General features: G+C 67.2%; 50 protein-coding genes, 2 tRNA genes and 1 rRNA gene (2 of these 53 only partly in view). 37 read left to right on the top strand and 16 right to left on the bottom strand.

Annotated elements, in window-relative coordinates:
• On the top strand, positions 1–501 hold the 3' portion of the coding sequence (gene plcR / locus OHZ10_RS32935) for a phospholipase C accessory protein PlcR (RefSeq protein WP_342705415.1). 96 nt of this gene lie to the left of the window's left edge; 501 of the gene's 597 nt are visible here — the last part of the coding sequence; its start codon lies beyond the left edge, outside the window; its stop codon occupies positions 499–501.
• An 82-nt stretch (positions 502–583) separates the two neighbouring features.
• Here the strand turns inward: plcR and OHZ10_RS32930 are convergent, their stop codons facing one another.
• The 5 genes from OHZ10_RS32930 to OHZ10_RS32910 form a co-directional block, all read right to left on the bottom strand.
• Positions 584–1,435, bottom strand: a complete 852-nt coding sequence (locus OHZ10_RS32930) for an alpha/beta fold hydrolase (protein ID WP_174993722.1) — start codon at positions 1,433–1,435, stop codon at positions 584–586.
• Positions 1,436–1,674: 239 nt separating this feature from the next.
• Entirely contained in the window at positions 1,675–2,004 is a 330-nt protein-coding gene (locus tag OHZ10_RS32925; RefSeq protein WP_059238805.1) for a DUF3579 domain-containing protein, read from the bottom strand.
• A 25-nt stretch (positions 2,005–2,029) separates the two neighbouring features.
• Complete coding sequence (locus tag OHZ10_RS32920; protein WP_059238807.1) at positions 2,030–3,391, bottom strand: sigma-54-dependent transcriptional regulator; 1,362 nt, start codon at positions 3,389–3,391, stop codon at positions 2,030–2,032.
• Positions 3,381–5,267 carry a sensor histidine kinase gene (locus tag OHZ10_RS32915; protein WP_059238809.1) on the bottom strand — a complete coding sequence of 629 codons (1,887 nt, stop codon included), beginning with the start codon at positions 5,265–5,267 and terminating at the stop codon, positions 3,381–3,383. The genes OHZ10_RS32920 and OHZ10_RS32915 overlap by 11 nt, the downstream gene beginning before the upstream one ends.
• Before the next feature lie 159 nt (positions 5,268–5,426).
• Positions 5,427–6,791, bottom strand: a complete 1,365-nt coding sequence (locus tag OHZ10_RS32910) for a 2-hydroxycarboxylate transporter family protein (RefSeq protein ID WP_059238811.1) — start codon at positions 6,789–6,791, stop codon at positions 5,427–5,429.
• A 444-nt stretch (positions 6,792–7,235) separates the two neighbouring features.
• Between OHZ10_RS32910 and OHZ10_RS32905 the strand changes: the two genes are divergently transcribed.
• Genes OHZ10_RS32905 through OHZ10_RS32880 form a run of 6 tightly spaced genes read left to right on the top strand, consistent with a single transcriptional unit; the run spans position 7,236 to position 13,441 of the window.
• The gene (locus tag OHZ10_RS32905) at positions 7,236–8,066 is read left to right on the top strand and encodes a MetQ/NlpA family ABC transporter substrate-binding protein (RefSeq protein ID WP_059238813.1); all 831 of its coding nucleotides are present in this window, start codon (positions 7,236–7,238) and stop codon (positions 8,064–8,066) included.
• 11 nt (positions 8,067–8,077) lie between these two features.
• Entirely contained in the window at positions 8,078–9,490 is a 1,413-nt protein-coding gene (locus tag OHZ10_RS32900) for an LLM class flavin-dependent oxidoreductase (protein WP_342705414.1), read from the top strand.
• Between the two features lie 18 nt (positions 9,491–9,508).
• Positions 9,509–10,687 (top strand): methionine ABC transporter ATP-binding protein, encoded by a 1,179-nt coding sequence (locus OHZ10_RS32895; protein WP_174993714.1) that lies wholly within the window; start codon positions 9,509–9,511, stop codon positions 10,685–10,687.
• Entirely contained in the window at positions 10,680–11,336 is a 657-nt protein-coding gene (locus OHZ10_RS32890; protein WP_152849614.1) for a methionine ABC transporter permease, read from the top strand. The genes OHZ10_RS32895 and OHZ10_RS32890 overlap by 8 nt, the downstream gene beginning before the upstream one ends.
• Before the next feature lie 54 nt (positions 11,337–11,390).
• Complete coding sequence (locus tag OHZ10_RS32885; protein ID WP_342705412.1) at positions 11,391–12,233, top strand: hypothetical protein; 843 nt, start codon at positions 11,391–11,393, stop codon at positions 12,231–12,233.
• Positions 12,230–13,441, top strand: coding sequence for an acyl-CoA dehydrogenase family protein (locus OHZ10_RS32880; RefSeq protein WP_342705411.1), 1,212 nt, complete (start codon positions 12,230–12,232; stop codon positions 13,439–13,441). Before OHZ10_RS32885 ends, OHZ10_RS32880 begins: the two co-directional genes overlap by 4 nt.
• A gap of 16 nt (positions 13,442–13,457) precedes the next feature.
• On the opposite strand, the gene OHZ10_RS32875 is transcribed toward OHZ10_RS32880, so the two are convergent.
• On the bottom strand, positions 13,458–14,273 hold the full coding sequence (locus tag OHZ10_RS32875) for a hypothetical protein (RefSeq protein ID WP_342705410.1): 816 nt from the start codon (positions 14,271–14,273) through the stop codon (positions 13,458–13,460).
• A 231-nt stretch (positions 14,274–14,504) separates the two neighbouring features.
• Here OHZ10_RS32875 and zigA point away from each other — a divergent pair, with 231 nt between their 5' ends.
• From zigA to OHZ10_RS32850, 5 genes are read left to right on the top strand one after another with little or no spacing between them, the layout of a single operon-like run.
• Entirely contained in the window at positions 14,505–15,713 is a 1,209-nt protein-coding gene (gene zigA, locus OHZ10_RS32870) for a zinc metallochaperone GTPase ZigA (RefSeq protein ID WP_174993710.1), read from the top strand.
• A 60-nt stretch (positions 15,714–15,773) separates the two neighbouring features.
• A complete protein-coding gene (gene folE2, locus OHZ10_RS32865; RefSeq protein WP_342705409.1) occupies positions 15,774–16,694 on the top strand; it encodes a GTP cyclohydrolase FolE2 in 921 nt (306 codons plus the stop codon).
• Positions 16,688–17,269, top strand: coding sequence for a 6-pyruvoyl trahydropterin synthase family protein (locus OHZ10_RS32860; RefSeq protein WP_174993708.1), 582 nt, complete (start codon positions 16,688–16,690; stop codon positions 17,267–17,269). Before folE2 ends, OHZ10_RS32860 begins: the two co-directional genes overlap by 7 nt.
• Positions 17,266–17,826 (top strand): carbonate dehydratase, encoded by a 561-nt coding sequence (locus OHZ10_RS32855; protein ID WP_059238830.1) that lies wholly within the window; start codon positions 17,266–17,268, stop codon positions 17,824–17,826. The genes OHZ10_RS32860 and OHZ10_RS32855 overlap by 4 nt, the downstream gene beginning before the upstream one ends.
• A 3-nt stretch (positions 17,827–17,829) precedes the next feature.
• Positions 17,830–19,200, top strand: a complete 1,371-nt coding sequence (locus OHZ10_RS32850; RefSeq protein WP_174993707.1) for a dihydroorotase — start codon at positions 17,830–17,832, stop codon at positions 19,198–19,200.
• Here OHZ10_RS32850 and OHZ10_RS32845 read toward each other — a convergent pair.
• Positions 19,197–19,661 (bottom strand): Lrp/AsnC family transcriptional regulator, encoded by a 465-nt coding sequence (locus OHZ10_RS32845; protein ID WP_059238833.1) that lies wholly within the window; start codon positions 19,659–19,661, stop codon positions 19,197–19,199. The two genes, OHZ10_RS32850 and OHZ10_RS32845, sit on opposite strands and share 4 nt — an antisense overlap.
• Before the next feature lie 155 nt (positions 19,662–19,816).
• On the opposite strand from OHZ10_RS32845, the gene OHZ10_RS32840 reads away from it, so the two are divergent.
• Positions 19,817–20,449: a LysE family translocator gene (locus OHZ10_RS32840; RefSeq protein WP_256087135.1), complete on the top strand. Its 633-nt coding sequence runs from the start codon at positions 19,817–19,819 to the stop codon at positions 20,447–20,449.
• Between the two features lie 51 nt (positions 20,450–20,500).
• On the opposite strand, the gene OHZ10_RS32835 is transcribed toward OHZ10_RS32840, so the two are convergent.
• Positions 20,501–21,349 (bottom strand): helix-turn-helix domain-containing protein, encoded by an 849-nt coding sequence (locus tag OHZ10_RS32835; protein ID WP_059238837.1) that lies wholly within the window; start codon positions 21,347–21,349, stop codon positions 20,501–20,503.
• 201 nt (positions 21,350–21,550) lie between these two features.
• On the opposite strand from OHZ10_RS32835, the gene OHZ10_RS32830 reads away from it, so the two are divergent.
• Together OHZ10_RS32830 and OHZ10_RS32825 are read left to right on the top strand one after the other, a co-directional pair.
• Positions 21,551–22,504 carry a DUF2167 domain-containing protein gene (locus OHZ10_RS32830; RefSeq protein WP_059238839.1) on the top strand — a complete coding sequence of 318 codons (954 nt, stop codon included), beginning with the start codon at positions 21,551–21,553 and terminating at the stop codon, positions 22,502–22,504.
• Positions 22,501–23,226 carry a site-2 protease family protein gene (locus OHZ10_RS32825; RefSeq protein WP_174993704.1) on the top strand — a complete coding sequence of 242 codons (726 nt, stop codon included), beginning with the start codon at positions 22,501–22,503 and terminating at the stop codon, positions 23,224–23,226. Before OHZ10_RS32830 ends, OHZ10_RS32825 begins: the two co-directional genes overlap by 4 nt.
• A 53-nt stretch (positions 23,227–23,279) precedes the next feature.
• Here OHZ10_RS32825 and OHZ10_RS32820 read toward each other — a convergent pair whose 3' ends face one another.
• Positions 23,280–24,659 (bottom strand): MFS transporter, encoded by a 1,380-nt coding sequence (locus OHZ10_RS32820; RefSeq protein ID WP_342705408.1) that lies wholly within the window; start codon positions 24,657–24,659, stop codon positions 23,280–23,282.
• Positions 24,660–24,907: 248 nt separating this feature from the next.
• Between OHZ10_RS32820 and OHZ10_RS32815 the strand changes: the two genes are divergently transcribed.
• Together OHZ10_RS32815 and OHZ10_RS32810 are read left to right on the top strand one after the other, a co-directional pair.
• Positions 24,908–26,485 (top strand): aldehyde dehydrogenase (NADP(+)), encoded by a 1,578-nt coding sequence (locus tag OHZ10_RS32815; protein WP_174993702.1) that lies wholly within the window; start codon positions 24,908–24,910, stop codon positions 26,483–26,485.
• 194 nt (positions 26,486–26,679) lie between these two features.
• Entirely contained in the window at positions 26,680–27,231 is a 552-nt protein-coding gene (locus tag OHZ10_RS32810) for a hypothetical protein (RefSeq protein WP_256087137.1), read from the top strand.
• Positions 27,232–27,379: 148 nt separating this feature from the next.
• On the opposite strand, the gene kdgD is transcribed toward OHZ10_RS32810, so the two are convergent.
• Complete coding sequence (gene kdgD, locus OHZ10_RS32805; RefSeq protein WP_174993700.1) at positions 27,380–28,294, bottom strand: 5-dehydro-4-deoxyglucarate dehydratase; 915 nt, start codon at positions 28,292–28,294, stop codon at positions 27,380–27,382.
• Positions 28,295–28,524: 230 nt separating this feature from the next.
• Between kdgD and garD the strand changes: the two genes are divergently transcribed.
• Entirely contained in the window at positions 28,525–30,078 is a 1,554-nt protein-coding gene (gene garD / locus OHZ10_RS32800; protein ID WP_342705407.1) for a galactarate dehydratase, read from the top strand.
• An 83-nt stretch (positions 30,079–30,161) separates the two neighbouring features.
• Here garD and OHZ10_RS32795 read toward each other — a convergent pair whose 3' ends face one another.
• Entirely contained in the window at positions 30,162–30,644 is a 483-nt protein-coding gene (locus tag OHZ10_RS32795) for an Lrp/AsnC family transcriptional regulator (protein WP_342705406.1), read from the bottom strand.
• A gap of 126 nt (positions 30,645–30,770) precedes the next feature.
• Here OHZ10_RS32795 and OHZ10_RS32790 point away from each other — a divergent pair, with 126 nt between their 5' ends.
• The 5 genes from OHZ10_RS32790 (at position 30,771) to OHZ10_RS32770 (ending at position 35,090) form a co-directional block, all read left to right on the top strand.
• Entirely contained in the window at positions 30,771–31,901 is a 1,131-nt protein-coding gene (locus tag OHZ10_RS32790; RefSeq protein ID WP_342705405.1) for a branched-chain amino acid ABC transporter substrate-binding protein, read from the top strand.
• Positions 31,898–33,388 carry an aminotransferase class IV gene (locus OHZ10_RS32785; RefSeq protein WP_081051984.1) on the top strand — a complete coding sequence of 497 codons (1,491 nt, stop codon included), beginning with the start codon at positions 31,898–31,900 and terminating at the stop codon, positions 33,386–33,388. The genes OHZ10_RS32790 and OHZ10_RS32785 overlap by 4 nt, the downstream gene beginning before the upstream one ends.
• Before the next feature lie 131 nt (positions 33,389–33,519).
• A complete protein-coding gene (locus OHZ10_RS32780; protein ID WP_059238858.1) occupies positions 33,520–33,912 on the top strand; it encodes a nuclear transport factor 2 family protein in 393 nt (130 codons plus the stop codon).
• Positions 33,913–33,991: 79 nt separating this feature from the next.
• A complete protein-coding gene (locus OHZ10_RS32775; RefSeq protein ID WP_021159305.1) occupies positions 33,992–34,447 on the top strand; it encodes an RbsD/FucU family protein in 456 nt (151 codons plus the stop codon).
• 205 nt (positions 34,448–34,652) lie between these two features.
• Positions 34,653–35,090, top strand: a complete 438-nt coding sequence (locus tag OHZ10_RS32770; protein WP_059238860.1) for a DoxX family protein — start codon at positions 34,653–34,655, stop codon at positions 35,088–35,090.
• A gap of 107 nt (positions 35,091–35,197) precedes the next feature.
• On the opposite strand, the gene OHZ10_RS32765 is transcribed toward OHZ10_RS32770, so the two are convergent.
• The gene (locus OHZ10_RS32765) at positions 35,198–36,508 is read right to left on the bottom strand and encodes an MFS transporter (RefSeq protein ID WP_059238862.1); all 1,311 of its coding nucleotides are present in this window, start codon (positions 36,506–36,508) and stop codon (positions 35,198–35,200) included.
• Positions 36,509–36,831: 323 nt separating this feature from the next.
• Positions 36,832–37,968: a branched-chain amino acid ABC transporter substrate-binding protein gene (locus tag OHZ10_RS32760; protein ID WP_059240898.1), complete on the bottom strand. Its 1,137-nt coding sequence runs from the start codon at positions 37,966–37,968 to the stop codon at positions 36,832–36,834.
• A 627-nt stretch (positions 37,969–38,595) separates the two neighbouring features.
• On the opposite strand from OHZ10_RS32760, the gene OHZ10_RS32755 reads away from it, so the two are divergent.
• Positions 38,596–39,390 carry an AraC family transcriptional regulator gene (locus tag OHZ10_RS32755; RefSeq protein WP_059238864.1) on the top strand — a complete coding sequence of 265 codons (795 nt, stop codon included), beginning with the start codon at positions 38,596–38,598 and terminating at the stop codon, positions 39,388–39,390.
• A gap of 87 nt (positions 39,391–39,477) precedes the next feature.
• On the opposite strand, the gene OHZ10_RS32750 is transcribed toward OHZ10_RS32755, so the two are convergent.
• Entirely contained in the window at positions 39,478–39,741 is a 264-nt protein-coding gene (locus OHZ10_RS32750; RefSeq protein WP_006489463.1) for a hypothetical protein, read from the bottom strand.
• A gap of 289 nt (positions 39,742–40,030) precedes the next feature.
• Positions 40,031–41,923, bottom strand: coding sequence for a bifunctional sugar phosphate isomerase/epimerase/4-hydroxyphenylpyruvate dioxygenase family protein (locus tag OHZ10_RS32745; protein WP_340625665.1), 1,893 nt, complete (start codon positions 41,921–41,923; stop codon positions 40,031–40,033).
• A gap of 255 nt (positions 41,924–42,178) precedes the next feature.
• On the opposite strand from OHZ10_RS32745, the gene aroQ reads away from it, so the two are divergent.
• The 3 genes from aroQ to OHZ10_RS32730 are packed head-to-tail and all read left to right on the top strand — an operon-like array spanning position 42,179 to position 44,870.
• A complete protein-coding gene (gene aroQ / locus OHZ10_RS32740) occupies positions 42,179–42,634 on the top strand; it encodes a type II 3-dehydroquinate dehydratase (RefSeq protein WP_175845995.1) in 456 nt (151 codons plus the stop codon).
• Complete coding sequence (locus OHZ10_RS32735) at positions 42,631–43,485, top strand: shikimate dehydrogenase (protein WP_059238869.1); 855 nt, start codon at positions 42,631–42,633, stop codon at positions 43,483–43,485. Before aroQ ends, OHZ10_RS32735 begins: the two co-directional genes overlap by 4 nt.
• A gap of 32 nt (positions 43,486–43,517) precedes the next feature.
• Positions 43,518–44,870: an MFS transporter gene (locus tag OHZ10_RS32730; protein ID WP_059238871.1), complete on the top strand. Its 1,353-nt coding sequence runs from the start codon at positions 43,518–43,520 to the stop codon at positions 44,868–44,870.
• Positions 44,871–44,972: 102 nt separating this feature from the next.
• Here OHZ10_RS32730 and OHZ10_RS32725 read toward each other — a convergent pair whose 3' ends face one another.
• Positions 44,973–46,082 carry a 2-aminoethylphosphonate--pyruvate transaminase gene (locus OHZ10_RS32725; RefSeq protein ID WP_342705398.1) on the bottom strand — a complete coding sequence of 370 codons (1,110 nt, stop codon included), beginning with the start codon at positions 46,080–46,082 and terminating at the stop codon, positions 44,973–44,975.
• Positions 46,083–46,339: 257 nt separating this feature from the next.
• Here OHZ10_RS32725 and phnS point away from each other — a divergent pair, with 257 nt between their 5' ends.
• The 10 genes from phnS to OHZ10_RS32675 all read left to right on the top strand — a co-directional run.
• Positions 46,340–47,431: a 2-aminoethylphosphonate ABC transporter substrate-binding protein gene (gene phnS / locus OHZ10_RS32720; protein WP_059238875.1), complete on the top strand. Its 1,092-nt coding sequence runs from the start codon at positions 46,340–46,342 to the stop codon at positions 47,429–47,431.
• A gap of 34 nt (positions 47,432–47,465) precedes the next feature.
• Positions 47,466–48,569, top strand: a complete 1,104-nt coding sequence (gene phnT / locus OHZ10_RS32715) for a 2-aminoethylphosphonate ABC transport system ATP-binding subunit PhnT (protein WP_059238877.1) — start codon at positions 47,466–47,468, stop codon at positions 48,567–48,569.
• Positions 48,547–49,467, top strand: a complete 921-nt coding sequence (gene phnU, locus OHZ10_RS32710; RefSeq protein WP_059238879.1) for a 2-aminoethylphosphonate ABC transporter permease subunit — start codon at positions 48,547–48,549, stop codon at positions 49,465–49,467. The genes phnT and phnU overlap by 23 nt, the downstream gene beginning before the upstream one ends.
• Complete coding sequence (phnV, locus tag OHZ10_RS32705; protein WP_174993691.1) at positions 49,457–50,317, top strand: 2-aminoethylphosphonate ABC transport system, membrane component PhnV; 861 nt, start codon at positions 49,457–49,459, stop codon at positions 50,315–50,317. The genes phnU and phnV overlap by 11 nt, the downstream gene beginning before the upstream one ends.
• Entirely contained in the window at positions 50,314–51,621 is a 1,308-nt protein-coding gene (gene phnA / locus OHZ10_RS32700) for a phosphonoacetate hydrolase (RefSeq protein ID WP_174993690.1), read from the top strand. The genes phnV and phnA overlap by 4 nt, the downstream gene beginning before the upstream one ends.
• Positions 51,618–53,072: a phosphonoacetaldehyde dehydrogenase gene (phnY, locus tag OHZ10_RS32695; RefSeq protein ID WP_342705397.1), complete on the top strand. Its 1,455-nt coding sequence runs from the start codon at positions 51,618–51,620 to the stop codon at positions 53,070–53,072. The genes phnA and phnY overlap by 4 nt, the downstream gene beginning before the upstream one ends.
• Positions 53,073–53,076: 4 nt before the next feature.
• Positions 53,077–53,628 carry a phosphonate degradation HD-domain oxygenase gene (locus OHZ10_RS32690; RefSeq protein WP_059238889.1) on the top strand — a complete coding sequence of 184 codons (552 nt, stop codon included), beginning with the start codon at positions 53,077–53,079 and terminating at the stop codon, positions 53,626–53,628.
• Positions 53,629–54,135: 507 nt separating this feature from the next.
• Positions 54,136–55,668: ribosomal RNA gene (locus OHZ10_RS32685) — 16S ribosomal RNA — on the top strand.
• A 64-nt stretch (positions 55,669–55,732) separates the two neighbouring features.
• A tRNA-Ile gene (locus OHZ10_RS32680) sits at positions 55,733–55,809 on the top strand.
• A gap of 41 nt (positions 55,810–55,850) precedes the next feature.
• Positions 55,851–55,899, top strand: a tRNA-Ala gene (locus tag OHZ10_RS32675); it runs 27 nt beyond the window's last position.

The raw sequence follows: 55,899 nt of genomic DNA, 5'->3' as shown, positions 1-55,899 counted from the left end.
CCGCTCGCTTCTTCCACCGTTGTCAGCCAGGAATCCGCCATGACGAATCAAGCGGCCGCGTCGCCGGTCAATTTTCGCGCGCAGCTCGACAGCTATGCGCACGAACGCGATGCGCTGAATGCGGCCGACCGCCAGGTGCGCGCGCGTTCGTTGCTCGCGCAACTGCGTGCGGATGCCGATGCGGGCAAGCTCGATCCGCGCGAGGCGTCGGGCCTGGCGGACCTGCTGTTGCAGGATGCGGAACCGGACGCCGCCGCACGCCAGGCTGCAAGCGATGCGTTGCGCGAGCACCTGCGCGATCTTGCGATGGGCGAGCGGCCGGCTTCGCCCGCACGCGAGCGACAGGATGCCGACTATGTCGCGCAGAGCCGCAAGATCATCGACGAGGTGGTGCGTACGGTGCCGGACCGCGAGCAGCAGCGCGTGGCGCTCGAGACGCGGCTGGCGGAATTGCGCAGGCAGATCTACGGGACGGACGCGCCGGTGACACACGGCGGTTGACGAGACGCGATGCGGAGCGGAGCGTATCCGCATCGTCGTTGAACAGCGAGGCGATCGGGCGGCGCGGAAGCCGCCCGGACACTTACGCGGCGATGAACGCGTGCACGTAGCGATTGAACACGGCGGGGCTTGCAGCGTTCATCCCGTGCGACGCGCCGGCGACGGTTTGCCGTTGCGCGTTGCCGATCCACTGCGACAGCGTATCGACGTTGTGGCGGAACATCTTCGGGCTGCGCTGGCCGTCGATCAGCAGCGTGCGGCATGCGATATCGCCGGCCGTGTGCTGCGAATACGCGGGCAGCGGGTCGCGCAGCTGCTTCGGCAGCGTGCTCGCGTTGTCGATCGCCATCGTACGGAAGCGCGACGTGCTTTTCTTCCATGCGCCCGGCAGGCTCACGGAATCGACGAACATTTCGAGGCCGGATTCGACGTCGCCTTGCCCGATCAGGTTCACGGCCTTCGTGCGCAGCGCGAGCGCGGCGGCCGGCAGCGCGGCTTCGCGCACGCCCGGCTGTTGCAGCGGGCCGCCCGGATCGGCGAGCGTCAGCGTATCGACGAGGTGCGGATGCCGGCGTGCGACGTTGAACGCGACGCTGCCGCCACGCGAATGGCCGACCAGATGCACGGGGCCGAGATCGAGTGCGTCGATGAATTCGGCGAGCTCGTCGACGTGGTTCTGCCAGCTGAATTCGTCCTGGATACCTGCTTCGACGGCCGGCCAGTAGTGGCTGAGGCTCGGCGCGATGCAGCGGTAGTGGGCCGACAGCGCGGCGAGTTGCGGATCCCAGTAGCGGTAGTCGCACAGCGAGCCGTGCACGAACACCATCGGCGCACCGCTGCCCCGCTCGACATACGGCAGGCTGATGCCTGACGAAAGCGTCGCAAATTGCAGGTCGGGGTTCGCGAGCACGGACGGCTCGATTCGCATGTTCATGGCTGAAAGACTCAAAGGTGCGTCAACACGACGCAACTATGCATCACGGCGACCTGCAAGGAAAACGCATAATTTTCATCGTGACGATCAATTTTATTGATGGCTGTGACGGAAACGCTTGTCGCAGCGTGGTCATGCGCCGAAGCCTTCAATCATCTGACGATTTGTTTCGCCGGTGAAAGGGCGTGCAGCGGCCTGCGCGCACGCGCCTTCGCAGCGAACAAGGGGAAGACCGCATTTCAGCGCACCGTCAACGCGGGCGTGGTCTGAAGCTCGACGGGAAGGTCGTTGTCGGCGGCGAACTGCATCGCGAAGTCGAATGCGTCGGCGCACACGCCGCGCAATTCGTCCGACACGAACAGGCATTTGACGTTGCCGTCGACGACGGGCATCGCGAGCCGCGACAGCGCGCACGGATAGCCGGGCCGCCGTTCGCCGACGAACAGCGTGATGACGCCCGCGAGGCGCTCGGGCCAGTCGCTCGGGCGGAAGGTTTTCTGCGCGCGCGTAACGCCGCGGATCAGGTGGCCCGTGATGCGGCCGTGTTCGGTGACTTCGATGCGATCCATGCTTTTGTGCGTATCCTCGTTCGCGTCATTCGCCGCCGTCGGCCGCTGTGTCGCCGCGCGCGGGAATCCGCAGGTTGCGCAGCTTGTGATAGAGCGTTTTCTTCGGCATCCCGAGCGCGACGCTTGCGTCCGCAACGTTGCCGTTGTGACGCTGCAGCATGTCCTCGATCAGCATCCGTTCGAAATACGCGAGCTGTTCCGCGAGCGTGTCGCCGACGGCCGGTGCATCGCCGGACGACAGCAGGCTGTCGCCGGTCAGCCCGAGCACGAAGCGGTCGGCCACGTTCTGCAGTTCGCGCACGTTGCCGGGCCATGCATGCGTCATCAGTTCGGATACCTGCGCAGCCGTGACGACTGGCGCCGGCTGTCCGAAGCGCCGCGCGGCCGCGAGCACGAAGTGCTCGAACAGCAGCGGCACGTCCTCGCGCCGCTCGCGCAGCGGCGGCAGTTCGATCTGCGCGACGTTGAGGCGATACAAGAGGTCCGCGCGAAAGCGTCCGTCGGCCGCGAGTTCGGCGAGATCGGCCTTCGAGGCAGCCACCACGCGGCAGTCGACCGGAATCAGTTCGTTCGCACCCAGCCGCTCGACCACGCGCTCCTGCAGCACGCGCAGCATCTTGATCTGCAGCGAAACCGGCATCGTCTCGATTTCGTCGAGGAACAGCGTGCCGCCATCCGCCCATTCGACCTTGCCGATGCGCTTCTTGATCGCGCCGGTGAACGCGCCGGCTTCATGGCCGAACAGTTCGCTCTCGAAGACCTGCTCGGGCAGGCCGCCGCAGTTCAGCGCGACGAAATGCGCGTCGCGCCGGCCGCCGAAGTCGTGCAGGCTGCGTGCGATCAGCTCCTTGCCGGTGCCGGTTTCGCCGGTGATCAGCACCGACACCGACGTGTCGGCGAGGCGCAGGATCCGCTTGCGCACGTCGGCCATCGCGGGCGACTTGCCGAGCACGTACGCCTCGATGCCCTGCCAGTTGTTCAGCGCCGCGCGCAGCCCCTGCACCTCGAGCGTCAGGCGGCGCTTCTCGACCGCGCGCGCGACGCGGCCGGCGATCACGTCCGACGAAAACGGCTTCTCGATGAAGTCGTACGCGCCGACCTGCATTGCGCCGACGGCCGTCGAGATGTCCGCGTGGCCGCTGATCAGCACGACCGGGATCTGCGCATCGAGGGCCATCACGCGGTCGAGCAACTGCAGCCCGTCGATGCCCGGCATCCGCACGTCCGACACGATCACCACCGGCGCGCCGGGCGCGACGTGCGTGAGCGCGTCGGCAGCGGACGCGAAGGCGTCGACCGGGAACCCGGCGAGCGCGACGGCCTGCTCGACGCCGATCCGGACGTTTTCATCGTCCTCGACGACCAGCACGCGAATCTCATCTTCCATGCTCTATCCTTTGTTGCGGCGTCGCCGCCGCGAATTCGATACTGAACTGCGCGCCGCCTTCGTCGCGGTTCGTCGCGGCGATCTTCGCGCCGAACGCCTCGACGATGCGCGACGTGATCGCGAGGCCGAGCCCGAGACCCTGGCCGCGCGGCTTGGTCGTGACGAATGGCTCGAACAGGTGCGGCAGCACGTCGGGCGCGATGCCGGCGCCGCTGTCGGCCACCGTGAAGCGCACGCGGCCGGCGTCGTCCGGCCCGCTGGCCGCGATGACGATGCGGCGCACCGGCGCGTCGTGCACCGCGTCGAGCGCATTGCCGAGCAGGTTCACGATCACCTGCTGCAACTGGCTCGATTCGGCCGAGACGGTCGTGCCGGGCGCGATGTTCACGTCGAGCCGCACGCTTTCGTCGCGGATCCGCGCGTCGTAGATCAATCGCGCATGCGCGACGGCCTCGTTCAGCGACACCGCGACGCGCTCGACATCGGGCTTGCGCGCGAAGGTCTTCAGCTCGCCGGTGAGCACGGCCATGCTGTCGACCAGCTTGCCGATCCGCTCGAGATTCGCGAGCGCCGGCGCCGGCTGCCCGCGCTCGAAGAACGTGCGCGCGTTGTCGCATAGCGTGCGGATCGCGACGAGCGGCTGGTTCAGCTCGTGCGTGAGGCCGGCGGCCATCTGCCCGAGCACCGCGAGCTTGCCCGCGTGCACGACTTCCTGTTGCGATGCGCGCAGCCGCTGTTCGGTGCGTTCGCGCTCGACGATCTCGCGCTGCATCCGCTCGTTCGCGGCCGTCAGCGCGGCCGTGCGCTGCTCGACGGTCAGTTCGAGCCGGTCGTTCGCGCGGCGCAGCGCGTCCTGCGCATTCAGCCGCGCGACGATCGCCCGACGGCGCTGGATCGCGTAACCGGCCAGCAGCGCGGCGATCAGGAACGCGCCGGTGACGAACACGAACGCCGTCTGCTGCTGGCGCCGCGCGCCCGCGATGTCGAGCAGCACCATCAGCGAATCGCCGGCCTGCGGTGCGGGGCGCGACATCACGAGATAGCGCGTGGCGCGGCCGGCGTGGCGCAGATCGGGGAAGGTGCCGAACCACGCGGCCGAGCTGCGGTCGCCGATGCGGCGATACGGCAGCGCGTCGACGGTGCGGCCCGCGTATTGGCGCGACGCCTGGATGTCGCGCTGCTGCTGCGCGGTGATCGGGCGCAGCGCGGTGAATTTCCATGCGGGCTCGGTCGAGATCACGACCACGCCGTTGCTGTCGACGACCATTGCGGCGACGCCCGGCGCGCGCCACGCCGATTCGAGCGGATCGACGCTGATCTTCACGGCGGCCACGCCGATCGGCACGCCGTCGTCGCGCACGGCACTCGCGAAGTAGACGCCCGGCACGCCGGTGTTGGTGCCGATCCCGAAGAAGCGGCCGCTGCCGCGCGCGAGCGCGTCCTTGAAGTACGGCCGGTACGACACGTTGGTGCCGACGAAGCTGATCGTCTCGTTCCAGTTGCTGGCGGCGATCACCTCGCCTTGCAGGTCGATCACGTCGACCGCGCCGCTGCCCGCGTCGCGGTTCACGGCTTCGAGGTAGGTGTTCACCGAGTGCACGTGTGCGGGCGCATCGTGCGGCGCGGCCTTCAGCATCGCGCGCACGCCGTCCTGGCGCGCGACGAGGCCGGGCAGGATCTCGAAGCGGCCGAGCTCGCTCTTGAGGCTCGACGCATACAGGTCGAGCCGGTGCGCGCCGGTTTCCTCGAGCGCGTCGATCGCGCGTTCCCACGCGAAATCGACGGCCGCACCGGCCACGCCGACATACAGCACAGCGGCCGATGCCCAGCCCCACCACGGGATTCCCTTGAAGCCTTTTTGCACGTTCGCCCTCATCGAAGCCCGCTGCCGCCTGTCCGCTACCGGCCGTCCGCTACCGGCCCTCCGCAACTGCTCGCCGTAACGATGCGTGCCGTAACGACGCGCGCCGCGCGCCGGCAAGGCCGGCGGCGGCGCGTGCGAAGCAGCCTGCGCGACGGTGCGCGCGGCCGCGCATTATCCGAAGTGCGCGACCAGGATCAGCGTCACCGTGACGACGATTGCGCCGCCGATCCGCGTGGCGATCTGCGCGAACGGCATCAGCTGCATCCGGTTCGCGGCGGTCAGGATCGCGACGTCGCCGGTGCCGCCTTGCCCGCTGTGGCAGGCGTTCACGATTGCGGTGTCGATAGGGTACATCTTCAGCAGGCGGCCGACCACGAAACCGGTGCCCATCAGCGTCGCGACGGTCGACACGATCGTGACCACGTTGACGATCGTGAAGGCGGCGGTCAGCTTGTCCCACGGCGTCATCGCGACGCCGATCGCGAACAGCAGCGGATACGTGACGGCGGTCGAGAAGAACTTGTAGACGACGAATGCGCCTTCCTGCAGCGGCGGCGACACCGCGCGTGCGAGCTTCACCAGCACCGCGAGGAACAGCATCGCGACCGGTGCGGGCAGGCCGAACAGCTTGTGCGCCATCAGGCCGACGAGATACAGCGTGATCGCCGTGATGCCGGCGCCCGCGATGTGCGTGACGTCGACGTGGCCGCGGATCTCTTCGTTCTCCGGCGTCATGTCGCCGCTTTCGCCGACCTGCAGGCGGCCGTTGCCGGTCAGGTGCGGCAGGCGCTTGCCGAGCATGTCGAGCGCGCCCGACAGGATGATCGCGGTCAGGCTGCCGAGCATCACCGGCGGCAGCACCATCGCGAACATCTCGCCCTGCGGCAGGTGCATCAGTTCCGAATAGCCGATCGACAGCGGAATCGCGCCTTCGCCGACGCCGCCGGCCATGATCGGCACGACGATGTACAACAGCGTGTGGCGTGCGCCGAGGCCGAGCGCGGTGCCGACGGCCGTGCCGACGATCGCCGCGGCGACCGAGCCGGCCGCGAGCGGGACGAAGATCTTCACGAAGCCCTGGATCAGTACGCGGCGATCCATGCTCAGGATGCTGCCGACGATGATCGACGCGATGAACAGGTACAGGAAGTTGGTCGACTTCGTGAATTCGACCGTCAGGTTCAGCACCGGCTTCGGCAGCACGTGGTAGTACGTGAGCGCCGACGGCACGAAGGTCGCGAAGATCGCGGCCGCGCCGATGTTGCGCAGGAGCGGCAGGCGCTTGCCGAGTTCGGCGCAGGTGAAGCCGAAGAACGCGAGCACGGCGATCGCCATCGAGATCTCGCCAGGTACCTTGCCCGTCACCGAGAAGCCGACGATCAGCGCGAACAGGATCACGTAGACCGGCAGCGGAATGATGCCGATGCGGATTTCCATGAGCTTCCACCAGCCTTCCGGCCAGAAGCGCTCGCGCGGGGTGGCGACGGCGTCGGAAACCGGCTCCGGATGGGACGGGGTATGGATAGAGGTCTGCAAGACGTGTCTCCTGATGTTGGAATGCCTGCTTTGCTTCGCGGCATCGTGTGCCGTCTATTACGCAACCCCCGTGCCAGGAATCCGGCCTGCCGGAATATTTTCAATGCCTTGATTTATAAGGGATTTGTTTCGTCTGCGGAAAGGATTGCCCGGCGGGATGGCCGAGATCTCGGAATTCGCCCGGTGCCCCGGGCCGAGATTTCGGCCAGACGGCCGGCCGGACGCCCGGTCTGGCCTCCGATTCGCCCGGCCGGCCGCTCGGACGCCCGCCATATCGCCGCGCGCGATTTTCTTCGCACAATCGCTTCGTAGACCGCCCCTGCGCCGCTCTCTATCATCGGCTGATCCTTTTCCGACGCGACGACGACTGTCCGGAGAACGCCTGCGCGTTCGCCGCGGCGTCGCTCATCCGTCGATACCGTCTTTGGACAGGAGAGTGGTTTCATGCTGCATCCCGTTTTTTCCGCCCGCTTTTCCGCCGGCCGCGCGGCCCGCGTGCTGATGGCCGCGCTGCTCGGCGTCGTGCTGCTGAACGGCGCGCGCGCCGACACCGCGCCGCTGAAGGTCGGCATCTCGACCAGCCCGCAGATCGAAGCACTGAAAATCGCCGCGAAGGAGGCGAAAGAGCAGGGGCTCGACGTCAAGATCGTCGAGTTCACCGACTGGAATACGCCGAACGCGGCGCTCGCGAACAAGGACATCGACGTCAACTACTTCCAGCACATCCCGTTTCTCGAGAACGCGAAGAAGCAGGGCGGCTACAACTTCATCTCGATCGCGCCCGGCACGATCATGAAGATCGGCCTCTATTCGAAGAAGGTGAAAAGCTTCGCCGAGCTGAAGGACGGCGCGCGCGTCGCGATCGCGAACGATCCGGTCAACGGCGGGCGCGGGCTGTTGCTGCTGCAGCGCGCGGGGCTCATCACGCTGAAGCCGGGCACCGATTACCGTGCGACCACGCACGACATCGTCGCCAACCCGAAGCACCTGAAGATCATCCCGCTCGAAGCGTCGCAGCTCGCGCGTTCGCTCGACGACGTCGATCTCGCGCAGGGCTACCCGAGCTTCATCAAGCTCGCCGGCACGACCGATCCGAACAGCGCACTGCTGTTCGACGGCACCGAGAACAAGAGCTTCGCGATCCAGTGGGTCGTGCGGCCCGAGAGCGCGAACGATCCGCGCATTCGCAAGTTCATCGCGATCTACCAGCACTCGCCGGCCGTGCGCCGTGCGCTCGACAACGCATTCGGCTCGCTGTACGCGATCGCGTGGTGACGGAGGCCAGCATGACGACGGCGAACCGCAAGAAGATCCTGCTCAACGCGTTCAACATGAACTGCGTCGGGCACATCAACCACGGGCTGTGGACGCATCCGCGCGACCGCTCCGCGCACTACACCGATCTCGACTACTGGGCCGATCTCGCGAAGACGCTCGAGCGCGGCAAGTTCGACGGGATCTTTCTCGCGGACATCGTCGGCGTGTACGACGTGTTCGGCGGCGGCCCCGACGCCGCGCTGCGCGAATCGGTGCAGGTGCCCGTCAACGATCCGCTGCTGCTCGTGCCCGCGATGGCGCAGGTCACGCGGCATCTCGGCTTCGGCGTGACCGCGAACCTGACCTACGAGCCGCCTTACCTGTTCGCACGCCGCATGTCGACGCTCGATCATCTGACGAAAGGCCGCGTGGGCTGGAACATCGTCACCGGTTACCTCGACAGCGCCGCGCGCGGGATGGGCCTCGCGCAGCAGATCGGCCACGACGACCGCTACGAGCGCGCGGACGACTACATGGACGTCGTCTACAAGCTGTGGGAACAGAGCTGGGACGACGATGCGGTGATCCGCGACGCGCAGGCGCGCGTGTTCGCGCAACCGGGCAAGGTGCGGCGCGTGAAGCACGACGGGCCGTTCTATTCGATCGACGCGATTCATCTCAGCGAGCCGTCGCTGCAGCGCACGCCGGTGCTGTACCAGGCCGGTTCGTCCGCGCGCGGCGTCGAGTTCGCGGGCCGTCATGCGGAATGCGTGTTCGTGAACGGGCAAAGCAAGGCGGCCGCACGCGCGGCAGCGCTCGACATTCGCGCGGCGGCTGCACGGCAGGGGCGCGACCCGGCATCGATCAAGATCTTCGCGGGCGTCAGCGTCGTGACGGCCGAGACCGAACGGCTCGCACGAGAGAAGTTCGACGAATACCGGCGCTATGCGAGCCCCGAAGCCGGCCTCGCGCATTTCGCGAGCTCGACCGGCATCGACTTCGCGCAGTACGGCCTGGACGAGCCGATTTCGTACGTGAAGACCGATTCGATCCAGTCGGCCGTCGACGCGATCTCGCGCAAGAGCACGACCGGTACGTGGACCGTGCGCCGGATGCTCGAACAGATGTCGCTCGGCGGCCGCTATGCGCCGATCGTCGGCTCGCCGTCGCAGGTCGCGGACGAGCTGCAGTCGTGGATCGACGAGACCGGCATCGACGGCTTCAACCTGACGCGCACCGTGATGCCCGAGTCGTTCGCGGATTTCGTCGACTGGGTCGTGCCCGAACTGCAGAACCGCGGTGTCTACAAGGAAGACTACGATCCCGCGCCGACGCTGCGCGAGAAGCTGTTCGGCGCCGGCCCGCGCCTGCCTGCGTGGCACACCGGCGCGCAGCACCGGCCGGCAGCCGTATCCGAATCCGCGCATCCCGCGCATGCCTGAACGTGACGGAGCGAAGCGATGACGCAATTGTTCGATACGCTGGGTTTCATCGAGCCGTCGGCCGTGCTTGCCGGCGCCGCCGTAACGGCGCATGAGGAAGCGGGCGCGTTGGCCGCCGGCGGCGTGGCCGTGTCGCTGGAGCAGGTCGGCAAGGTATTCGCGACGCCGCGCGGCCAGGCCGCCGCACTGCGCGACGTGACGCTCGATGTGCGGCGCGGCGAGGTGTTCGGGATCATCGGCCGCAGCGGCGCCGGGAAATCGACGCTGCTGCGGCTCGTGAACGGGCTGGAGCGGCCGAGTTCGGGCCGCGTGCGCGTGCAGGGTGTCGACGTCGGCGCGCTCGACGAGGACGGGCTCGTTGCGCTGCGCCGCCGCACCGGCATGGTGTTCCAGCATTTCAACCTGCTGTCCGCGAAGACGGTGTTCGAAAATGTCGCGCTGCCGCTGAAGATCGCCGGCGTGCCGAAGGCCGAGCGCGTGCGCAAGGTCGAGGCGCTGCTCGATCTCGTCGGGCTCGCCGCGAAGCGCGACGCATACCCGGCGAGCCTGTCGGGCGGGCAGAAGCAGCGCGTCGGCATTGCCCGCGCGCTGGTGCACGATCCCGAGGTGCTGCTGTGCGACGAGGCGACGTCGGCGCTCGACCCCGAGACGACGCAATCGATCCTCGCGCTGCTCGCCGACATCAACCGCCGCCTCGGGCTGACGATCGTGCTGATCACGCACGAGATGGAGGTGATCCGTGCGGTGTGCGACACCGTTGCGGTCATCGAACAGGGTGAAGTCGTCGAAACGGGCCCCGTGTGGCGCGTGTTCGGCGATCCGCGCCACGGCGCGACGCGCGCGCTGCTCAGCACGCTGCAGCACGACCTGCCGGCCGAGCTGGCCGCGCGCGTGCAGCCGCTGCCCGAGCAGGCCGCGCTGCCGGACGGCGCGCAGGTCGTGCTCGACGTCCGCTATACGGGTGAAAGCGGCGGCGAGCCGGACGTCGGCGCGCTTGCGGCGGCGCTCGGCGGCTCGGTGCGATTCCTGCACGGCGGGATCGAGCGCATTCAAGGCCATGCGCAGGGGCGGCTCGTGATCGCGGCCGCGCCCGGTGTGGACGATACCGGCACGCAGCACGCGCGCGGCGCCGTTGCCGCGCTGCTCGATCGCGCACGCCGCCATGCGAATCACGCGGAGGTGCTCGGCTATGTTTGAGCTCTGGTGGCCCGAACTGCTCGACGCGATCCGCGACACGCTGTCGATGGTCGCCGCGTCGGCCGTGATCGCGGCGCTGATCGGCATCCCGCTCGCGGTGATCCTCGTCACCACCGCGCCGGGCGGCATCTACGCGCGGCGCGGCGTGAACGCGGTGCTCGGCGCGCTCGTCAACGTGTTCCGCTCGACGCCGTTCATCATCCTGCTCGTCGCGCTGCTGCCGTTCACGCGCGTGCTGATCGGCACGACGATCGGCGTGTGGGCGGCCGTCGTGCCGCTGTCGATCGCCGCGATCCCGTTCTTCGCGCGGATCGCCGAAGTGAGCCTGCGCGAAGTCGATCGCGGGCTGATCGAGGCCGCGCTCGCGATGGGCGCGAAGCGCCGCCACATCGTGTGGCACGTGCTGCTGCCGGAGGCGCTGCCCGGCATGCTCGGCGGCTTCACGATCACCGTCGTCGCGCTGATCGGCTCGACCGCGATGGCGGGCGCCGTCGGCGCGGGCGGGCTCGGCGATCTCGCGATCCGCTACGGCTATCAACGTTTCGACACCACCGTCATGGCGACCGTGATCGTGATCCTGATCGCGCTCGTCTCGGCCGTGCAAATCACGGGCGACCGCCTGGTCCGACGCGTGACCCGGCGCACCTGAGCGACGCCACGAGCGTCCGCTCGTTTCATTCCTGATCCTGAGAGAACGATACCCATGACCTTGCCCATCGGCGCGCCGCGCGAATGGAACGGAGAATTCGAGGAAGCGCTGTTTCTCGACGTGGCGCGACGCCATCGTCCGGGCTTCCCGGCCAAGCTCGCCACGCCGCCGCGCGAGCCGCGCAACGACGACGAGCTGGCCGCCGTCGCCGACTACTACACGAAGATGGCGTCGCACGACCTGTTCATCGTGCAGGTCGTCGCGAAGGCGATCGACACGCTGTTCCGCGACGATCCGCATTTCCAGCTGATCCTGTCGCGCCAGCTCGGCGACGACGGCGCGCACGCCGTGATCGGCCGCGAACGCGTGACCGAACTGACGGGGCGCGATCCGCTGCCGGAAGTCGACCGGCTCGTCGCCGCGCACTGGGCGCGCATCGGCGACATCGCGGTGCGCGACCTCGCGGGTTTTCTCGCGTTCGAATGGCATTACGAGCTGCATATCCTCGCGAAGCTGTGGATCCAGCGCAAGACCGGCCGCATCGGCGACAGCGCGATGCGCGAGCACGGCGAGAACCGGATCCGGCCGGACGAGGAATGGCATCGCGTGCAGATCGTCCAGTGGTGGTTCGACACGCTGAAGGCGTTGCCGCCCGCCGAGCGCGACGCGCTGATCGATCGCGTGATCGCGGCCGACGAGGAAACGCAGGCGCGGCTCGACGGGTATCTGCACGACGAGTACGCGCACACCGCGCACGTGTTCGGCGCGGATATAGCCGAATACCGCGCGATCTATGACGACTGGCGGCGCGAGATCCTGGCGCGGCTGACCGGCCGACGGATCGATGCGCTGGTGCCGCTGTCGGGCGAAACCGTTGAACAGGACGCTGTCGCATGAACGATCCCCGCGGCCCGGCGACCTTCGCGCCGGATACCGACACGCCGGCCGTCGACCGCGAGGCGCTGGCGCGCGCGATCGACGCGCTGCGCGTGACCGCCGCCGCGCGCGACCGCGCGGGCGGCCACGCGGCGCAGGAGAAACAGTGGCTTGCCGATGCGGGCTTGCTGACGCTCGCGGTGCCGCGCGCGTTCGGCGGGCAGGAAGCGGCGTGGCCCGCGATCTACGACGCGATCCGGCAGGTCGCGCGCGTCGACAGCGCGCTCGCGCATCTCGTCGGGTTCCAGTGCCTGCAGGTCGTGAGCGTCGACGTGTGGGGCAGCGCCGCGCAGCGCGAACGTTACCTGCGCGGCACCGTCGACGCGCGCTGGTGGTGGGGCAATGCGGTCAATCCGCTCGACACGCGGCTCGTGGCGACGGCGACGCCCGACGGCGGCTACCGGCTCGACGGCGTGAAGGGCTTCTGCTCCGGCACGCGCGGCTCGCAGCGGATGACGGTGTCCGCGCATGATCCGGCAACCGGTCGCACCGTGTTCGGCGTCGTGCCGACCGACCGTCCGGGGATCACGGTCAACGAGGACTGGGATCCGGTCGGCCAGCGCCAGACCGACAGCGGCAGCGTGCGCTTCGACGGCGTGACGCTCGCGCCGGACGAGGTGCTGCACCGGTCCGAGGCGCCGCCGACGCCGCGCGCGACGCTGCGCACGCTCGTGTCGCAACTCGTGCTGACGAACCTGTTCGTCGGGCTGGCGGAAGGCGCGCTGGCCGAGGCGCGCGATTACGTGCGGCAGCATGGCCGCCCGTGGATACACGCGGACGTCGCGCAGGCGGAAGACGATCCGTACACGCTGCAGCGCTTCGGCGACATGCGCGTGCGGGCGATTGCCGCGGCAGTATTGGCCGATCGCGCGGCCGAGGCGTTGCAGCGCGCGTGGTCGCGGCAGGACGCGCTGACGGCCGACGAACGCGCCGAAGTGGCGCTTGCGGTATCGGAAGCGAAGATCGTCGCGCAGCGCGCGGCGCTCGACAACGGCGAAGCGCTGTTCGATGCGTGCGGCGCGCGCGCGACGGCCGCGTCGCTCGGCCTCGACCGCTTCTGGCGCAATGCGCGCACGCATACGCTGCACGATCCGCTCGACTACCGGCTGCGCGATGTCGGCCGGTTTGCGCTGACCGCGGAACTACCGCCGGCGTCGCTCTATACGTAAGCGAGCGCGCGTTCCGTCATTGATCGCCGGGCGGCGGGCCGTCCGGCGCGACGGTAGCGGTAGCGGGCGCAGGCCCGGCGGCCAGCGGTGAGCTGCTGTCCGTCCCGGCGCGCTTGTACGACGCGAGTTCGTTCGAATAGCGTGCCGTCCGCACGCCGTTCGTGTCGTAGTACTCTTCGACCGACTTGACCCAGCGGCCGACCGCCGGCACGTACCAGAACGCCTTGTAGGTCTTGCCGGTCCCTTCCGCCGTCCCGTTGTTGTGGCTTTGCATCACGATCGTCGACCCGCCCGCGTTGCGGGACACGCCGGACGTGACCGACTGTCCCGGCGCGGCTTGCGCCTTCCACGTGCCTTCTGCCTCGATCTTGATCGCGTCGAACTTGCCGCCCGTCACGGTGACGGTTTCGGGGCCGACGACCTTGTAACGCGTGTCGTACGCTTCCGACGCATGCTGCGGATTCGGGTGCGATTCGCTGTACTTGACCGTCCAGGTCTTGCCGGCCGTCAGCGGAAACGCCATCGGGCGGTTCACGACGGTTTCGGTGCCGTTGACGCTGCGCGAACGGCTCCAGTCCGAGTCGACGATCAGTTCGCGCGGCGCCTGCGTCGCGCCGCTTTGCTGCGTTTCGATGTAGATGTGGTCGGACGTGGTGCGCTGCACGGAAATCTGGTCGCGCGTCTGGCGCCAGCCGTTCGGGCCGATTTCGACGGTATTGATGTAGGTCCAGGTATCGCCCGGCTTCAGCGCCGGGGCCGCGATCGACTGGGCCAGCACGATGCCGGGCAGCATCGCGCAGAGTGACAACACGGCAAGGTTTTTCTTTTTCATGATGGGGTGTGGGCAGCCTGCGGTCTCGCCGCAGAGCTTATCAAGCACACCTTTCATTCGGCATGACATGCGTGGTGCCGCCGCCGCCTTCCGCTCGCGTCGAACCGGTGCTCGACGGGATCGTGAATCGCGCGCCGTGCAAGCGGCGTGCTGGACGCGCGGAATGATATGTTATATCGTTGCGATACAATATATCATTCTCTCCTCAACGTCCTCTTCCGGAATCGCCCGATGAGTACCGCACTGCCTCCCTCCACGCGGCTTCCCGTGACCGTCCTGTCCGGCTTCCTCGGCGCGGGCAAGACGACACTGCTCAACCACATCCTCAACAATCGCGAGGGCCGGCGCGTCGCGGTCATCGTCAACGACATGTCCGAGGTCAACATCGATGCCGCGCTCGTCCGCGACGGTGGCGCGGGCCTGTCGCGCACCGACGAGAAGCTGGTCGAGATGAGCAACGGCTGCATCTGCTGCACGCTGCGCGAGGATCTGCTGATCGAGGTCGACCGGCTCGCGCGCGAAGGGCGCTTCGACCAGCTCGTGATCGAATCGACCGGCATCTCGGAGCCGCTGCCGGTGGCCGAGACGTTCACGTTCGAAGGCGAGGACGGCCGCAGTCTCGGCGAAGTCGCGCGGCTCGACACGATGGTGACGGTGGTCGACGCATTCAATTTCCTGCGCGATTACGCGTCGCGCGACAGCCTGCAGTCGCGCGGCGAATCGATGGGCGACGAGGATGCGCGCACGGTCGTCGATCTGTTGATCGACCAGATCGAGTTCTGCGACGTGATCGTGGTCAACAAGATCGACCTGATCGACGCCAGTGCGCGCGAGCGGCTGATCGCGCTGCTGCGCGGGCTGAACCCGCGTGCGCGGATCGAGATCGCCGAATTCGGCAAGGTGCCGCTCGAGCGTGTGCTCGATACGGGCCTGTTCGATTTCGACGAGGCGTCGCGCGCGCCGGGCTGGTTGCGGGAGATGCGCGGCATGCATACGCCGGAAACCGACGAATACGGGATCCGCAGCTTCGTCTATCGCGCGCGGCGGCCGTTCCATCCGCAGCGCTTCTTCGATCTCGTCGAAAGCGAATGGCCGGGCGTCGTCCGCTCGAAAGGGTTCTTCTGGCTGGCCACGCATCCGACCGTCGCCGGGTCGTGGTCGCAGGCCGGCGCGGTCGCGCGGCACGGGCCGGCCGGCCACTGGTGGGCGGCCGTGCCGCCCGAGCGCTGGCCGCAGGACGCCGAAGCCGTCGCGCAGATCCGCGCGCGCTGGGACGAGCGCGTCGGCGACGCGCGCCAGGAGCTCGTGCTGATCGGCATGGACATGGACGAGCCCGCGCTGCGCGGGCGCTTCGACGCGTGTCTCCTGACCGACGCCGAGATGGCCACCGGCCCCGAGCACTGGACCACGTGGGACAGCCCGTTTCGCGACTGGCCCTGACCTGAACGCGCGCTTCCTGCATCGATCCGGATGGAGAAGGCGCGCCACCGGAATCCGAGCATGAATGCAGTCCTTCCCGATGTTTCCCTGACCGATGCGGCGCCGGGCCGCCGCCCGCTCGAATGGGTCGGCATGCAGGGCATCGACCTGCCCGTGACGGTGGCCGAACCCGGCTGCCGGTGCGACGTGCATGCGCGCGCCGACGTCCAGGTCGATCTGCCTGCGCCGGATGTGAAAGGCATTCACATGTCGCGGCTCTACTGGCTGCTCGACTGGCTCGCCGACGGCGAAGCGCTGTCACCGGCCGGTCTGCGGCGCGTGCTGCGTGCGATGGTCGACAGCCATCGCGACTGCGACACGCGCAGCGCGCGTGTGCGGCTGCGCTTCGATCTGCTGGCCCGCCGCACGGCGCTCGTGACCGAGGGGCTGGCCGGGTGGAAGGCGTACCCGGTTCAGGTCGATGCGACGCTTGCGGGCGACGCGTTCGAGTTGCGCGCGCAAGTGACGGTTGCCTATTCGTCGACGTGTCCGTGCTCGGCCGCGTTGTCGCGGCATTGGATCGAACAGGCGTTCCTGACGGCGTTCGACCGCGAGGCTCGTGTGGCGCCGGCGGCGGTTGCCGCATGGCTGAAACAGCATGCGACCCTGGCCACGCCGCACAGCCAGCGCAGCGAAGCCGTCGTCAGCGTGGCGCTGCCCGCCGATGGCGCGACGCTGGGGCTGATCGACCTGATCGATCGCATCGAGCACGCGCTCGGCACGCCGGTGCAGACGGCCGTCAAGCGCGCGGACGAGCAGGCGTTCGCGGTGCTGAACGGCGGGAACCTGATGTTCGTCGAGGACGCCGCGCGCCGGGTACAGGCTGCGCTGGAAAGTCGTCACGCACACCCGCGCGTTCACGTGCGCCATCTGGAAAGCCTGCATCCGCACGATGCGGTGGCCTGGGCCGCACCGGTTCGCGAAGGCGCCGACGCATGCTGATCCGCAAGCTGTTCCGGTTCGAGAATGCGCACGTCGTGCGCGGCTGCAGCACGCGGCGCTGCTCGCATTCGATCCACGGTCATTCGTACCGCGTCGAGCTGCTGCTCGAAGCGCATGCGCTGGATCACGGGCAGATGATCTACGACTTCGGGCTGCTCAAGGGCGACGTGCGCGACCTGATCGATGCGTTCGACCATGCGGTGACGCTGTGGTCGAACGACGATCCGCGCTACGTCGAAAGCATGCGCAGGCATTCCGAACGCTGGGTGTCGCTGCCCGTGTCGCCGAGCGCCGAGCAGTTCTCGCGTGTGCTGTTCCGGCTCGTCGATGCCGCGTTGTCGTGCACCCGCATGTCGAACGGCGAAGCCGACGTGCGGCTGCATTCGGTCATCGTTCACGAGACCGAGACCGGCTACGCGCAGTGTTTCCGTGACGACGCATTCAACCCGCGCATGGGTCGCATCGACCTCGATGCGATCGTGTTCGCACCGGCCATCGTCGCGCAGTGGCGCGATCCGGGCCTGTTCGAGCGGCTCAGGCGCGGCCATCTCGTTTCCCAGAAGGAATCCTCATGATCCGCAAGAACCCGCGCGGCGACCTGCCGCAGATTCATCCGAACGCGTTCGTCGATCCGACCGCCATCCTGTGCGGGCTCGTGATCGTCGAGGAGAACGTGTTCATCGGTCCGTACGCGGTGATCCGCGCCGACGAAACGGATGCCGACGGCCAGATCGCGCCGATCGTGATCGGCGCGCATTCGAACATCCAGGACGGCGTCGTGATCCATTCGAAGTCGGGCGCGAGCGTGACGATCGGCCGTCATACGTCGATTGCGCATCGCGCGATCGTCCACGGGCCGTGCAAGGTCGGCGACGGCGTGTTCGTCGGGTTCAACAGCGTGCTGTTCAACTGCACGATCGACGACGGCTGCGTCGTGCGCTACAACGCGGTCGTCGACGGCTGTCACCTGCCGCCCGGCTTCTACGTGCGTTCGACCGAGCGCATCGGGCCGGAAACCGATCTTGCCGCGTTGCCGCAGGTCACGGCCGACGCGAGCGATTTCTCCGAGGACGTCGCGCGCACGAACAATGCGCTGGTGCTCGGCTACAAGCACATCCAGAACGAGTTCTGAGTCATGGGCGAGTGGATGCGACGTGAAGCAACCGACGTGCCGAAGCGCCGCCACGTCGACCTGCTCGTGCATGGCGGCGCGGTGATGACGCCCAACGGCGCCGAACGGATCGACGTCGCGTGCGCGGATGGCCGCGTCGTCGCGCTGGGTGCACTGCAGGGCACCTGGAGTGCCGACGTCGTGCTCGATGCGCGTGGACTGCATGTGCTGCCGGGCGTCGTCGACAGCCAGGTGCATTTTCGCGAACCGGGGCTGACGCACAAGGAGACCATCGAGGCCGGCACGCGCGGCGCGGTGCTCGGCGGCGTCACGACGATCTTCGAGATGCCCAACACGCATCCGCTGACGTTGAGCGGGCAGGATCTGCAGGCGAAGCTGGACCTTGCACGCGGCCGTGCGTGGTGCGACTACGCGTTCTACATCGGCGGCTCGGCCGTGAACGCAGAACGGCTGCCGGACCTCGAGCGCCTGCCCGGCTGCGCGGGCGTGAAGGTGTTCATGGGGAGTTCGTTCGGCGATCTGCTGGCCGACGACGAAACCGTGTTGCGCCGGATCCTGCGCAACGGGCGGCGGCGCATGGCCGTGCATGCGGAGGACGAGGCGCGGCTGCGCGAGCGCAAGGCGATCGTGGAAGCGAGCGGCGACGTGCGCGACCATCCGCGCTGGCGCGACGAGGAAAGCGCGCTGAGCGCGACGCGGCGCATCGTCGGGCTGGCTGCCGAGACCGGCCGCCGGCTGCACGTGCTGCATGTGTCCACGGCGGACGAGATGGCGTTTCTTGCGCAACATCGGCGGCGCGTGACGGTCGAAGTCACGCCGCACCACCTGAGCCTGCATGCGCCCGATTGCTACGAGCGGCTCGGCACGTTCGCGCAGATGAATCCGCCCGTGCGCGAACGGCATCATCGGGATGCGCTGTGGCGGGCTGTCCGCGATGGCGTGGTCGACGTGATCGGCAGCGATCATGCGCCGCATACGCGTGACGAAAAACGCCGCCCGTATCCGCAGTCGCCGAGCGGGATGACCGGCGTGCAGACGCTGTTGCCGCTGCTGCTCGACCACGTGCATGCGGGCCGGCTGAGCCTCGAACGGCTGGTCGACCTGACCAGCGCCGGGCCGGCGCGCATTTTCGGCATCGAAGGGAAGGGGCGCATCGCGCCGGGCTACGACGCCGATTTCAGCATCGTCGACCTGCGCGCGCGGCGGATCATTCGCGACGACTGGATCGCCAGCGTGAGCGGCTGGACGCCTTACGACGGATGCGCGGTCACGGGCTGGCCCGTGCATACGGTTGTGCGCGGGCAGGTCGTCGTGAGAGACGGTGCGCTGAACGGGCAGCCGGCCGGGGAGGCCGTGACGTTTCTGGACACCTAGATCGGCAGGCGAACCGTCTGCTTGATGCGCTTCAGCGGAATCTCGGTCTCGACGTTGCGGACGCCTTCGATCTGCGTGAGCGTCTCCATCTGGAAGCGTTGGTAATCGTCGAGATCCCGCGCGATCACGCGCAGCAGATAGTCGTAGCTGCCGGCCATCAGGTGGCATTCGAGCACTTCGGGCGCCTGCTCCATCTCGCGCGCAAAGCGTTCGACGGTCGTCTTGTCCTGGCGCTCCAGCGTCACGCGCACGAACGCGGTGAATCGCAGGTCGACGGCGGCGGGATTCAGCAGCGCGACATACGCGTCGATCACGCCCTGTTCCTCGAGCAGATGCACGCGGCGCAGGCAGGGGGTGGCCGACAGCCCGGCCTGTTGCGCGAGTTCGGCATTGGTCTGGCTCGAATTCTGTTGCAGCGCACGCAGAATGCGCCGGTCGATCGCGTCCAGTTTGATTGGCATTTTTGACTATCGAATCCGTTGATACTGGAGAATAGCTCCAAATCACCTCTCTCAAGTAGCCAAATTCGCATCCAATCTCCACGGAAGGGCGCCGATAATCTGACCACCGGCCGGGCGATTCCCGCCCGTCGGCGATCCCGTTCAGGAGCTCTCCCATGTCGCATCTATCCTGGCTACCGTTCATCGCAACGTCGCTTCTGATCATCGTCACGCCGGGCCAGGACATGGTTCTCGTGATGTCGCGCACGCTGTCCGGCGGCACGCGCGCGGGCCTCGTGACGGCCGCGGGCGTCAGCGTCGGTCTGCTCGTGCATACGATGCTCGCGACGCTCGGGCTGGGCGCACTGCTTCAGGCATCCGAATGGCTGTTTACGGCGCTGAAGGTGATCGGCGCGGTGTACCTGCTGTATCTCGGCATCACGCTGTTGCGCTCGTCGGGTGAACTGACGCTCGCGAGCAGCAGCAACGGCGGCGCGCAGGCATCGCGGCTTCGCACGTTCGCGCAAGGCGCGTTGTCCAACGTGTCGAATCCGAAGGTCGCGCTTTTCTATCTGGCGTTCCTGCCGCAATTCGTGCCGGCGGGCGCCGCACATCCGATGCTGTCGCTGTTCGTGCTGGGCGCGACGTTTGCCGGCCTGACGTTTCTCGTCAAGGGGCCCGTCGCGTTGTTCGCCGGCCTGCTGTCGGCGTCGATCCGCCGCAACCCGCGCATCCTGACGCGCATGCATCGCGTCAGCGGCGTGGTCCTGCTGGGGCTTGGCGTGAAGCTGGCGCTCGAGCGCCGCTGATCGCCGTTACCTCGACGCGTGCCGCCGGCGCAATGGCGCCGACAGCACGCGTTACTGTGCCGGCAATGCGTCCGCCAGCGCCCGCATCGCGTCCACCGTGTCCGGATTCGCCGGAAAGAACGCCTCGATCGCGAGTTCCGACAGCGTCACGTCGACCGGCGTGCCGAACACCGTCGTCGTGCTGAAGAACGTCAGTTCGCCGGCCGCGGTGCGCAGCCGCAGCGGCACGGCGATATCCGCGAAATCGGCGCGCGCCGGCGGGTCGTCGGGCTGGCCGGCCGGCGCCGGATACGCGGCGAGCTCGTCGCGCAGCGCATGCAACGTGCGGTCGCCGCTCGCATCGATCTGCCGTTGCAGCCGATGCAGGATGTGCGCGCGCCATTCATGCCAGTTGACGATCTGCGGCGCGAGGCCGTCCGGATGCAGGCTCAGCCGCAGCACGTTGACGGGCGGCTGCAGCAGCGCCGGATCGGCCTGCGCGACCAGCGCGCCGAGCATCCGGTTCGCGGCGAGCAGCGTCCAGTGGCGGTCCACTGCGAGCGCCGGGTACGGCTCGTGGCCGCGCAGCACCGCTTCGACCGCGTGGCGCGCGGCATCGAGCTGCGGGTCCGAAAACGGCCGTTCGCGAAACAGCGGCGCGAAACCGGCCGCGACGAGCAGCGCATTGCGTTCGCGCAGCGGCACGTCGAGGCGCTCGGCGAGATGCAGCACCATGTCGCGGCTCGGCTGCGCGCGGCCCGATTCGACGAAGCTGAGGTGGCGCGCGGACACTTCCGCGTCGAGCGCGAGCGCCATCTGGCTCAGGCGCCGGCGTTGCCGCCACGTGCGCAGCAGCGGGCCGATGCCGGACGCGCGGCCGGCGGACGGAGTGGGCGAATGGAGGGCGGCGGTCGGGTTCATGATGCCGATGATAGGCAATCCCGCGCGCCTTGGGCATTACCTGCCAGGTAAGCATCGCGCTGCTCCCCGGGCGCGGGCGAGTCGCGGCGCTGCGTTACCATGACGACCGTGCCAACTGAGAGGCGGCACCGGGCCAGCGAGACCACGCATGGGCCGGTTGCCGTGCACATTCACAACAAGGCATTCCAGGGGAATCCAACAATGAAAAAACTTGCCGTCCGGCTCGCCTGCGTGGCGACGCTCGCACTTGCCGCGACCAGCGGCCACGCGCAGACCGAAGCTGCGCAGGTGGAAATGAGGGCCGCTGCCGCGGCTGCCAACGAAGCGGTCGTGAAAGGGCCGACCGACATCGACGTGAAACACGAAGCCGTGCTGAAGCTGAAGGCCGGCGAGTCGTTCGTGCCGGCCGCGGAAGCCGGCCGCTACCTGCGCTCGATGGGCAACTCGATCGACGAATCGAAACTGGTCGGCCTCGTGCTGCCCGACGACCCCGACGCCGACTGGATTTCCGTCGTGTCGTTCGAGCCGAGCGGCTATATCCGCGACGACGACGCAAAGGACTGGAAGCCCGACGAACTGCTGAAAAGCCTGCAATCCGGCACCGAGGAAGACAACCCCGGGCGCAAGGAGCGCGGCCTGCCGGAAACCGAAGTGGTCGGCTGGGCGAAGGCTCCCGCGTACGACGCGGCCACGCACCGGCTCGTGTGGTCCGCGATCATCCGCGACAAGGGCGCGGCGCCGAACGCCGAGAACGACGGCGTGAACTACCGGACGCTCGTGCTCGGCCGCGACGGCTACCTGTCGCTGACGATGGCGTCGACGCTTGCCGACCTGCCGAAATACAAGGCGTCGGCCGACGACCTGCTGTCGAACATCCGCTTCAACGACGGCAAGCGCTACGCCGACTTCAACAAGTCGACCGACCACGTTGCCGAGTACGGCCTCGCGGCGCTGATCGTCGGCGTCGGCGCGAAGAAGCTCGGCCTGCTCGCGCTGATCGGCGCGTTCGCGGTGAAGTTCTTCAAGATCGGCGCGGTCGCGCTGCTGGCCGGCGGCGCGGCGCTCAAGCGCTTCTTCGGGCGCAAGCCGAAGCCGGCCGCGGTGCCGGCCGTCGCCGACGCGTCCGACGCAGCCGTCACGGAGCGCAAGGAATGACGAAGCTGTTGCTGCTGATCTTCGGCGGCCTCAAGCTTGGCAAGGTGCTCGTGTCGGCGGGCACCATGCTCGCGTCGATCGCGGTCTATGCGCTGTTCTACGGCTGGCGGTTCGCGGCCGGTTTCGTCGCGCTGCTGCTGGTGCACGAGGCCGGTCACTACATTGCCGCGCAGCGGCGCGGGCTCGACGTCGGGCTGCCGACCTTCATTCCGTTCGTCGGCGCGTGGATCCAGTTGAAGGAGCTGCCGCACGATGCGGAAACCGAGGCGTACGTCGGGCTGGCCGGGCCGTTTGTCGGCACGCTCGGCGCGCTGGCCTGCTACGCGGCCGCGCGCCACTACGACAGCAACCTGTTGCTCGCGCTGTCGTATACGGGTTTCTTCCTGAACCTGTTCAATATGATTCCGCTGTCGCCGTTCGACGGCGGGCGGATCACTGCGGTGCTGTCGCCGCGCATCTGGTTCGCGGGCGTACCCGTGCTGATTGCGCTGTTCGTGTATCGCCCGAGCCCGCTGCTGATCGTGATGGCGATCCTCGCGCTGCCGCAACTGCGGCGCGCATGGCGCTTCGATCCCGACGCGCCGGAGAACCGCGTGTACTACGCGACGTCGGTCGAGACGAAGACGACCTACGCACTCTGCTACGTCGGCCTGCTCGCGTTTCTTGCGCTGATGACGTCCGGCGTGCACGACATGCTGAGCGTCGCGCATTCGTCGACCTGATGCAAGAACGGCGGCCGCGTGAAAGCGGCCGCCGTTCCTTGGGAGGTCGATCCTCAGGCGTCGCGATGACGCAATTCGACGCGTTTGATGTCCTTCACGATCACGAGATAGCTGAACACGGTGACGAGCGCATTCAGCCCGACGAACACGAGCGCGCCGTTGAACGAGCCGCTCGCGCCGACGAGGTAGCCGATCGCGATCGGCGCGATGATGCCCGCGGTATTGCCGAACATGTTGAACAGGCTGCCCGACAACCCGATCGCTTCCTTCGGCGCGGTGTCGGCGACGACGGCCCAGCCGAGCGAGCCGATTCCCTTGCCGAAGAACGACACGGCCATCAGCACGATCACGAGCACTTCGCTGTCGACATAGTTGCAGCCGATGATCGCCATCGACAGCGCCATCCCGCCGACGATCGGAATCTTGCGCGCGAGCGTCAGCGACACGCCGCGCCGGATCAAACCATCCGACAGCAACCCGCCGAGTACGCCGCCGAGGAACCCGCAGATCGCGGGCAGCGACGTCATGAAGCCCGCCTTCAGCAGCGACATCCCGCGTGCCTGCACGAGGTAGATCGGGAACCAGGTGAGGAAGAAGTACGTGAGCACGTTCACGCAGTACTGGCCGAGGTACACGCCGATCAGCATCCGGTTCGACAGCAACTGGCGCACGTAGTACCAGCCGGCGACGCGGCTGCCCTCCGCGCGCGTGCCGTCGGCGCCGCGCACCGTCGAGCGCACGAGCCCGCCGCCCTGTTCGATATGGTCGAGTTCCGCACGGTTCACGGCCGGATGGTCGGCCGGGTCTTTCATGACGCGCAGCCACAGGCACGCGAGCGCGATGCCGGCCAGGCCGAGCCACAGGTACACCTGGTGCCAGCCGTACGCATGCGTGAGCCATGCCATCAGCGGCGAGAACACGACGGCCGCGAAGTACTGCGCGGCATTGAAGATCGCCGACGCGGTGCCGCGCTCGGCGGTCGGGAACCAGCTTGCGACGACTTTTGCATTGGCGGGGAACGCGGGCGCTTCGGCGATGCCGACCGCGAAGCGCATCGCGAACAGCGCGGCGACCGCGAACGCGGCGCTGCCGCCGAGGCCGATCGTGCTTTGCAGCAGCGTGAACGCCGACCACAGGAAGATGCTCGCCGCGTACACGCGCCGCGCGCCGAAGCGGTCGAGCAGCCAGCCGCTCGGCAGTTGCGCGAGCACGTATGCCCAGCTGAACGCCGAGAAGATGTAGCCCATCGTCACCGGATCGATGCCGAATGCCTTGCGGATCGGCGTGCCGGTGATCGACAGCGTCGCGCGGTCCGCATAGTTGAGCGTCGTGACGACGAACAGCATCGCCAGGATCCAGTAACGCACGGCGGTCCGGCGCGCGGTGCGCGCGAGGTCGAGCGGAAGATCGCGAGGGGTGGTCTGATTAGGCACTTTAATGTACGTCGTCGTATGACATGAGCCGAAGTTTATGAGCAATGCCCGGACGCAGAAACCTCGGGTTTTCCCTCTGGAAGATCCCGTGAGACGGTTAATATTTCGCGGTTAGACTGACCGGGTAAGGATCTCGAGCCTATCGGCAGTTGCCCGGCCGGTGGTCCAAAACATGAAATGATGTCGGCAGACATCGTATCTGTTGGGCTACAATGGGCAATCCATTCCCGAACCACGGAGCACACCCCATGCAACTGACAGGAGAGATGCTGATCGGCGCCGACGCGGTGGCCGGCTCGGCCGGAACCTTGCGCGCGTTCGACCCGACGAAGGGCGCGCCGATCGACGCGCCGGCATTCGGCGTCGCGACGCAGGCCGATGTCGACCGCGCGTGCGAACTCGCGCGCGACGCGTTCGATGCGTACCGCGCGCAGCCGCTCGCGGCCCGCGCGGCGTTTCTCGACGCGATCGCCGATGAAATCGTCGCGCTCGGCGACGCGCTGATCGAGCGCGCGCACGCCGAAACGGGCCTGCCCGTCGCGCGGCTGCAGGGCGAGCGCGGCCGCACCGTCGGCCAGCTCCGGCTGTTCGCACGCGTCGTGCGCGACGGGCGCTTCCTCGCCGCGTCCATCGATCCCGCGCAGCCCGCGCGCACGCCGCTGCCGCGTTCGGACCTGCGCTTGCAGAAAGTCGCGCTCGGGCCCGTCGTCGTGTTCGGCGCGAGCAACTTCCCGCTCGCGTTCTCGGTGGCCGGCGGCGATACCGCGTCGGCACTCGCGGCCGGCTGCCCGGTGATCGTGAAGGCGCACGAGGCGCACCTCGGCACGTCCGAACTGGTCGGCCGCGCGATTCGCGCCGCCGTCGCGAAAACCGGCATGCCGGCAGGCGTGTTCTCGCTGCTGGTGGGCCCCGGCCGCGTGATCGGCGCGGCACTCGTCAGCCATCCGGCGGTCCAGGCTGTCGGCTTCACCGGTTCGCGGCAGGGGGGCATGGCGCTTGTGCACCTCGCGAATGCGCGGCCGCAGCCGATTCCCGTCTACGCGGAAATGAGCAGCATCAACCCGGTCGTGCTGTTCCCGGCCGCGCTTGCCGCGCGCGGCGACGCGATCGCGACGGGCTTCGTCGATTCGCTGACGCTCGGCGTCGGCCAGTTCTGTACGAACCCGGGCCTCGTGCTGGCGATCGACGGCCCCGATCTCGACCGCTTCGAAACCGTCGCCGCGCAGGCGCTCGCGAAGAAGCCGGCCGGCGTGATGCTCACGCGCGGCATTGCCGATGCGTACCGCAACGGCCGCGGCAAGCTGGCCGAACTGGCGGGCGTGCGCGAAGTCGGCGCGGGCGAGGCGGCGCAGACCGAATGCCAGGCGGGCGGCGCGCTGTACGAAGTCGCCGCGCAGGCGTTCCTGGCCGAGCAGGCGTTCAGCCACGAGGTGTTCGGGCCGGCGTCGCTGATCGTGCGTTGCCGCGATCTCGACGAAGTCGCGCGCGTGCTCGACGCGCTCGAAGGCCAGCTGACCGCCACGCTGCAGATGGATGCCGACGACAAGCCGCTCGCACGCCGTCTGCTGCCGATCCTCGAACGCAAGGCCGGGCGTCTGCTCGTCAACGGCTATCCGACCGGCGTCGAGGTGTGCGATGCGATGGTGCATGGCGGCCCGTTCCCCGCGACGTCGAACCCGGCCGTCACGTCGGTCGGCGCAACGGCGATCGAGCGTTTCCTGCGGCCCGTGTGCTACCAGGATTTCCCGGACGACCTGCTGCCCGACGGGTTGCAGGACGGCAATCCGCTGGCGATTCCGCGTCTGCGGGACGGGAAGGCGGAATAACGGGAGGCAGCCCGTCGCCGAGCGCCGGGCTGCTCGCCGGATGAGCGAAAGCGGAGGCGGCCGGCAGGTCGCCTCCGCTTTTTTCAGGGTGCCTTTCGCGTCGCCGGAATTTCTCCTACAGTAGCGATGCCTCGGGCCGCCCGGCCCGCAGGCGAGCCTGAGAGACCGACAAAAGACGACGAGGGAACCCTCCAATGAACATCAACAAGCGTGGCGATCACCTGTTCGCGGCCGGATTGTGGAAAGCGATCGGCGACGTCGCGACATCCGTGCGCACCCAGATCGGCCAGTACAGCGAAGGGCGCGTGCTCGCGAACGCGCTGCAGGAATTCCAGCGCGACCTCGGCGGCAGCGAATTCGACGTAACGATCAACCAGGGGCGGCTCGTCACGGGCGCCGACGCGCATTCGCTCGCGTTCGGACAGGCTGTCCGCCGTTTCCGGCAGGACATGGAAGCGCTGGTGTTCGCGCTTCAGTACCGGCGCGGCATCGACGAACGCGACCCGGGCCTGCGCACCGAGGCGCTGACGCAGGCGAACAGCCAGCTCGCGACCGCGAAGCAGTCGGCTACGATCACGGTCGGCCGTTTCTTCGATGCGGTCGTCGACCGCGACGTGCTCGGGCAGATCCTCGACGGCGAATCGAATTCGCGCGCACGGACGGGCGCGCAGGGCCAGATCGAGGCGACACGGGTGAAGCTGGGGAACGTGCGCTACCGGATCGTCGGGATCATCGCGCAGATGTGACGGCGACGGCATGCATCGCGGCGGATGCGTGCGTCATTGCGGAAAAGAAAGGGAAGGCAACAAACGATCGCGGCCGGCGAGTGCCGGCCGCGATGCAGGATTGCCGGCCGCGGCGCCGATGAACGTCCGCGCCGCCGGCGAACCTCGCTTACTGCGGGCCCATCTTCTTGATCAGCACGTCGAGCTCGGCCGCTTCTGCGTCGGTGAGGTCGATGAGCGGCGCACGCACCGGTCCCGCGTCGTGGCCGACGAGCTTCGCGCCCGCCTTGACGATGCTGACCGCATAGCCCGCGCGGCGGTTGCGGATCTTCAGGTACGGCAGGAAGAAATCGTCGATCAGGCGGCCGACCGTCGCGTGGTCGTCCTTTGCGATCGCTTCGTAGAATTCCATTGCCGTCTTCGGGATGAAGTTGAACACGGCCGACGAGTACACCGGCACGCCGAGCGCCTTGTACGCGGCGGCATAGACTTCCGCCGTCGGCAGGCCGCCGAGGTACGCGAACCGGTCGCCGAGGCGGCGGCGGATCGTGACCATGCTCTCGATCTCGCCGACGCCGTCCTTGAAGCCGATCAGGTTCGGGCAACGGTCGGCGAGGCGCTCGAGCATGTCGGCGTTCAGCTTCGAATTCGCGCGGTTGTACACCACCACACCGATCTTCAGCGCGCGGCACACCTGCTCGACGTGCTCGGCGATCCCTTCCTGGCTCGCTTCGGTCAGGTAGTGCGGCATCAGCAGCACGCCGCTCGCGCCGAGGCGCTCGGCTTCCTGCGCATATTCGATCGCGACGCGCGTCGCGCCGCCCGCGCCGGCGAGGATCGGCACCTTGCCCTTGCAGGTTTCCGTCGCGACGCGGATCACGTCCGAATACTCGCGCTGCGTGAGCGAGAAGAATTCGCCGGTGCCGCCGGCCGCGAACAGCGCGCTCGCGCCGTACGGCGCCAGCCATTCCAGGCGCTCGGCGTAGGTGGTCGGGCGGAAGCTGCCGTCGGCGTCGAAATCCGTCAGCGGAAACGACAGCAGGCCGTGGGAGATGATCTGTTTGAGTTCTTGCGGTGAAGTCATGGTTGGGGTCGTCCGTCTAGCGCGAGTGCTGGGTTCGTCGGGAACGGCATACGAGCCGAATTGGCGATGTCGTTGTATGTCATCGTACAACGAGGGGAAGGGTGGCGCAAGCGGTTTGCTGGCCGATCAAGGGTAGGGTCTTTCCGGATAAGGGTTTACGTAGCATCGCCGGTTGAGGTTGAATGTCGTATGATGACTAACAATATGGCCGATTGCCTTCAGGAATTGCAATGACTGCTTCCCCTCTCTACATCCGCGTGCACCCGGACGACAACGTTGCGATCGTCGTCAACGACGGCGGCCTGCCCGAAGGTGCGACGTTCGCCGACGGGCTGACGCTGTGCGAAGGCGTGCCGCAAGGGCACAAGGTCGCGCTCGTCGATCTCGCGGCCGGCGACCCGATCGTCCGCTACAACGTGGTGATCGGCTACGCGCTGACCGACCTGCGGCGCGGCAGCTGGGTCAACGAGCGCACGATGCGCATGCCCGAGCCGCCGGGGCTCGACGACCTGCCGCTCGCGACGCGCGCCGCGCCGCCGCTCGAGCCGCTCGAAGGCTATACGTTCGAGGGCTTCCGCAACGCCGACGGCTCGGTCGGCACGCGCAACATCCTCGCGATCACGACGACCGTGCAGTGCGTGTCGGGCGTCGTCGAGCATGCGGTGAAGCGGATCAAGGACGAACTGCTGCCGCGCTACCCGAACGTCGACGATGTGGTCGGGCTCGAGCACACGTACGGCTGCGGCGTCGCGATCGACGCGCCCGACGCCGACATCCCGATCCGCACGCTGCGCAACATCAGCCTGAATCCGAACTTCGGCGGCGAAGTGATGACCGTGAGCCTCGGCTGCGAGAAGCTGCAGCCCGAGCGCCTGTTGCCGCCCGGCGCGATTCCGGTGACCGCCGACGGCGCGGCCGGCAACGGCGGCGTCGTGTGCCTGCAGGACGCCGCGCACGTCGGCTTCAACTCGATGATCGACTCGATCATGAAGATGGCCGAAGCGCATCTCGAGCGGCTGAACCGCCGCCGCCGCGAGACGTGCCCGGCGTCGGATCTCGTCGTCGGCGTGCAGTGCGGCGGCAGCGACGCGTTTTCGGGGCTCACCGCGAACCCGGCCGTCGGCTTCGCGGCCGACCTGCTCGTGCGGGCCGGCGCGACGATCATGTTCTCGGAAGTGACCGAAGTGCGCGACGGCGTCGCGCAGCTCACGTCGCGTGCGGCGAACGAGGACGTTGCGCGCGAGATCATCCGCGAGATGGACTGGTACGACCGCTACCTGCAGCGCGGCCGCGTCGACCGCAGCGCGAACACGACGCCCGGCAACAAGAAGGGCGGCCTGTCGAACATCGTCGAGAAGGCGATGGGGTCGATCGTGAAGTCGGGCAGCGCGCCGATCGCCGGCGTTGTGCGTCCCGGCGATCGCGCGCGGCAGAAGGGGCTGCTGTACGCGGCGACGCCCGCGAGCGATTTCATCTGCGGCACGCTGCAGCTCGCGGCCGGGATGAACCTGCACATCTTCACGACGGGCCGCGGCACGCCGTATGGCCTCGCGCAGGTGCCGGTGATCAAGGTTGCGACGCGCAGCGATCTCGCGCGCCGCTGGCACGACCTGATGGATCTCGACGCGGGGCAGATCGCGACCGGCGCGGCGACGATCGAGGACACGGGCTGGGAACTGTTCCGGCTGATGCTCGACGTCGCGAGCGGCAAGCGCCGCACGTGGGCCGAGCAATGGAAGCTCGCGAATGCGCTGACGCTGTTCAATCCGGCGCCGGTGACCTGATACGCGCCGGCGTGGCAGCAGGACGGTGCGGGCGCCTTCGGGCGCCCGTTTTCATTGCGGCGCGCCGCCGCGGCCGCCGATCGTCACTCGCTGCCGATCGGCAGCGACAGCCCCACCTTCACGCGCGACATCACCACCATCGTCTCGAAGTGACGGATGTTGTGGTGCTGCCGGAACACGCGCGTGGAAAATTCTTCGTAATGGTCGATGTCGCGCATCGCGATCATCAGCACGAAATCGGCACGGCCCGTCACCACGTAGCACTGCATGACTTCCGGCAGCGATTTCAGGAACCGCTTGAATTCGTCGAGCAGGTCGACGCGTTCGCGCTCCACCTGGACGAGCACTAGCATGGTCAGCGGGAGGCCGACCTTGTTCGGATCGACGACGGAAACGTCCTGCTGGATATAGCGCTCGTCGCGCAGCCGCTTCACGCGGCGCAGGCACGCGGGCGGGCTCAGACCGATCTCGGCGGCGAGTGCCTGGTTGGTGATCTGGTTGTCGTGCTGGAGACGGGCGAGGATCCGCAGATCGAAGTCGTCGAGCGGCGCGGCAATGGAATTCATCGGATTTCCTTTCGGGAGAAAAAACGAAACAAATTCACGCATGGAGCCGTGTGATGTTTATCGGATTTCGTGGCGGCTGCCGATAATCGTAGCATCCGTCAACGACGAAGCTGCGAGGAAATCATCATGCGTTCCCGACGTCTGCTGCTGGCGCTTGCGCCGCTTGTGCTGGCCGTTCCCGCGTTCGGCGCGGATACGGTCGTGGTGGGTTTTGCCGGCGCGCTCACGGGCGCCCAGGCACATTTCGGCGAGGACAGCGCGCGGGGCATCCGGCTCGCGATCGACGAAATCAACGCGGGCCATCCGAGCGTCGCCGGGCATCCGGTCACGTTCGTGCTCGACGCGCAGGACGATCAGGCCGACCCGAAGGTCGCGACGACGGTTGCGCAGCGTTTCGTCGACACGCACGTCAGCGCCGTGATCGGCCACCAGAATTCGGGGACGTCGATCGCCGTCGCGCGGCTCTACGCGACGGCGAACATCGCGGAACTGACGCCGTCGGCGACCAATCCGGCGTTCACGCGTCTCGGCTATCGCACCGCGTTCCGGTTGCTCGCGAACGACGACTTTCTCGGGCAGGCTGTCGCCCGCTATGCGGTCGGGCAGTTGCATGCGCGCCGCATCGGCGTCGTCGACGATCGAACGGCGTACGGGCAAGGCATCGCAGACGTCTTCGTCGGCGCGCTCGGAACCTCCGGCGCAACCGTCGTTGCGCGCGAATACACGACCGACAAGGCGTTCGACTTCGGCGCACCGCTGACGCTGCTCAAGGGCAACGCGCCCGATGCGATCTTCTTCGGCGGCATGGATACGCAGGGCGGCCCGATGCTCAGGCAGATGAGGAAGTTGCGGATGGCCGCGCCGCTGCTGGGCGGCGACGGCCTGTGCACGCACGAGATCCTGAAGCTGGCCGGCGACGCGCTCGACGGCAACCTCGTGTGCGCGGACGGCGGCCGGAGCCTTGCGAAGATGCCGGGCGGCCCGGCCTTCGCGGCACGCTTCACGCAGAAATACGGCGCCCCCGTGCAGCTTTACGCGCCCTATGCGTACGACGCGATGATGGCCGTCTACCACGCGGTCCTGCTCGCACAGTCCACCGATCCCGCGAAGATCGTCGATGCGCTGCATCGTGTCGACTTCCAGGGCGTGACCGGCCGGATTGCATTCGACGCGAACGGCGAACTGCGCAATCCGGCGGCAACGATTTCGACGTTCAAAGGCGGCAACAAGGTGACTTTGTCGGAGGTAGTCAAATGAATACGCGAATTCTTCCCGTGGGGACGGCATCGTTGCGCGCCGTCGCACGGCCGGTCGACGACGTTGCCGCTCCCGCGGTGCGCGAAGCGGCAGGCGCACTGCGCGCCGCGCTGCGTGCGTTTCGCGACGAACACGGCTTCGGTCGCGCGGTTGCCGCGCCGCAGATCGGCATCGGGCAGCGGATGATCGCGCTCGCGCTGGATGGCTGGCCCGACGTGATCGTGAACCCCGAGATCGTGTGGCGCAGCGACGCGCGGATGACGCTGTGGGACGACTGCATGTGCTTTCCGGATCTGTTCGTGCGCGTCGAGCGCCATGCGTCGGTGAGCGTGCGCTACACGACACTGGACGGCGAGCCGCATCAGCGCGACGCACTGTCGCCGGCCGAATCGGAGCTGATGCAGCACGAAATCGATCATCTCGACGGCAAGCTGTCGTTCGATCGTGCGGCCGGGCCGAATGCGGTCGTGCATCGCAGCGTGTTCGATGCCGATTCTCCGTCGTTCGCCGCGCAGGTCGACTACACGCCGAACGCTCCCGGGGAGACGCACATGGCACCGCATGGCATTCCGTCCGTCGAGGCTCCCGCGTTTCCGCAGGGCGCCGCCTACATGAACGGCCGCTTCATCCCGATCGCCGATGCGCGGGTATCGGTGCTCGACTGGGGTTTCCTGCATTCCGATGTCACGTACGACACCGTGCACGTATGGAACGGCCGCTTCTTCCGGCTCGACCAGCACATCGCGCGGTTCAGGCGCTCGCTTGCGAGGCTGCGGCTGAACGTGTCGCTGAGCGACGATGCGCTTCGCGACATCCTCGTCGAATGCGTGCGCCGCTCGGGTCTGCGCAATGCGTACGTCGAGATGCTGTGTACGCGCGGGGTATCGCCCACCTTCAGTCGCGACCCGCGCGACGCCGTGAACCAGTTCATCGCGTTCGCGGTGCCGTACGGCTCGGTTGCGAACGAGCGGCAACTGCGCGAGGGCCTGCACCTGCACCTGATCGACGACGTGCGGCGGATTCCCCCTGAATCGGTCGATCCGCAGATCAAGAATTACCACTGGCTCGACCTCGTCGCGGGGCTGCTGAAGGGCTATGACGCGGGTGCGGAGTCGGTCTTGCTGAGATGCACGGACGGCAGCATCGCGGAAGGGCCCGGGTTCAACGTGTTCGTCGTGCACGACGGCCGGCTGCGGACGCCCGACCGCGGCGTGCTGCACGGCATCACGCGGCAAAGCGTGTTCGAGCTGGCGGCGTCGATGGGCATCGACGCGCAGGCCGCGCGCATCGACGACGCGCAACTGCGCGACGCGGACGAAGTGTTCATCACATCGACGGCCGGCGGGATCATGCCCGTCACGCGGCTGAATGGCGCGGCGATCGGCGACGGCCGGCCGGGCCCGGTGACGCGCCGGCTGTTCGACGCGTACTGGGCGAAGCACGAGGATCCGGCGTGGAGCCTGGCGGTGGACGGCGCGACCGGCTGATCGCGGCGGCTCGGGCGCGATTTCCTTACCTGTCACGTAATCGACCGCCCGCGCGAGCCCGGCGACGATAGCGGCACGCGAACGCGAAACGTTCGCGGCCTCGTCCCCTCATCGACACAAGGAGCCTCGCCATGAACACCGTCCAATCCGCTTCGTCCGTTCATACCGACCTGATCGACCGCTACTTCGACGTATGGAACGAGTCCGACGCCGCGCGCCGCCGCGCGCTGATCGATGCGACCTACGCAAGCGACGCGGCGTATCGCGATCCGCTGATGGCCGGCGACGGCCACGCAGGCATCGACACGATGATTGCCGCCGTGCAGGAGCGCTTCCCGGCATACCGCTTCCGCCGCACGACCGACATCGATGCATTCGGCCAGTACTTGCGGTTCTCGTGGGCACTCGTGTCGCCCGACGGCGCGGCGATCGTGAAGGGCTCGGACTTCGGCACTGTCGACGCATCGGGCCGCCTCGCGTCGGTCACGGGTTTCATCGATGAAATGCCGGCCGCGGCGTCGTGACGCGAGCGGTGCATGCACAACAGCGGCCGGGATCGGGTAACGTTATGCGGTTTGTTCCTGATCCCGGAGACTAGCCGACATGCTGAAGAATCTCGACCCGCTGCTGCACGCCGACATCCTGCACACGCTGCGCGCGATGGGCCACGGTGACGAAATTGCGATCTGCGACGCGAATTTCCCGGCGGAATCCGTCGCGGAGCACACGGTGGTCGGCCGCGCGCTGCGGATCGACGGCGCCGATTCGGCGCGCGTCGTGCGCGCGGTGCTGTCCGTGTTGCCGCTCGACACGTTCGTCGACACGCCCGCCTGGCGGATGGAAGTCGTCGGCGACGCGGCCGCGGTGCCGCCCGTGCAGCGCGAGGTGCAGGCCGAGATCGATCGCGCGGAAGGGCGCGCGGTGCCGCTCGCGGGCATCGACCGTTTCGCGTTCTACGAACGCGCGCAACAGGCGTACGCGGTGATCGTCACCGGCGAGCTGCGCGGCTACGGCTGCTTCATCTTCAAGAAAGGCGTGCTGTTGAGCGACGCGGGCTGAACGTCCGCGTCGACGCCTTTTTCGTGCCGTCGCCAGCGGGCCGCGCGGCGGCCGCCGTGTAAAGATTTGCTACAACCTTTTTCTTGGACACGGCCGCAAGACCCTCTATGCTGGCCCATTTGCCGCGGGCCCCGCAGGGTTGCGCGGCCCGAGCTTCACGGGCGCGCCCCGTGCGGCCGGCCGAATTGCATACGAGGAGAGAGGCATGACGCGTTCCGTCGATTCCGGCGTCATTTTTTTCGCACGCCTGGCGCTGGCGGCGTTGTTCCTGTGGGGCGGCATCATGAAGCTGCTCGGCTACAGCGACTTCGTCGCGTATCTGCACGGGATGAACGTGCCCTATCAACAGGTCGTTGCGCCGATCGTCGTCGCGATCGAGGGGCTGGGCGGTCTGCTGCTGATCGTGGGCTACAAGGTTCGCCCGCTCGCGTTGGTGATGGCGGTCTACACGATCGCGACTGCAATGGTCGGGCACAATTTCTGGGACGCGACGAACGCCGCCGTCCAGCACGACATGGTGATCCACTTCTGGAAGAACGTGGCGATCGCCGGCGGCTTCCTGCTGCTGTTCGTCACCGGGGCCGGCGGCGCGAGCATCGACGCGCTGCGCCGGCCCAGTTCGTCGTACGGCGTGCTGCGTTGAACTGAGCCGATTCGCGCCGTCGCGCTGAAGCAAGACAAAAGGGCCGAATCCCGCACGTCGCGGGATTCGGCCCTTTGTTCATGAGGCCGGCGCGTGCGCGCCGACGTTCAGTGTGCGTCCTTCACGTCCTTCGCATCTTTCGAGAACTGCACGGCGATCGCGCCGAGCACGCAGATCACCGCGACATACACGACCGGTGCGAGCGGATTCGACTTCATCATCAGCGACACGATCACCGGCGTGAGGCCGCCGAAGATCGCATAGGCGACGTTGTACGAGAACGAGATGCCCGAGAAGCGCACGACCGCCGGGAAGCTCTTGACCATCACGAACGGCACCGCGCCGATCGTGCCGACCATGAAGCCCGCGATCCCGTAGTAGAGCGGCAGCGTCGACGCGTCGGCCGCGACCTGCACGAACAGCAGGTAGTAGCACGCGGCGAGCCCGATGCCGCCGATGCCGAGCACGCGCTTCGCGCCGATCATGCCCGCGAGCGAACCGGCGGTGATGCAGCCGGCCGTCAGGCACAGCGTCGCGACGCTGTTCGCGAACAGCGTCGTCGCGGGCGTCAGGTGGAACTGCTTTTGCAGCAGCGCGGGCGTCATCAGGATCACGACGACGATCGCGGCCGACAGCATCCACGTGAGCAGCATCGACACGATCACCGCGCGGCCGTGGTCGCGCAGCACGGCCTTCAGCGGAATCTCGGCCGCGAGCGCCTTCTTCGCCTTCATCTCGGCGAACACCGGCGTTTCGTGCAGCCAGCGGCGCAGGTACACGGAGAACAGCCCGAACACGCCGCCGAGCAGGAACGGGATGCGCCACGCGAACGCGCCGACTTCGGCGGCCGAGTAGCGGCTGTTGATGCCGGCCGCGACGAGCGAGCCGAGCAGGATGCCGGCCGTGAGGCCTGCGGTCAGCGTGCCGCAGGCGTAGCCGATGTGGCGCGACGGCACGTGCTCGGACACGAACACCCACGCGCCCGGCACTTCGCCGCCGACCGCCGCGCCCTGCAGCACGCGGAACAGCAGCAGCAACACCGGCGCGAGGATGCCGATCGTGTCGTAGGTCGGCAGCAGGCCCATCAGCAGTGTCGGTACCGACATCATCAGCACGCTCAGCGTGAACATCCGCTTGCGGCCGAACAGGTCGCCGAAGTGCGCCATGATCACGCCGCCGAGCGGGCGCGCGAGATAGCCGGCCGCGAAGATGCCGAACGTCTGCAGCTGGCGCAGCCAGTCGGGAATGTCGTGCGGGAAGAAGAGTTGTCCTATCGCCGGCGCGAAGAACACGAAGATGATGAAGTCGTAGAACTCGAGGGCGCCGCCGAGTGCGGCAAGGCCAAGGGTCTTGTAGTCGCTGCGCGTGAGCGCGCGTTCGGCGGCGCGAGGCACGCCGCTCAATTCGGAAGCTTGCATGGTCAGGACGATCGGTTTTCGAATGTTGTTGTCGGTGCTGCGTCTCCAGGGCCCGCTATCGGCATGGACTGACAAGGCGCGGCTTGCATCGTCGAAGCGTGCCGCGTGCCGAGTGAGGCACGAAACACGCGCCGCCGCACCGGGATGGGGCGTGGCGGAGACGAAGCGTCAAAGCGGGTTGGGGGATTCTACAGGAGCGCGAAATGCCTGCGCGCGAGTGCGCGCCGAGGACGGCTTCGGACCAGGCAGCCGAAGCGTGCGCGGCGCGGGCGGCCGGTGAGCCGCCCGTGGGCCGTGCGAGAAGCGTGTGCGTATCAGCCGGTTCAGTTGCCGGCGATCGTATCGACCGGCTTGAACGCGCCGTGCTCGACCTTGTAGATCGTCACCGGTGCATCCCTCAGGTCGCCCTTCGGGTCGTACGCGATGCTCGGCGCCGACACGCCCTTGACCGACACCTTGCCGAGATACGGCGTGTACACCTTCGGATCGGTCGAGTTCGCGTCCTTCATCGCGGTGAGCAGCGCGATCGTGCCGTCATACGAGTAAGGCGAGTAGGTGATCACGTCTTCGTTGAAGCGCGCCTTGTAGCGTGCCGCGTAGCCGGAGAAGCCCGGCATCTTTTCCTTCGGCAGCCCGCCCATGTAGACGATCGCGCCCTCGGCCGCTTCGCCGCCGACCTTCAGGAACGTCGGCGAGCGCGACATCTCGCCCGTCACGAATGCCGCCTTCATCCCGAGCTGGCGCATCTTGCGGATCATCGGCGACGATTGCGCGTCGCCGCCGCCGTAGAAGATTGCGTCCGGATTGACGCCCTTCAGGTTGGTCAGGATCGCGGAAAAGTCGAGCGCCTTGTCGTTCGTGAAGTCGCGCTTGACGATCGTGCCGCCCGCCGCTTCCACCGCTTTCGCGAATTCGTCGGCGATGCCCTGGCCATAGGCCGTGCGGTCGTCGATGATCGCGATGCGCTTGAAGCGCAGCGTCTTCACCGCGTACGTGCCGACGATGCGGCCGGCCTGTGCGTCGCTCGTCAGCAGCCGGTAGGTCGTCTTGTAGCCGCGCGCCGTGTATTGCGGCGACGTCGCCATCGAGATCTGCGGCAGCCCGGCGCGGTCGTACAGGTCGGAGGCCGGAATGCTGGTGCCCGAGTTGAAGTGGCCGATGATCCCGCGGACGTTGTCGTCGATCAGCCGCTGCGCGACGGTCGTGCCGGTGCGCGGGTCGGCCTGGTCGTCCTGCGAATCGAGCTGGAACGTGACGGGCTTGCCGCCGATCGTCGGATGCGTCGCGTTGAAATCGGCGATCGCGAGCTGCACGCCCTTCTGCATGTCCGTGCCGTAATTCGACTGCGGGCCGGTCAGCGGTGCGGCGAAACCGATCTTGACGACGTCGGCGGCGATGGCGTGCGCGCCCGACAGTGCGCAGGCAGCGGCCAGCGCGACGTGCGATACCTTCAGCTTCACTTTCACTTCCCCTTGATGGCGTGGTTGGGCCGCCGCCGGCCTGCGGGCCGGCGCCGGTAAACCGGGCGAGACGGTTTGGTCGGCCGGCCGATGCAATGGCCGTTCAGGCGCGCCGCGCGCTGCCCGCGCTGTGCCGGAATCGGCGTGCGCGACGGCAGATGCCGCGGGCCGTGCGTGCCGATTGCTGCAGCGGCGGGACGTCGTCTCGTGACCGTGAAGCGAAGTCTAGATAGCGAAAATGCGGGCGTCTTGCGCGTTCGGTGCGCAGCCGGCGACGATATCGGCATATCGTCGATAACCCTGATATATGCTGAAATCGTCATGCCGAATGCGCAATCGCGCCAAGACACAGGGCGTCCGCATTTTTAGCATGGTGGATTCGGGTGCATGATGCCGCCTGTGTCGACGCGCTGCGCCGGCAGCGGCGAAAGCGGAACGGCCGCCGGCCGCGCATGCGCTGCGCGGTGGTTGTGTGCGCAACCTGTGTGGTCGGCCGACGGCGTCGATCGGGATGCGCGGCATGCCCGGCCGACACCGCCAGCTTGCCTGCCCCGCGCTCGGCGCGACGCGATCGAAGGGGCGCTTCTATAATCGACGCCATCTGCCACTCGCTTCGCGGTTGCCGGGATGACGACCTTGCTTGCCGTACCGCCCATGAGCCTGTCCGAAACGTTGCGCTACCAGCCCGACAACGCCGATCTCGGCGCGATGCTTGCGCATTTCCGCCTGCTTGAACCCGTGTTCGACGCGCTGCCGGACGTCGCGTTCTTCGTGAAGGACGCGAGCGGCCGCTACGCGATCGTCAATCGCACGCTGGCGATGCGCTGCGGCTACAAGGACAAGCGCGACCTGCTCGGCAAGACGGCCGACGAAGTGTTTCCGCGCCGCTTCGGCCGCAGCTATTTCGAGCAGGACATGGCGACGATCAACGCCGGCCAGCAACTGATGGACCAGCTCGAGCTGCACCTGTATCCGGGCCGCCAGCCGGGCTGGTGCCTGACCTGCAAGGAGCCGCTGCGCGACGCCGCGGGCAGGGTGGTCGGCCTCGCGGGCATCTCGCGCGACCTGAAGGCGCACGAGGGATCGCACCCGGCGTACAGCCGGCTCGCCGACGTGGTCCAGCACATCCAGGATCACTACGTGCAGCCGCTGAACCTGAAGCACCTCGCGCAGATGGCCGGGATGTCGGTCGCGCAGCTCGAGCGCTACTTCCACAAGGTGTTCCACCTGACGCCGCGCCAGGTGCTGCTGAAGACGCGGCTCGACGCGGCCACCGCGCTGCTCGTCACGCACGACAAGGTTACCGACGTCGCGGCGCTATGCGGCTATACGGATCACAGCGCGTTCACGCGCCAGTTCAAGGCGACGGTCGGCGTGACACCGACGGAATACCGGTTGATGCTGCAGGAGCGGGCGGGGTAACGCGATTCGCCGGCCGGGCCGGCACATCGCAGGGATCGGGGTACTGCGGGTGCTGCGGGGAGACGGGGAAGCCGTGAAAACGGCGGCTCAGCGGTAGCCGAGCCCTTTCAGGACGGCGGTGCCGTCTTCGGTCAGCCGGAAGCTCGGGGCCGTATCGGGGTCGAGCTTGACCATCTCGACGAGACCGGCTTCCTGCAACGCGGGCAGTTCGGGTTTGGCGTTCGCGCCGATCGGTGCATGCAGCAGCACGAGCAACGTCGCGATTTCATGATGACTGAGCAGGCGGCGCAGCATCGTCTTCTTTGCAGGGGGCGCGGCCGGGCGGCCCGCGGGTGCTTCTACGGCGCTCATCGCTTTCCTCCTTTTCTGGATAAACCATCGGGTACTGGTTGCGGATGGTGCCGTCGAAGACTTAAGCGATTCTTAAAACCGTGGCGGGCGACGGGATGCTGCACTGCGGTACGGGTTACCGGATGTAACGCCATACGCGGCGCGGCTTGCGGCCCGATCGCGGCGAGCCGCGCGGGCGGGTCCGCGGCGCCGTGATTCACCACGATGGTGCGTGCGGGGTGCAGCCTTTTGCATCAGCCGCGGATCACGCCCATGCTCGCGGCCCGCGACTCCGATTCACATCCTTCCCTTATTTCCTGCGCTGCGCCTGCGCAGCGAGCCGCACGGCCGCGTTCGTCGCGCCGTAGCCGTCGTATGCGCCGCGCCGCTCGACGATCTCGAGCGAGAAGCGGTTGTCGACCAGTTCCGTATACGCGTGCAGGAATTCGCCGCCGTGCTCGTCCCGGTCGTACAGCAGGTGGTGCGCGCTCAGCGTGTCGATCAGGTCGTCCGGCAGCGCGTAGCGCGCGGCGAGATCGTCGTAGTAATTGGGCGGAATGCGCAGGAACGGCACGCCGTCGGCCGCGAATGCGGCGACCGTCTTCACGATGTCGTCCGTGCGGAACGCGACGTGGTTCAGCCCCGTGCCGTGGTAGCGGTCGAGCGACTCGGCGACGGCCGTATGGCGGTCGACCGATGCGTTCAGCGCGATCCGCACCGAGCCGTCGGCGCTGCGCACCGCGCGACTGCGCATCAGCCCGTACGGATCGGGCACGAGCCAGCTGCGCTCGGCCTCGAAGCCGAACGCCGTCTTGAAGAACAGGATCCACGTGTCGAGCGCATCGGCCGGCAGCGCGAGGCACACGTGGTCGATGCCCGTCAGCGGGCCGACTTCGCTCGGGCCGTCGATGTCGGTCAGCACGAAGTCCGATTCGTACAGCGTCGGCGCGTTCGGCGCTTCGTCGACGAAATATTCGAGGCTGCCGTCCGGCGCCTGCACGCTCGGCAGCACGCGCTCGTTCGGCCCGACGCGGCCCGAGAACGGCGCATAGCCGAAGCCGGCCGCGCGTTCGAACGCCACCTTCGCGTCGTCGACGCGGAATGCCGACGCGCACAGCGACAGCCCGTGCTGCTGGAAGAACGCATCGGCGAACGAGTCGCGCTCGGCGTTCAGCACGATCGACGCGGCGCCGTGCTGGAACAGCGTCACGTCCTTCGAGCGATGCCGGCCGGCGAGCCGGAAGCGCATCCGGCCGAGCCATTCGGCGACGGTCGCCGCCGCCTGGGCGTCGACCGCGAATTCGATGAACTGGAATCCGACGTGCGCGGGCGGCGCCGGCGGCGCGAACAGCGGCTGGCCGGCGGCCGGCGCGCGGCCGTCCTGCGCGAGCCGCGTGCGGGTCAACTCTTCCAGATAGAGCAGCGAGCGATGGCCGTCGGCGGCTGTGATCGCGGTCGGCGCCGCGCGGAAGCCGTCGTTGAAGATTTCGAGCGACAGCGGCCCCGTATAGCCCGACTCGATCACCCGCGCGGTGAACCGTGCGAGGTCGAAGTCGCCCTGGCCCGGGAACGAGCGGTAGTGGCGGCTCCATTCGAGCACGTCCATCGCGAGCTTCGGCGCATCGGCGATCTGCACGAACGCGATCCGGTCGCCGGGGATGTCGGCGATCGCATCCGGCGAATCGTCGAGCGACAGCGTGTGGAAGCTGTCGAGCGCGAGGCCGAGGTGCGGGCTGTTCACCGCATTCACGAGTGTCCATGCATGGCCGTACCGCTTCACGACGCGGCCCCACGCGAGCGCTTCGTACGCGGCGACCACGCCGGCCTCCCGCGCCGCTTCGGCGAGTGCGCCGAGCTGGTCGACGAGCAGCCCGTCGTCGGCGATCGTGTCGGCCGACACATTGCTGCAGACGAGGATACGGTCGGTGCCGAGCGCATGCATCACGTCGAACTTGCGCTTGATCCGGTCGAGGTTGCGCGCGAGCTGGGCCGCGCTGACGCCCTCGAAGTCGCGAAACGGCTGGAACAGCACGATGTCGAGGCCGAGATCGGCGGCCATGCGCCGGACGTCGGCCGGCGATCCGTCGAAGTAAACGAGGTCGTTTTCGAAGATTTCGACGCCGTCGAAGCCCGCTGCCTGGATGGCGGCGAGCTTCTCGGCGAGCGTGCCGGACAGTGACACGGTGGCGATCGAACGCTGCATGGCGATTCCTGCGGATGAGCGGGGCATGGCGTCGGTCGAACCGGCCCTGAATGAACCAGTCATTGAGTCCCGGCGCACGCCATATCCCGAATTTACTGGGCTAGTGGTGTGTATTGTACAAACTAACTAGGTGGTACAAATTAGCGAAAACCCGAAAAGACAGCCCGCATTCACGAGCGCACACTAGCGCCAAATTCCGATGTTTTCGGGGCGGCGCCGGTCCTGGTCCGCCCCTGTTTCAGGAGCAGAATCACCATGAGCAAGCACAAGGTGCTGGTGCTGAACGGCCCGAACCTGAACCTGCTGGGGACCCGCGAGCCCCACATCTACGGCGCGGAAACGCTCGCCGACGTCGAGCAGCGCTGCCGCACGGCAGGCGAGGCGCTCGGGCTGGAGATCGAGTTCCGCCAGTCGAACGCCGAGCATCAACTGATCGACTGGCTGCATGCCGCGCGCCTCGACACGGACGGTATCGTGATCAACCCGGCCGCCTATACGCATACGTCGGTCGCGCTGGCCGACGCGCTATCCGCGATCGCGAAGCCGGTGATCGAAGTGCATATCTCGAACGTGCATCGCCGCGAGGCGTTTCGCCACCATTCGTATGTGTCGGCGGTCGCCGAAGCCGTGATCTGCGGCTGCGGCACCGAAGGCTACGTGTTCGCACTGCAGCGTCTGGCGACGCTGTTCGCGCAGGGAGCCGCACGATGAGCCGCCCGTCGTTTCTGATCGGCCTGATCGGCCAGGGCATCGGCGGTTCGCTGTCGCCCGCGATGCACGAGGAAGAAGGCTTCCGCCAGGGCTTCGGCTACGTGTACCGGCGCATCGATCTCGATGCGCTCGGCGTGACCGTCGACGCACTGCCGCAACTGCTCGATGCCGCGCAGCGGATGGGCTACAACGGGCTGAACATCACGCACCCGTGCAAGCAGCGCGTGATCGAACACCTCGACGCGCTGTCGGACGACGCGCGCGCGCTCGGCGCGGTGAACACCGTGCTGTTCAAGGACGGCAAGCGGATCGGCCACAACACCGACTGGTCGGGCTTCGCGAAATCGTTCCGCCGCGGGTTGCCCGACGCGTCGCTCGAGCGTGTCGTCCAGCTCGGTGCGGGCGGCGCGGGCGCGGCCGTGGCCCATGCAGCGCTGCAGATGGGCGCGGCCGGACTGACGATTTTCGATGTCGACGGCACGCGTGCCACCTCGCTCGCGGCTGAACTCCAGCAACGTTTCCCCGCGGCACGGGTCGTGCCGGGCGGCGATCTCGCGGCCGCGATGCGCGCCGCGACGGGCCTGATCCACGCAACGCCGACCGGCATGGCCAAGCATCCGGGCCTGCCGCTGCCGGCCGAGCTGCTCCATGCGGGCATGTGGGTGGCCGACATCGTGTATTTCCCGCTCGAAACCGAACTGATCCACGCCGCGCGTGCGGCCGGCTGCGCCACGCTGCCGGGCGGCGGGATGGCCGTCTACCAGGCCGTCGACGCGTTCGAGATCTTCACCGGACGCACGCCCGACGCCGAGCGGATGTTCGATCACTTTCAGTCGCTCGTCGGGCGCTGACCCCTTACAGAAAGAGAGACCAGGAGACGACCATGCAGCACACCACCCATACGAGCGCCGCGCCGGCGCAGGCGTCCGGCACCGTCCGGCGCACCTCGGCGCGCTACAAGATTCTCGCGCTGCTCGCGATCGGCACGATGATCAACTATCTCGACCGTACGGTGCTGGGGGTGGCTGCGCCGCAGCTCACCAAGGAGCTCGGCATCAACGCGGCCGTGATGGGCATCATGTTTTCCGCGTTTTCGTGGACGTACGTGGCCGCGCAGGTGCCGGGCGGCCTCTTTCTCGACCGTTTCGGCAGCAAGGTCACCTATTACTGGTCGATGACGCTGTGGTCGCTGTGCACGTTCCTGCAGGGCTTCGTGCCCGGCGTCGCAACGCTGCTCGCCTGCCGTCTCGGCCTCGGCGTCGCGGAGGCGCCGTGCTTCCCGACCAACAGCCGCGTCGTCGCGACGTGGTTCCCGCAGAACGAACGTGCGATGGCGACGGGTACCTACACCGTCGGCGAGTACATCGGCCTCGCGTTCTTCAGCCCGGTGCTGTTCGCGCTGATGGGGGCGTTCGGCTGGCGCTCGCTGTTCTGGGTCGTCGGTGCGGTCGGGATCGTGTTCGGCCTGGTCTGGTGGAAGTTCTATTACGAGCCGCGCAATCATCCGGGCGCGAATTCGGAGGAGCTGGCCTATATCGAGGCGGGCGGCGGCCTGGTGCACGGCGTGCGCAAGGACGGTGACAAAGCTGGCAAGGGCGCGAAGGGCGAGCAGAAGTCGTTCAGCTGGGCGATGGCCGGCAAACTGCTGAAGAAGCGCCAGCTTGCGGGTATCTGTCTCGGCCAGTTCGCCGGCAACTCGACGCTCGTGTTCTTCCTGACCTGGTTCCCGACCTACCTCGCAACCGAGCGCCACATGGGCTGGCTGAAGATCGGCTTCTTCGCGGTGATGCCGTTCATCGCCGCGTCGGTCGGCGTGATGTTCGGCGGGATCTTCTCCGACTGGCTGCTCCGCCGCGGCAAGTCCGCGAACCTCGCGCGCAAGCTGCCGATCATCGCGGGCCTGCTGCTCGCGTCGACGATCATTCTCGCGAACTACGTGAAGAGCAACGAGGCCGTGATCGCGATCATGTCGGTTGCGTTCTTCGCGCAGGGCATGGCCGCGCTCGGCTGGACGCTCGTGTCGGACATCGCGCCGGACGGCCTGCTCGGCGTGACGGGCGGCATCTTCAACTTCGCGGCGAACCTCGCGGGCATCGTCACGCCGCTGGTCGTCGGCTTCATCGTCGCGTCGACCGGCTCGTTCGTCGGCGCGCTCGTGTTCATCGGCGTGATCGCGCTGGTCGGTGCGCTGTCGTACATCTTCGTCGTCGGCGACATCAAGCGGATCGAACTGTAAGCACCGGCTCCACGCACATCCAGTGCGTTAGCCCGGCGGCCAACCGGCTGCCGGGCTTTTTTGTTTGCGGCGCCGGCTGGCATGCCGGCCGGCGCATTGCGCTTACGCGCGTTGCACGGCGATGCCGAGCGATTCGACCGCCTGCGCGATCGCCGCGACCGCGCGCCGGATATCGCCCGAATCGATTGCGCCGATGCAGCCGACGCGGAACGTCTCGAGCTGCGTGAGCTTGCCCGGATACAGGATGAAGCCGGCATCGCGCACCGCGTCGTAGAAGCGGCGGAAATCGTAGGCCGGATGGTCGGGCGCATGGAACGTGACGATCACCGGCGCCTGCACGCTCGCGTCGAGGAACGGCACGAAGCCGAGCGCACGCATCGATTCGACCAGCGTCCGGCAGTTGTCCGCGTAGCGCGCGCCGCGCGCCGGCTGGCCGCCTTCGGCGAGGTACTGGTCGAGCGCGGCGCGCAGCGCGGCGATCACGTGCGTCGGCGGCGTGAAGCGCCACTGGCCCGTCTTGCGCAGGTACGCGTACTGGTCGTGAAGATCGAGCGCGAGCGACGGCGAGTTGCCTTCGCATGCGTCGAGCGCATCGCGCCGCACGATCGCGAACCCCATCCCCGGCACGCCTTCGAGGCATTTGCCGCTCGCCGAGACCAGCGCATCGATGCCGCTGTCCGCGAGCGCGATCGGCAACGCGCCGAATGAACTCATCGCGTCGACGATCAGCCGCTTGCCGTGGCGCCGGCACGCGGCCGCGATCGCATCGAGCGGATTCAGGATCCCGGCGCTCGTTTCCAGATGCACGAGCGCGACGTGCGTGATGCGCGGCTCGCGCGCGAACGCGGCCTCGACCGCCGCCGCGTCGACGGCCGCGTCCTCGCCGAACGGCAGCGCGATCGCGTCGATGCCGAGCCGGCCGAGGATCTTCAGGATGCGTGCGCAATACGCGCCGTTGTCGGGTATGAGCACGACGCCGTCGCGCGGCACCAGCGTACCGAGCGCGGCTTCGACCGAGAACGTGCCGCTGCCCTGCATCGGCACGCACACGTACTCGTCGCCCCCTTTCGCGATCGTGACGAGGTCGGCGCAGACGCTGGCCGTCAGTTGATTGAAAGCGGCGTCCCACGAGCCCCAGTCATGTTGCATTGCGTGGCGGGTTGTGGCGGACGTGGTGAGCGGGCCGGGCGTGAGCAGAATCGGGTCGGGCATGGTTTTTCTCCAGCAGAGGTCGAACGAAACGCCGGGCGGCATTTCTGAATGACTTGCATGATATTGGCAAAATGTGTCATTTTTTGGAAATTGTGGCATTCGTCACGGGTTTGTCATCGAACGCTGTGATCCTTCGGTTGCCGCGCGAAACCAACCGCAGCGCGGTAGCGCGGCGGGCCGTCGTTCGGCCTGCCCGGAGATAACAGAGAGCCGGATCGTGCCCCGGCCGTTTGGTGTTCCGCCTACGGAGAAGTCAGATGACACTGCAGAAACCCTCGCGCGCCGCTGCCGGCGCGTTCCGCAAGCTCGCGCTGGCCGCCTGCGCCGCCGGTCTGCTGCAAGGTGCCGCGATGCCGGCGCATGCGGCAAACGCGGTCGTGCTGTACACGGCGGACGGTCTCGAGAACCTCTATCGCGATGTGCTGCCGGCCTTCGAGAAGAAGGAAGGCGTCAAGGTCAACATCGTGACGGCAGGTAGCGGCGAGGTCGTGAACCGCGCGAACATCGAGAAGAATTCGCCGAAGGCCGACGTGATCGTCACGCTGCCGCCGTTCATCCAGCAAGCCGGCCAGATGGGCCTGCTGCAGCCGTACCAGAGCGTGAACTACAAGAACGTGCCGGCCATCGCGAAGGCCGAGGACGGCACGTGGGCGACGTTCGTGAACAACTACTTCTCGTTCGCGATCAACCCGGACGTCGTGAAGAACCAGCCGAAGACGTTCGCCGACCTGCTGTCGCCGACCTATGCGGGCAAGGTCGCTTACTCGAACCCGGCCACGGCCGGCGACGGGATGGCCGTGCTGATCCTGACGACGTCGCTGATGGGCGAGGACAAGGCATTCGACTACCTCGCGAAGCTGTCGCAGAGCGTGAAATTCCACACGAAGGGCACGGGCTACCTGAACGTGCTGCTGTCGCGTAACGAGATCAGCGTCGCGAACGGCGACCTGCAGATGGACCTCGACGACGCCGAGCACGGCGCGCTGTCCGTCAAGCCGATCTTCCTGGCCGCGAAGGACGGCGACCAGCCGACCACGTTCCAGCTCCCGTACGGCATCGGCCTGATCAAGAGCGGCCCGAACCAGGACGTGGGCAAGAAGCTGATCGACTACCTGATGTCGACGGAAGTGCAGGCGAAGGTGCCGGACATGTACGGCATCCCGGGCCGCACGGACGTGCCGCTGGCCGGCAAGAACGGCGAAGCGGTCAAGAAGGCGATCGCGGGCGTGAAGCTGATCCCGGTCGACTGGACCCAGGTGATGGCGAAGAAGCCGGTGTGGATCGAGCGCTGGAAGAAGGACGTGATCGGCAGCTCGGGCAAGCAGCTCGACGTCGTCAAGCCGAAGTGATCGGCACACGCCGCCTGTATTAGTGAGCGAGAGGATGAACCCGGTGGAAACCACCCTGACCCATCCCGGCGCATTCGGCGCCGCCGAACCGCACGCGACGCTGCGGTCCGGCGCGCCGGGCGGCGTGCAGATCGAACACCTGAGCGTGCGCTACGGCGCACGCACGGTGCTGGAAGATCTGTCGCTGTCGATCGGTGCCGGTGAATTTCTGACCGTGCTCGGCAAGAGCGGCTGCGGCAAGACCACGCTGCTGCGCTTCATCGCCGGGTTCGTGAAGGCCGATGGCCTGACCGGCACGCTGACCGTTGCCGGGCGCGACCTGACCTATGCGCCGCCGCACAAGCGCAATCTTGGTCTGCTGTTCCAGAATTACGCGCTGTTCCCGCACCTGTCGGTGTTCGAGAACGTCGCATTCGGGCTGCGCGCACGCGGCATGGCGTCGTCGGAAGTGACGCGCCGCGTCGCCGACGCGCTGAAGCTCGTGCAGCTCGGCGATGCGGGCCATCATCTGCCCGCGCAGCTGTCTGGCGGGATGCAGCAGCGCGTCGCGCTGGCACGCGCGCTCGTGATCGAGCCGGACGTGCTGCTGCTCGACGAGCCGCTGTCGGCGCTCGACGCCAACCTGCGCGCATCGGTGCGCAGCGAACTGAAGGCGCTGCACGAGCGCCTGCCGAACCTGACCGTCGTCTGTGTGACGCACGACCGCGACGACGCGCTCGTGCTGTCCGACCGCGCGCTGCTGATGCGCGACGGCCACATCGCGCAGCTCGGCACGCCGCAGCAGTTGTACGACGCGCCGCGGGACGGCTACGTCGCACGCTATCTCGGCCCGGCGAACCTGCTGCCGCCGCACGTGATCTTCCCGGTCGGCGATCCGCGCCACGACGTACGCGACAAGGTCGCATGCGTGCGCCCCGAGCGCCTGACCGTGATGCCGCCGTCGGCCGGTGGCCTGCACGGTACGGTGGCATCCGTCGAATGGCAGGGCGCGGACCTGTCGATCGCGGTCGTGATCGACGCGGCGCCCGGCGAGCCCGTGCGCGTCACGATGCAACGCGGCCGCGGCGCGGCCCCCGAGCGCGGTGCGCGCGTGTCCCTGCAATGCGAGGCAGACGATGTCGTCCTTATCGAGCCCTGAAGCCGGCCTGCCGCCGCACGTGCTCGCGTCGGCCGCCGCGCACGCCGCCGCCGCACGGCGCCGCAAGCGCATGGGAGACCTGCACCTGGCCGCGCTCGCGATCGTCGTGCTCGGCCCGCTCGTCGTCTATCCGCTGGTGCGGCTCGTGCTGCTGAGCGTGTCGGGCGATCACGGGTTGAGTTTCGCCGCGTACCGGACCTTCTTCGGCAACCCCGACACGCGCAGCGTGCTGATGACGACGCTCGGCGTGCTGTTCGCGAGCGCCGGCACCGCATCGGTGCTCGGCGTGCTGCTGGCCGCGCTGCTGTTCTTCAAGCCGTTCCCGGGCGCATCGCTCGTCACGCGCTTCCTGGAACTCTACGTCGCGTTCCCGTCGTTCCTCGTCGCGTTCACGCTGATCTTCCTGTACGGCTCGCAAGGGTCGATCAGCATTGCGCTGCAGCAGCTGTTCCATCTGGAGAATCCGCCGCTCGATTTCCTGTTCGGCATCGGCGGCGTGATTCTCGCGCAGACCGTGTTCTATACGCCGTTCGTCGTGCGGCCGACGCTTGCATCGTTCGCGACGCTCGACCTGCGTCTGATCGAAGCCGCGCGCAGCCTCGGCGCGCCCGGCTGGATGCTCGCGCGTCGCGTCGTGCTGCCGATCGCGTGGCCGGGCATCGCCGCCGGCACCGTGCTGTGCTTCCTGCTGACGCTGAACGAGTTCGGGATTCTGCTGGTGCTCGGCAGCGCGCGGCTCGTCACGCTGCCGGTCGCGATCTACAGCAGCGCGACCGTCGATCTCGACCTGCCGACCGCGTCGGCCGGCGCGGTCGTGATGCTGGCGTTGTCGCTGGCGCTGTATGCGGTTTATCGCCGGGTGAACCGGCGTGCGACGGGAGGGAACGATGTCCGCTGAATTTCGTATCGGGCAAGCCGTGCCGCGCCACCAGATCGGCTGGAGCGACGCGCTGCTCAAGCATGCGTCGCGCGCCGCGCTCGCGCTGGCCGCATTCGCGTGCTTCTGGTTGTTCGTGCTGCCGGTCGTCGTCGTCGCGCTGTCGAGCGTGTCGACGCAATGGTCGGGCACGATTTTGCCGGCCGGCTACAGCCTGCGCTGGTTCGAGCGGCTCGGGTCGCCGGAATACGACGCGCTGCTGACGAGCCTCGAAATCGGCTTCGGCGTGTCGGCGATCGGCACGGTCCTCGGGCTGTGGCTCGCACTGGCGCTCGAAGGGCGCGACCGTCGCGGCCTCGGCGCGGTGGTCGACGCGCTCGTGATGGTGCCGAACGGCGTGCCGAGCGTCGTGCTCGGGCTCGCGGTGCTGATCGCGTATCACCAGAAGCCGTTCGACCTGTCGAGTTCGGCGGCGATCGTCGTGTTCGTGCAACTCGCGCTGATTCTGCCGTTCTGCTATCGCTGCGCGGCCGCCGCGCTGCGTCCGGAACTGACCGTGCTGCGCGAAGCCGCGGCGAGCCTCGGTGCGCCGCCCGCGATGGTGCTGCGCCGCGTGCTGCTGCCGCAACTCGTGCCGGCGTTGCGCGCGAGCCTCGCGCTCGGCTTCGCGCTGTCGCTCGGCGAGCTCGGTGCGACGCTGACGGTCTATCCGCCGGGCTTCGCGACCGTGCCGATCGTCGTGATCGGCCAGGTGGAGCGCGGCTATTACCTTCCGGCATCGGCGCTGTCGCTGCTGATGCTCGGCGCGTCGCTCGCGGCGCTGCTGCTGATCGCGGCGCGCGTGCCGCGCGGCAAGCGGGCGGCATCATGAACGCCGCGTTCGCATTGCGCCATCCCGGTGACGCGGCACCCGCCGGCGCGTCGACCGGGCTCGCGGGTCGCTCGGTCGACGTCAACGGCCGACGCTACCGGCTGCCGGTCGAGCCGACCGTCGTCGTCTGCGTCGACGGCTGCGAGTACGACTATCTCGAACGGGCGGTGGAAGCGGGCGTCGCGCCGTTCATCGGCAGGATGATCGCGGAAGGCACGGCGTGGCGCGGCGATTGCGTCGTACCGACCTTCACCAACCCGAACAACCTGTCGATCGTCTGCGGCGTGCCGCCGTCGGTCCACGGGATCTGCGGCAACTATTTCTGGGATCCGGCCGCCGACGGCGGGCGCGGTGCCGAAGTGATGATGAACGACCCGGCCTACCTGCGTGCCGGCACGCTGCTCGCGGCGGCGTCCGACGCCGGTGCGCGGGTGGCCGTCGTGACCGCGAAGGACAAGCTGCGCCGGCTGCTCGGCTGGCAGATGCACGGCATCTGCTTCTCCGCGGAGAAGGCGGCGCAGGCGAATCTCGCGGAAAACGGGATCGTCGACGTGCTCGACTGGGTCGGCCTGCCGTCGCCGGACGTCTACAGCGCAGCGTTGTCGGAATTCGTGTTCGCAGCCGGCGTGCGGCTCGCGCAGACCCGGCAAGTCGACCTGATGTACCTGTCGACTACCGACTACGTGCAGCACAAGTGCGAGCCGGGCAGTGCGGGCGCGAACGCGTTCTACGCGATGATGGACGGTTACCTCGCGCAGCTCGACGCGCTCGGCTGGGCGATCGGCCTGACCGCCGATCACGGGATGAACGCGAAGCACGACCCGGCGACGGGGCGCCCGAACGTGATCTATCTGCAGGACGCCTTCGACGGCTGGTACGGCGCGCAGGCTGCGCGCGTGATCCTGCCGATCACCGATCCGTACGTCGTGCATCACGGCGCGCTCGGCTCGTTTGCGACCATCTACCTGGCGCCGGGCGTCGACCGGGCCGAGGCGATGTGGCGCGTCGGCGGCCTCGACGGCGTCGAGCTCGTGCTCGACAACGCGGAAGCCGCTGCCCGTTTCGAGTTGCCGGCCGACCGGATCGGCGATCTCGTCGTGATCGGCCGCCGCGACATGACGCTCGGCACGCGCGAGCGCGAACACGATCTGTCAGGCCTCACGGTGCCGCTGCGTTCGCACGGCGGCGTGTCGGAGCAGGAAGTGCCGCTGCTGTTCAACCGGCGTATCGAGCGGGACGATCCCGCGCGTCGCCCGCGCAACTTCGACGTGTTCGATTTCGTGCTGAACCGGGTCACGACATGATGGCGCATCCCCGGCAAGACCATCCGTCCTTTCGCGCAGAAGCGCTGCGCTGGTGCGGCACGCGCGCGACGCGCGAACTCACGCTCGACGTCACCGACCCGTACACGGGCACGCGTGTCGGGACGGCGCCGCTCGCGAGCGTCGACGACGTGCGCGCGGCGTTCGATTACGCGATGGCCTACCGGCCGAAGCTCACCCGCTACGAGCGCTCACAGATCCTCGAACGTGCGGCTGCGCTGCTGCGCGAGCGCACCGAGGAAGCGTCCGACCTGATCACGCTCGAATCGGGGCTGTCGAAGCAGGATTCCCGCTACGAGATCGGCCGTGTCGCCGACGTGCTGAAGTTCGCGGCAGTCGAGGCATTACGCGACGATTCGCAAAGTTTCTCGTGCGACCTGACGCCTCACGGCAAGGCGCGGCGCGTGTTTTCGCAGCGGCAGCCGCTCGATGGCGTGATCGTCGCCATCACGCCGTTCAATCATCCGATGAACCAGGTGGCGCACAAGATCGCGCCGGCGATCGCGACCAACAACCGCGTGATCGTGAAGCCGTCGGAGAAGGTGCCGTTGTCGGCGTTCTATCTGGCCGACCTGCTGTATGAAGCAGGATTGCCGGAGCCGATGCTGCAGGTGCTGACGGGCGACCCGGCGGAGATCGCGGACGAACTCGTCACGCATCCGCATGCGTCGCTGATCACCTTTACGGGCGGCGTCGCGATCGGCAAGGCGATTGCCGCGCGGGCCGGCTACCGGCGCATCGTGCTGGAACTGGGCGGCAACGATCCGCTGATCGTGCTCGATGACGCCGATCTCGAACGTGCGGCGTCGCTGGCGGTGCTCGGCTCGTACCGGAATTCGGGCCAGCGCTGTACGGCCGTCAAGCGGATGCTGGTGCAGCGTTCGATCGCACCCGCATTCACCGAATTGCTGGTCGAGAAGACGCGCGCATGGAACTACGGCGATCCGTTCGATCCCGCCAATGAAATGGGCACGGTGATCGACGAGGCGGCGGCGCGGCTGTTCGAGGCGCGCGTGGACGAGGCGGTCGCGCAGGGCGCGCGCCTGCTGACCGGCAACGTGCGGCGCGGCGCGTTGTATTCGCCGACCGTGCTCGACAACGTCGATCCGTCGATGACGATCGTGCGCGAGGAGACCTTCGGGCCGGTGTCGCCGGTGATGACGTTCGATACGATCGACGATGCGATCCGGATCAGCAACGGGACGGCGTTCGGGCTGTCGTCGGGGGTGTGTACCGACAGCACGTCGGCGGTCGTGCGGTTCGTGAACGAACTGAACGTCGGCACGGTGAATGTATGGGAAGTGCCCGGATACCGGATCGAGCTGTCGCCGTTCGGCGGGATCAAGGATTCCGGGCTCGGTTACAAGGAAGGCGTTCAGGAGGCGATGAAGAGCTTCACGAACCTGAAGACGTTTTCGCTGCCTTGGGAGTAAACGAATGGCATTGACGGTGGAAGAGATCCACGGGCTGTACCGGGAGCATGGCCATGTGGCCTATAGCGGAGAGCCGGTCACGCAGCTCGAGCATGCGTTGCAGAGCGCCTTGCTGGCGGAAGAGGCGGGCGCCGGCGAAGCATTGGTCGCGGCGGCATTCCTGCACGACCTCGGCCATCTGCTGAATCGCCAGGGCGAGACGCCGAGTGCGCGCGGGATCGACGATCTGCATCAGTATTACGTGCTGCCGTTTCTGCGGCCGCTGTTTTCCGACGCGGTGCTGGAGCCGATCCGGCTGCACGTCGATGCGAAGCGCTGCCTGTGCCGCACGGACGCCGGCTACTTCGAGAGCCTGTCGCCGGACTCGGTGCGCAGTCTCGCGCTGCAGGGCGGCATCTTCAGCGAAGAGGAAACGACGGCATTCCTGCAGCGCCCGTTCGCGGAGGACGCGCTGCGTCTGCGCCGCTGGGACGACACGGCGAAAGAGGAAGGAAAAGTGACGCCGGATCTCGATCACTATATGGAGATCGTCGCGCGCCAGGTGCGCACGGACTGACGGTTTGGCCGCCTCTATATAAGGCCCCGCACGCGGCAGCGTGCGGGGCCTTATATTTTTTGCGAAACCCCTTGCGCGATTGTCGGGAGCTGCATAGAATCACGCCTCTTTCGCGCTAACGGAAACGCGGCGCGGGAGGAAGGGAAGCGGTGCTGTTGGGGTCTGGTGGTAGCGGCCTCGGCGGTACAGGAAGTTGAGCCCCGCAGTCGCAACGATGTGATGTAAAAAGTTGTTGACGAGCTGCGAAACACGGTTCATAATCTCGCTTCTCTGCTGCTGAAAACGCAGCGCTGCTGAGAAACACGAAGTTCCTCGCAGAAATGCTCTTTAAAAATTAACAGCCGATAAGTGTGGGCGCTTGATGGAAGCGAGCTGATCCTCGGATCAGATAGCGAAAGTATCAAGAGTCTCACACTAAAGTAAGTCAGGTTTATGAAGCAATTCATATTCCTGTCAGCTTTGAGTGAGCGACCGGTTCTTAACCGAACCGAAAACAGTAACAGGTTTAAACTGAAGAGTTTGATCCTGGCTCAGATTGAACGCTGGCGGCATGCCTTACACATGCAAGTCGAACGGCAGCACGGGTGCTTGCACCTGGTGGCGAGTGGCGAACGGGTGAGTAATACATCGGAACATGTCCTGTAGTGGGGGATAGCCCGGCGAAAGCCGGATTAATACCGCATACGATCTATGGATGAAAGCGGGGGACCTTCGGGCCTCGCGCTATAGGGTTGGCCGATGGCTGATTAGCTAGTTGGTGGGGTAAAGGCCTACCAAGGCGACGATCAGTAGCTGGTCTGAGAGGACGACCAGCCACACTGGGACTGAGACACGGCCCAGACTCCTACGGGAGGCAGCAGTGGGGAATTTTGGACAATGGGCGAAAGCCTGATCCAGCAATGCCGCGTGTGTGAAGAAGGCCTTCGGGTTGTAAAGCACTTTTGTCCGGAAAGAAATCCTTGGCCCTAATACGGTCGGGGGATGACGGTACCGGAAGAATAAGCACCGGCTAACTACGTGCCAGCAGCCGCGGTAATACGTAGGGTGCGAGCGTTAATCGGAATTACTGGGCGTAAAGCGTGCGCAGGCGGTTTGCTAAGACCGATGTGAAATCCCCGGGCTCAACCTGGGAACTGCATTGGTGACTGGCAGGCTAGAGTATGGCAGAGGGGGGTAGAATTCCACGTGTAGCAGTGAAATGCGTAGAGATGTGGAGGAATACCGATGGCGAAGGCAGCCCCCTGGGCCAATACTGACGCTCATGCACGAAAGCGTGGGGAGCAAACAGGATTAGATACCCTGGTAGTCCACGCCCTAAACGATGTCAACTAGTTGTTGGGGATTCATTTCCTTAGTAACGTAGCTAACGCGTGAAGTTGACCGCCTGGGGAGTACGGTCGCAAGATTAAAACTCAAAGGAATTGACGGGGACCCGCACAAGCGGTGGATGATGTGGATTAATTCGATGCAACGCGAAAAACCTTACCTACCCTTGACATGGTCGGAATCCTGCTGAGAGGTGGGAGTGCTCGAAAGAGAACCGGCGCACAGGTGCTGCATGGCTGTCGTCAGCTCGTGTCGTGAGATGTTGGGTTAAGTCCCGCAACGAGCGCAACCCTTGTCCTTAGTTGCTACGCAAGAGCACTCTAAGGAGACTGCCGGTGACAAACCGGAGGAAGGTGGGGATGACGTCAAGTCCTCATGGCCCTTATGGGTAGGGCTTCACACGTCATACAATGGTCGGAACAGAGGGTTGCCAACCCGCGAGGGGGAGCTAATCCCAGAAAACCGATCGTAGTCCGGATTGCACTCTGCAACTCGAGTGCATGAAGCTGGAATCGCTAGTAATCGCGGATCAGCATGCCGCGGTGAATACGTTCCCGGGTCTTGTACACACCGCCCGTCACACCATGGGAGTGGGTTTTACCAGAAGTGGCTAGTCTAACCGCAAGGAGGACGGTCACCACGGTAGGATTCATGACTGGGGTGAAGTCGTAACAAGGTAGCCGTATCGGAAGGTGCGGCTGGATCACCTCCTTTCCAGAGCTATCTCGCAAAGTTGAGCGCTCACGCTTATCGGCTGTAAATTTAAAGACAGACTCAGGGGTCTGTAGCTCAGTCGGTTAGAGCACCGTCTTGATAAGGCGGGGGTCGTTGGTTCGAATCCAACCAGACCCACCAATGTCTTGTCTGACTGTAGGTACCTGAGGTCATCTGTACATGGGGGCATAGCTCAGCTGGGAGAGCACCTGCTTTGCAAGCAGGGGGTCG

The sequence above is a fragment of the Burkholderia arboris genome (assembly GCF_038723655.1).
Lineage (GTDB): Bacteria > Pseudomonadota > Gammaproteobacteria > Burkholderiales > Burkholderiaceae > Burkholderia > Burkholderia arboris.
The sequence above is the reverse complement of the archived record's forward strand: the minus strand, read 5'-3'. Positions and strand labels throughout refer to the sequence as shown.

Bases quoted from the DNA above. Each gene is read 5' to 3' on its own strand.
- OHZ10_RS32750 (WP_006489463.1), bottom strand. From the start codon at position 39,741: ATGAGCGCCGTAGAAGCACCCGCGGGCCGCCCGGCCGCGCCCCCTGCA.
- OHZ10_RS32855 (WP_059238830.1), top strand. From the start codon at position 17,266: ATGATCCGCAAGAACCCGCGCGGCGACCTGCCGCAGATTCATCCGAAC.
- OHZ10_RS32810 (WP_256087137.1), top strand. From the start codon at position 26,680: ATGAACATCAACAAGCGTGGCGATCACCTGTTCGCGGCCGGATTGTGG.
- OHZ10_RS32920 (WP_059238807.1), bottom strand. From the start codon at position 3,391: ATGGAAGATGAGATTCGCGTGCTGGTCGTCGAGGACGATGAAAACGTC.
- OHZ10_RS32790 (WP_342705405.1), top strand. From the start codon at position 30,771: ATGCGTTCCCGACGTCTGCTGCTGGCGCTTGCGCCGCTTGTGCTGGCC.
- aroQ (WP_175845995.1), top strand. From the start codon at position 42,179: ATGAGCAAGCACAAGGTGCTGGTGCTGAACGGCCCGAACCTGAACCTG.
- OHZ10_RS32725 (WP_342705398.1), bottom strand. From the start codon at position 46,082: ATGCCCGACCCGATTCTGCTCACGCCCGGCCCGCTCACCACGTCCGCC.
- OHZ10_RS32930 (WP_174993722.1), bottom strand. From the start codon at position 1,435: ATGAACATGCGAATCGAGCCGTCCGTGCTCGCGAACCCCGACCTGCAA.
- OHZ10_RS32730 (WP_059238871.1), top strand. From the start codon at position 43,518: ATGCAGCACACCACCCATACGAGCGCCGCGCCGGCGCAGGCGTCCGGC.
- OHZ10_RS32880 (WP_342705411.1), top strand. From the start codon at position 12,230: ATGAACGATCCCCGCGGCCCGGCGACCTTCGCGCCGGATACCGACACG.
- OHZ10_RS32815 (WP_174993702.1), top strand. From the start codon at position 24,908: ATGCAACTGACAGGAGAGATGCTGATCGGCGCCGACGCGGTGGCCGGC.
- OHZ10_RS32925 (WP_059238805.1), bottom strand. From the start codon at position 2,004: ATGGATCGCATCGAAGTCACCGAACACGGCCGCATCACGGGCCACCTG.
- zigA (WP_174993710.1), top strand. From the start codon at position 14,505: ATGAGTACCGCACTGCCTCCCTCCACGCGGCTTCCCGTGACCGTCCTG.
- phnU (WP_059238879.1), top strand. From the start codon at position 48,547: ATGTCGTCCTTATCGAGCCCTGAAGCCGGCCTGCCGCCGCACGTGCTC.
- OHZ10_RS32755 (WP_059238864.1), top strand. From the start codon at position 38,596: ATGACGACCTTGCTTGCCGTACCGCCCATGAGCCTGTCCGAAACGTTG.
- phnS (WP_059238875.1), top strand. From the start codon at position 46,340: ATGACACTGCAGAAACCCTCGCGCGCCGCTGCCGGCGCGTTCCGCAAG.
- OHZ10_RS32785 (WP_081051984.1), top strand. From the start codon at position 31,898: ATGAATACGCGAATTCTTCCCGTGGGGACGGCATCGTTGCGCGCCGTC.
- OHZ10_RS32795 (WP_342705406.1), bottom strand. From the start codon at position 30,644: ATGAATTCCATTGCCGCGCCGCTCGACGACTTCGATCTGCGGATCCTC.
- OHZ10_RS32890 (WP_152849614.1), top strand. From the start codon at position 10,680: ATGTTTGAGCTCTGGTGGCCCGAACTGCTCGACGCGATCCGCGACACG.
- OHZ10_RS32840 (WP_256087135.1), top strand. From the start codon at position 19,817: ATGTCGCATCTATCCTGGCTACCGTTCATCGCAACGTCGCTTCTGATC.
- phnV (WP_174993691.1), top strand. From the start codon at position 49,457: ATGTCCGCTGAATTTCGTATCGGGCAAGCCGTGCCGCGCCACCAGATC.
- OHZ10_RS32770 (WP_059238860.1), top strand. From the start codon at position 34,653: ATGACGCGTTCCGTCGATTCCGGCGTCATTTTTTTCGCACGCCTGGCG.
- OHZ10_RS32850 (WP_174993707.1), top strand. From the start codon at position 17,830: ATGGGCGAGTGGATGCGACGTGAAGCAACCGACGTGCCGAAGCGCCGC.
- OHZ10_RS32875 (WP_342705410.1), bottom strand. From the start codon at position 14,273: ATGAAAAAGAAAAACCTTGCCGTGTTGTCACTCTGCGCGATGCTGCCC.
- OHZ10_RS32735 (WP_059238869.1), top strand. From the start codon at position 42,631: ATGAGCCGCCCGTCGTTTCTGATCGGCCTGATCGGCCAGGGCATCGGC.
- phnT (WP_059238877.1), top strand. From the start codon at position 47,466: ATGAACCCGGTGGAAACCACCCTGACCCATCCCGGCGCATTCGGCGCC.
- OHZ10_RS32780 (WP_059238858.1), top strand. From the start codon at position 33,520: ATGAACACCGTCCAATCCGCTTCGTCCGTTCATACCGACCTGATCGAC.
- OHZ10_RS32775 (WP_021159305.1), top strand. From the start codon at position 33,992: ATGCTGAAGAATCTCGACCCGCTGCTGCACGCCGACATCCTGCACACG.
- OHZ10_RS32825 (WP_174993704.1), top strand. From the start codon at position 22,501: ATGACGAAGCTGTTGCTGCTGATCTTCGGCGGCCTCAAGCTTGGCAAG.
- OHZ10_RS32895 (WP_174993714.1), top strand. From the start codon at position 9,509: ATGACGCAATTGTTCGATACGCTGGGTTTCATCGAGCCGTCGGCCGTG.
- OHZ10_RS32900 (WP_342705414.1), top strand. From the start codon at position 8,078: ATGACGACGGCGAACCGCAAGAAGATCCTGCTCAACGCGTTCAACATG.
- OHZ10_RS32835 (WP_059238837.1), bottom strand. From the start codon at position 21,349: ATGAACCCGACCGCCGCCCTCCATTCGCCCACTCCGTCCGCCGGCCGC.
- phnY (WP_342705397.1), top strand. From the start codon at position 51,618: ATGATGGCGCATCCCCGGCAAGACCATCCGTCCTTTCGCGCAGAAGCG.
- kdgD (WP_174993700.1), bottom strand. From the start codon at position 28,294: ATGACTTCACCGCAAGAACTCAAACAGATCATCTCCCACGGCCTGCTG.
- OHZ10_RS32905 (WP_059238813.1), top strand. From the start codon at position 7,236: ATGCTGCATCCCGTTTTTTCCGCCCGCTTTTCCGCCGGCCGCGCGGCC.
- folE2 (WP_342705409.1), top strand. From the start codon at position 15,774: ATGAATGCAGTCCTTCCCGATGTTTCCCTGACCGATGCGGCGCCGGGC.
- OHZ10_RS32915 (WP_059238809.1), bottom strand. From the start codon at position 5,267: ATGAGGGCGAACGTGCAAAAAGGCTTCAAGGGAATCCCGTGGTGGGGC.
- OHZ10_RS32860 (WP_174993708.1), top strand. From the start codon at position 16,688: ATGCTGATCCGCAAGCTGTTCCGGTTCGAGAATGCGCACGTCGTGCGC.
- OHZ10_RS32830 (WP_059238839.1), top strand. From the start codon at position 21,551: ATGAAAAAACTTGCCGTCCGGCTCGCCTGCGTGGCGACGCTCGCACTT.
- garD (WP_342705407.1), top strand. From the start codon at position 28,525: ATGACTGCTTCCCCTCTCTACATCCGCGTGCACCCGGACGACAACGTT.
- OHZ10_RS32690 (WP_059238889.1), top strand. From the start codon at position 53,077: ATGGCATTGACGGTGGAAGAGATCCACGGGCTGTACCGGGAGCATGGC.
- phnA (WP_174993690.1), top strand. From the start codon at position 50,314: ATGAACGCCGCGTTCGCATTGCGCCATCCCGGTGACGCGGCACCCGCC.
- OHZ10_RS32765 (WP_059238862.1), bottom strand. From the start codon at position 36,508: ATGCAAGCTTCCGAATTGAGCGGCGTGCCTCGCGCCGCCGAACGCGCG.
- OHZ10_RS32745 (WP_340625665.1), bottom strand. From the start codon at position 41,923: ATGCAGCGTTCGATCGCCACCGTGTCACTGTCCGGCACGCTCGCCGAG.
- OHZ10_RS32885 (WP_342705412.1), top strand. From the start codon at position 11,391: ATGACCTTGCCCATCGGCGCGCCGCGCGAATGGAACGGAGAATTCGAG.
- OHZ10_RS32845 (WP_059238833.1), bottom strand. From the start codon at position 19,661: ATGCCAATCAAACTGGACGCGATCGACCGGCGCATTCTGCGTGCGCTG.